This window comes from Dethiosulfatibacter aminovorans DSM 17477 (assembly GCF_900142005.1).
GTDB classification, from domain to species: Bacteria; Bacillota; Clostridia; order Tissierellales; family Dethiosulfatibacteraceae; genus Dethiosulfatibacter; species Dethiosulfatibacter aminovorans.
On the sequence record NZ_FQZL01000017.1, the window covers coordinates 1 to 57,671 of the forward strand.

Annotated in this window: 47 protein-coding genes and 1 pseudogene (1 of these 48 running past the window's edge); 34 read left to right on the forward strand and 14 right to left on the reverse strand. The window is 38.8% G+C overall.

Translation table 11 applies throughout. The features are described from left to right. The 18 genes and pseudogenes from BUB05_RS11320 to BUB05_RS11400 form a co-directional block, all read left to right on the forward strand. The coding region (locus BUB05_RS11320) for a nucleotide sugar dehydrogenase (protein WP_073049730.1) at nucleotides 1-1,112 on the forward strand (1,112 nt) is incomplete at its 5' end. 104 nt (nucleotides 1,113-1,216) lie between these two features. Next, complete coding sequence (locus tag BUB05_RS11325; RefSeq protein ID WP_073049731.1) at nucleotides 1,217-1,864, forward strand: hypothetical protein; 648 nt, start codon at nucleotides 1,217-1,219, stop codon at nucleotides 1,862-1,864. Nucleotides 1,865-1,919: 55 nt separating this feature from the next. Next, nucleotides 1,920-2,138 carry a hypothetical protein gene (locus BUB05_RS11330; protein WP_073049732.1) on the forward strand — a complete coding sequence of 73 codons (219 nt, stop codon included), beginning with the start codon at nucleotides 1,920-1,922 and terminating at the stop codon, nucleotides 2,136-2,138. A gap of 2 nt (nucleotides 2,139-2,140) precedes the next feature. Next, the gene (locus BUB05_RS11335; RefSeq protein WP_073049733.1) at nucleotides 2,141-2,548 is read left to right on the forward strand and encodes a protein-export chaperone SecB; all 408 of its coding nucleotides are present in this window, start codon (nucleotides 2,141-2,143) and stop codon (nucleotides 2,546-2,548) included. 107 nt (nucleotides 2,549-2,655) lie between these two features. Further along, on the forward strand, nucleotides 2,656-3,969 hold the full coding sequence (locus tag BUB05_RS11340) for an AlbA family DNA-binding domain-containing protein (RefSeq protein WP_245819870.1): 1,314 nt from the start codon (nucleotides 2,656-2,658) through the stop codon (nucleotides 3,967-3,969). Nucleotides 3,970-4,353: 384 nt separating this feature from the next. After that, nucleotides 4,354-4,527, forward strand: a complete 174-nt coding sequence (locus BUB05_RS18690) for a hypothetical protein (protein WP_175548556.1) — start codon at nucleotides 4,354-4,356, stop codon at nucleotides 4,525-4,527. Nucleotides 4,528-4,541: 14 nt separating this feature from the next. After that, nucleotides 4,542-5,108 carry a hypothetical protein gene (locus BUB05_RS11345; protein WP_073049735.1) on the forward strand — a complete coding sequence of 189 codons (567 nt, stop codon included), beginning with the start codon at nucleotides 4,542-4,544 and terminating at the stop codon, nucleotides 5,106-5,108. 608 nt (nucleotides 5,109-5,716) lie between these two features. After that, nucleotides 5,717-8,950, forward strand: coding sequence for a dynamin family protein (locus BUB05_RS11350; RefSeq protein ID WP_073049736.1), 3,234 nt, complete (start codon nucleotides 5,717-5,719; stop codon nucleotides 8,948-8,950). Further along, complete coding sequence (locus BUB05_RS11355) at nucleotides 8,868-10,772, forward strand: dynamin family protein (RefSeq protein WP_094762877.1); 1,905 nt, start codon at nucleotides 8,868-8,870, stop codon at nucleotides 10,770-10,772. Before BUB05_RS11350 ends, BUB05_RS11355 begins: the two co-directional genes overlap by 83 nt. Next, nucleotides 10,773-12,083: a site-specific integrase gene (locus BUB05_RS11360; protein WP_094762878.1), complete on the forward strand. Its 1,311-nt coding sequence runs from the start codon at nucleotides 10,773-10,775 to the stop codon at nucleotides 12,081-12,083. Next, complete coding sequence (locus BUB05_RS11365; protein WP_073049738.1) at nucleotides 12,080-13,057, forward strand: tyrosine-type recombinase/integrase; 978 nt, start codon at nucleotides 12,080-12,082, stop codon at nucleotides 13,055-13,057. Before BUB05_RS11360 ends, BUB05_RS11365 begins: the two co-directional genes overlap by 4 nt. Next, nucleotides 13,047-14,069 (forward strand): tyrosine-type recombinase/integrase, encoded by a 1,023-nt coding sequence (locus BUB05_RS11370; protein WP_073049739.1) that lies wholly within the window; start codon nucleotides 13,047-13,049, stop codon nucleotides 14,067-14,069. Before BUB05_RS11365 ends, BUB05_RS11370 begins: the two co-directional genes overlap by 11 nt. 58 nt (nucleotides 14,070-14,127) lie before the next feature. Continuing rightward, nucleotides 14,128-14,343: pseudogene (locus BUB05_RS11375) on the forward strand (tyrosine-type recombinase/integrase); the annotation flags it as partial. A gap of 290 nt (nucleotides 14,344-14,633) precedes the next feature. After that, on the forward strand, nucleotides 14,634-14,810 hold the full coding sequence (locus BUB05_RS18930; RefSeq protein ID WP_425430044.1) for a hypothetical protein: 177 nt from the start codon (nucleotides 14,634-14,636) through the stop codon (nucleotides 14,808-14,810). 103 nt (nucleotides 14,811-14,913) lie between these two features. Then, a complete protein-coding gene (locus BUB05_RS11385) occupies nucleotides 14,914-15,510 on the forward strand; it encodes a type IV toxin-antitoxin system AbiEi family antitoxin domain-containing protein (RefSeq protein WP_073049741.1) in 597 nt (198 codons plus the stop codon). A gap of 113 nt (nucleotides 15,511-15,623) precedes the next feature. Then, entirely contained in the window at nucleotides 15,624-16,406 is a 783-nt protein-coding gene (locus tag BUB05_RS11390; protein ID WP_094762881.1) for a nucleotidyl transferase AbiEii/AbiGii toxin family protein, read from the forward strand. 163 nt (nucleotides 16,407-16,569) lie between these two features. Further along, nucleotides 16,570-16,785 carry a hypothetical protein gene (locus BUB05_RS11395; RefSeq protein ID WP_073049742.1) on the forward strand — a complete coding sequence of 72 codons (216 nt, stop codon included), beginning with the start codon at nucleotides 16,570-16,572 and terminating at the stop codon, nucleotides 16,783-16,785. A gap of 392 nt (nucleotides 16,786-17,177) precedes the next feature. Continuing rightward, a complete protein-coding gene (locus BUB05_RS11400; protein ID WP_073049743.1) occupies nucleotides 17,178-18,158 on the forward strand; it encodes a helix-turn-helix domain-containing protein in 981 nt (326 codons plus the stop codon). 185 nt (nucleotides 18,159-18,343) lie between these two features. On the opposite strand, the gene BUB05_RS11405 is transcribed toward BUB05_RS11400, so the two are convergent. Continuing rightward, entirely contained in the window at nucleotides 18,344-19,378 is a 1,035-nt protein-coding gene (locus BUB05_RS11405; RefSeq protein ID WP_073049744.1) for an acyltransferase, read from the reverse strand. A gap of 281 nt (nucleotides 19,379-19,659) precedes the next feature. Here BUB05_RS11405 and BUB05_RS11410 point away from each other — a divergent pair, with 281 nt between their 5' ends. The 3 genes from BUB05_RS11410 to BUB05_RS11420 all read left to right on the forward strand — a co-directional run bounded on the left by BUB05_RS11410 (nucleotide 19,660) and on the right by BUB05_RS11420 (nucleotide 24,036). After that, nucleotides 19,660-20,919, forward strand: coding sequence for an O-antigen ligase family protein (locus BUB05_RS11410; RefSeq protein WP_073049745.1), 1,260 nt, complete (start codon nucleotides 19,660-19,662; stop codon nucleotides 20,917-20,919). 44 nt (nucleotides 20,920-20,963) lie between these two features. Then, on the forward strand, nucleotides 20,964-22,511 hold the full coding sequence (gene murJ / locus BUB05_RS11415) for a murein biosynthesis integral membrane protein MurJ (RefSeq protein ID WP_073049746.1): 1,548 nt from the start codon (nucleotides 20,964-20,966) through the stop codon (nucleotides 22,509-22,511). 133 nt (nucleotides 22,512-22,644) lie between these two features. Continuing rightward, nucleotides 22,645-24,036 carry an ATP-binding protein gene (locus BUB05_RS11420; RefSeq protein ID WP_073049747.1) on the forward strand — a complete coding sequence of 464 codons (1,392 nt, stop codon included), beginning with the start codon at nucleotides 22,645-22,647 and terminating at the stop codon, nucleotides 24,034-24,036. Nucleotides 24,037-24,071: 35 nt separating this feature from the next. Here BUB05_RS11420 and BUB05_RS11425 read toward each other — a convergent pair whose 3' ends face one another. From BUB05_RS11425 to BUB05_RS11460, 8 genes are all read right to left on the reverse strand, one after another. Next, complete coding sequence (locus BUB05_RS11425; RefSeq protein ID WP_073049748.1) at nucleotides 24,072-25,415, reverse strand: glucose-6-phosphate isomerase; 1,344 nt, start codon at nucleotides 25,413-25,415, stop codon at nucleotides 24,072-24,074. 151 nt (nucleotides 25,416-25,566) lie between these two features. Beyond that, a complete protein-coding gene (locus BUB05_RS11430; RefSeq protein WP_073049749.1) occupies nucleotides 25,567-28,140 on the reverse strand; it encodes a leucine-rich repeat protein in 2,574 nt (857 codons plus the stop codon). Nucleotides 28,141-28,425: 285 nt separating this feature from the next. After that, a complete protein-coding gene (locus tag BUB05_RS11435) occupies nucleotides 28,426-29,790 on the reverse strand; it encodes an alanine/glycine:cation symporter family protein (protein WP_073049750.1) in 1,365 nt (454 codons plus the stop codon). A gap of 275 nt (nucleotides 29,791-30,065) precedes the next feature. Then, on the reverse strand, nucleotides 30,066-31,424 hold the full coding sequence (locus BUB05_RS11440) for a sigma-54-dependent transcriptional regulator (protein WP_073049751.1): 1,359 nt from the start codon (nucleotides 31,422-31,424) through the stop codon (nucleotides 30,066-30,068). Between the two features lie 10 nt (nucleotides 31,425-31,434). Beyond that, entirely contained in the window at nucleotides 31,435-33,450 is a 2,016-nt protein-coding gene (locus BUB05_RS11445; protein ID WP_073049752.1) for a transporter substrate-binding domain-containing protein, read from the reverse strand. Nucleotides 33,451-33,557: 107 nt separating this feature from the next. Continuing rightward, nucleotides 33,558-34,160 (reverse strand): class I SAM-dependent methyltransferase, encoded by a 603-nt coding sequence (locus BUB05_RS11450; protein WP_175548557.1) that lies wholly within the window; start codon nucleotides 34,158-34,160, stop codon nucleotides 33,558-33,560. 2 nt (nucleotides 34,161-34,162) lie between these two features. Beyond that, on the reverse strand, nucleotides 34,163-35,104 hold the full coding sequence (locus BUB05_RS11455) for a 4Fe-4S binding protein (protein ID WP_073049754.1): 942 nt from the start codon (nucleotides 35,102-35,104) through the stop codon (nucleotides 34,163-34,165). 10 nt (nucleotides 35,105-35,114) lie between these two features. After that, nucleotides 35,115-36,431, reverse strand: a complete 1,317-nt coding sequence (locus BUB05_RS11460; RefSeq protein WP_073049755.1) for a YjiH family protein — start codon at nucleotides 36,429-36,431, stop codon at nucleotides 35,115-35,117. Between the two features lie 114 nt (nucleotides 36,432-36,545). Between BUB05_RS11460 and BUB05_RS11465 the strand changes: the two genes are divergently transcribed. After that, a complete protein-coding gene (locus BUB05_RS11465; protein ID WP_073049756.1) occupies nucleotides 36,546-39,473 on the forward strand; it encodes a tetratricopeptide repeat protein in 2,928 nt (975 codons plus the stop codon). Between the two features lie 20 nt (nucleotides 39,474-39,493). Here BUB05_RS11465 and BUB05_RS11470 read toward each other — a convergent pair whose 3' ends face one another. Then, complete coding sequence (locus BUB05_RS11470; RefSeq protein ID WP_073049757.1) at nucleotides 39,494-40,879, reverse strand: MATE family efflux transporter; 1,386 nt, start codon at nucleotides 40,877-40,879, stop codon at nucleotides 39,494-39,496. Between the two features lie 332 nt (nucleotides 40,880-41,211). Between BUB05_RS11470 and BUB05_RS11475 the strand changes: the two genes are divergently transcribed. Next, the gene (locus tag BUB05_RS11475) at nucleotides 41,212-41,649 is read left to right on the forward strand and encodes a MarR family winged helix-turn-helix transcriptional regulator (RefSeq protein WP_073049758.1); all 438 of its coding nucleotides are present in this window, start codon (nucleotides 41,212-41,214) and stop codon (nucleotides 41,647-41,649) included. 93 nt (nucleotides 41,650-41,742) lie between these two features. Here BUB05_RS11475 and BUB05_RS11480 read toward each other — a convergent pair whose 3' ends face one another. From BUB05_RS11480 to BUB05_RS11490, 3 genes are all read right to left on the reverse strand, one after another. Continuing rightward, nucleotides 41,743-43,074, reverse strand: a complete 1,332-nt coding sequence (locus BUB05_RS11480; RefSeq protein ID WP_073049759.1) for an amidohydrolase — start codon at nucleotides 43,072-43,074, stop codon at nucleotides 41,743-41,745. A 78-nt stretch (nucleotides 43,075-43,152) separates the two neighbouring features. Then, on the reverse strand, nucleotides 43,153-43,605 hold the full coding sequence (locus BUB05_RS11485) for a hypothetical protein (protein ID WP_073049760.1): 453 nt from the start codon (nucleotides 43,603-43,605) through the stop codon (nucleotides 43,153-43,155). Nucleotides 43,606-43,607: 2 nt separating this feature from the next. Beyond that, nucleotides 43,608-44,435 (reverse strand): DUF3100 domain-containing protein, encoded by an 828-nt coding sequence (locus BUB05_RS11490; protein WP_094762889.1) that lies wholly within the window; start codon nucleotides 44,433-44,435, stop codon nucleotides 43,608-43,610. Between the two features lie 285 nt (nucleotides 44,436-44,720). Here BUB05_RS11490 and BUB05_RS11495 point away from each other — a divergent pair, with 285 nt between their 5' ends. Beyond that, nucleotides 44,721-45,629: a carbohydrate kinase family protein gene (locus BUB05_RS11495; RefSeq protein ID WP_073049761.1), complete on the forward strand. Its 909-nt coding sequence runs from the start codon at nucleotides 44,721-44,723 to the stop codon at nucleotides 45,627-45,629. Nucleotides 45,630-45,762: 133 nt separating this feature from the next. Further along, the gene (locus tag BUB05_RS11500; RefSeq protein WP_245819872.1) at nucleotides 45,763-46,725 is read left to right on the forward strand and encodes an alpha/beta fold hydrolase; all 963 of its coding nucleotides are present in this window, start codon (nucleotides 45,763-45,765) and stop codon (nucleotides 46,723-46,725) included. A gap of 32 nt (nucleotides 46,726-46,757) precedes the next feature. Here BUB05_RS11500 and BUB05_RS11505 read toward each other — a convergent pair whose 3' ends face one another. Next, nucleotides 46,758-47,672 carry an MBL fold metallo-hydrolase gene (locus BUB05_RS11505; RefSeq protein WP_342747103.1) on the reverse strand — a complete coding sequence of 305 codons (915 nt, stop codon included), beginning with the start codon at nucleotides 47,670-47,672 and terminating at the stop codon, nucleotides 46,758-46,760. Nucleotides 47,673-47,849: 177 nt separating this feature from the next. Between BUB05_RS11505 and BUB05_RS11510 the strand changes: the two genes are divergently transcribed. The 9 genes from BUB05_RS11510 to BUB05_RS11550 all read left to right on the forward strand — a co-directional run. Next, the gene (locus tag BUB05_RS11510; protein WP_073049789.1) at nucleotides 47,850-48,767 is read left to right on the forward strand and encodes a pseudouridine-5'-phosphate glycosidase; all 918 of its coding nucleotides are present in this window, start codon (nucleotides 47,850-47,852) and stop codon (nucleotides 48,765-48,767) included. Between the two features lie 131 nt (nucleotides 48,768-48,898). Next, the gene (locus tag BUB05_RS11515; RefSeq protein WP_073049763.1) at nucleotides 48,899-50,098 is read left to right on the forward strand and encodes a saccharopine dehydrogenase family protein; all 1,200 of its coding nucleotides are present in this window, start codon (nucleotides 48,899-48,901) and stop codon (nucleotides 50,096-50,098) included. An 11-nt stretch (nucleotides 50,099-50,109) separates the two neighbouring features. After that, the gene (gene nspC, locus BUB05_RS11520) at nucleotides 50,110-51,264 is read left to right on the forward strand and encodes a carboxynorspermidine decarboxylase (RefSeq protein WP_073049764.1); all 1,155 of its coding nucleotides are present in this window, start codon (nucleotides 50,110-50,112) and stop codon (nucleotides 51,262-51,264) included. A 148-nt stretch (nucleotides 51,265-51,412) separates the two neighbouring features. Further along, on the forward strand, nucleotides 51,413-53,020 hold the full coding sequence (locus BUB05_RS11525; RefSeq protein WP_073049765.1) for an ATP-binding protein: 1,608 nt from the start codon (nucleotides 51,413-51,415) through the stop codon (nucleotides 53,018-53,020). Further along, the gene (locus BUB05_RS11530; RefSeq protein WP_073049766.1) at nucleotides 53,013-53,684 is read left to right on the forward strand and encodes a response regulator; all 672 of its coding nucleotides are present in this window, start codon (nucleotides 53,013-53,015) and stop codon (nucleotides 53,682-53,684) included. The genes BUB05_RS11525 and BUB05_RS11530 overlap by 8 nt, the downstream gene beginning before the upstream one ends. 193 nt (nucleotides 53,685-53,877) lie before the next feature. After that, a complete protein-coding gene (locus BUB05_RS11535; protein ID WP_073049767.1) occupies nucleotides 53,878-55,191 on the forward strand; it encodes a 2-hydroxycarboxylate transporter family protein in 1,314 nt (437 codons plus the stop codon). A 175-nt stretch (nucleotides 55,192-55,366) separates the two neighbouring features. Then, nucleotides 55,367-56,728 carry an MATE family efflux transporter gene (locus tag BUB05_RS11540; protein WP_073049768.1) on the forward strand — a complete coding sequence of 454 codons (1,362 nt, stop codon included), beginning with the start codon at nucleotides 55,367-55,369 and terminating at the stop codon, nucleotides 56,726-56,728. A gap of 9 nt (nucleotides 56,729-56,737) precedes the next feature. Next, a complete protein-coding gene (locus BUB05_RS11545) occupies nucleotides 56,738-57,307 on the forward strand; it encodes a TetR/AcrR family transcriptional regulator (RefSeq protein WP_073049769.1) in 570 nt (189 codons plus the stop codon). 113 nt (nucleotides 57,308-57,420) lie between these two features. After that, nucleotides 57,421-57,671, forward strand: the beginning of a protein-coding gene (locus BUB05_RS11550; RefSeq protein ID WP_073049770.1) for a DUF4301 family protein. It continues 1,126 nt past the right edge of the window; only the first 251 of its 1,377 coding nucleotides appear in the window; the start codon lies at nucleotides 57,421-57,423; the stop codon falls past the right edge of the window.

Consider the following 57,671-nt stretch of genomic DNA (forward strand, 5'->3'; position numbering starts at 1 on the left):
TGGCACAGAACAATGAAGTAATAGCATGTGATATTATCCAGGAAAAGGTGGATATGATCAATAACAGGAAGTCACCTATTATTGACAAGGAGATTGAAGAGTATCTGTCAAAGGGTGAACTTAACCTAAAGGCGACTACTGACAACTATATTGCCTACAAGGATGCCGATTATGTTGTTATCTCTACACCGACAAACTATGATCCAGACAGGAACTATTTCAATACAAGGACAGTAGAGGCTGTAATAGCAAATGTATTGTCTATTAATCCTGATGCAGTAATGGTTATCAAGTCTACCGTCCCTGTAGGTTATACTGAAAAGGTCAAGGAAATGTTTGAAACTGACAATATAATATTCTCTCCTGAATTCCTGAGAGAAGGAAAGGCGCTTTATGACAATCTTCATCCTTCTAGGATAGTTGTTGGGGAGGATTCTGAGAGAGGCAGGGTCTTTGCAAACCTATTGGCGGAAGGTGCAATCAGGAAGGATGTTCCTGTACTTCATACAGGTTCAACGGAAGCTGAGGCAATCAAGCTTTTTGCCAATACCTATCTTGCCATGAGGGTTTCATATTTCAATGAACTTGATTCCTATGGAGAGGTAAGGGGTCTTGATACCAAGCAGATCATTGAAGGTGTCGGACTTGATCCAAGGATAGGAAGCCATTACAACAATCCATCCTTCGGTTATGGAGGATATTGCCTGCCTAAGGATACAAAGCAGCTTCTTGCAAACTATGCAGATGTACCACAGAATATAATGTCTGCAATAGTAGATGCCAACAGGACAAGGAAGGACCATATAGCCGATATGATCATCAAGAGGGATCCTGAGGTAGTGGGTATATACAGACTTACAATGAAGACGGATTCTGACAACTTCAGACAGTCTGCCATCCAGGGTGTAATGAAGAGGATCAAGGCCAAGGGTATAGAGGTTGTGGTATATGAGCCTGCCCTTAAGGAAGATGATTTTTTCAAATCCAGGGTCATCAGGGACTTTGATGAGTTTAAGGGGGTTTGTGATGTGATTGTTGCTAATAGGATTGATGATGAGTTGGTTGATGTGGAGGAGAAGGTTTATAGTAGGGATTTGTTTAGTAGGGATTGAATTTCACAAAATAAGTTTTAACCTTATTGGTTATGTGCTAAAATGTATTGTACCCTGTAAGTATTTATTTGAAAATATAGCTATAAAGTAGGCGAAGTAATTAAATGATAGGAAAACAAATATTATATCACGGTTCGGAAGCAAACCGTGCAAATAGCATTTTTGAAAATCAAAAATTCAATACGTCTAAAGATGACAGACATTGGTTGGGAGACGGTGTTTACTTTTATATAGATAAGGTTTTGGCTTATAGGTGGATATGGAACATGTATGAAAAAAGGCATGGAGAAATCATATCTAATAATAAATTATTTGGTAAATATGGTATTCTAAATGCTGAAGTGACTTTTCTGGAAGATAGGGTATATAATTTAAAAGAGATAGAATTTCAGAATGATTTTAGCAGGATAAAACATATAGTTATGAAAAAAGCAGCTGAAGGTAGTAAGTTGTCAAAAAATGATTTTGTTGATGGTACAGTTCTAAATTTAATGTTTAATGAATTTGGCTATGATAAAAACTATGACATTGTAATTGCACTATTTTCAAATAATAAAAAAAATTTATCTGATTTGAGATTTAAAAGTAGAATTTGGTATGGAACGGAAGAACAGGTATGTGTGAAGAATGAAAAATGCATTCTTTCGATAAATATTAACCAACCAGAAGATTTTGAAAAAGTCTATGAATTAATGAAAAAGACATATAAAACAAAGTATAACTCGAAACGGAAAAATATATATAAACAGTAAACATATTGACATCAGTAATATATACAAATATAATTAAAGAGCTAGGAGTGATATTATGAACTCAAAAAAATATGAAGAAATAAAAGAATTACTAGATAGTTTATCTGAAGAAGAATTCTATGCTATGGTAATGAAAGCTAATGAGAATCTGAATTTAGATGAGGCTTGTACGTTTGAATCTGCTAGTGAGTATTCAGCAAAAAGCAATTTGAACTACGAGTTTGATTTCTCAATCGAATTGTCTGAGTCAAATGATATAAGTAAGGCGGCTTAAATATGAATAAATTTACAAGTGCGTTAAGATTTCATAATTATGTTGTGAACTCTGTGAATTTTGAGCATAACTTGGATTTTGATAGTGAAACGGTAAGCATTGATTTTAAGATAAACAGAAAAATAAAGTTTACTTCTGCGAGTGAAATGCAAGTTACATTAGAACTAGATGTGTTTCCTGATTACAAAGAGAAGAATTATCCATTTAACTTAAAAACAACATTTACAGGATATTTTGAAGTGGATTTAGATGATGCAGATATGGACGCAAAGAAATATGCAGAGACCAATGCAGTTGCAATATTATTCCCGTACGTAAGGGCTCTTGTATCCACCTTTACAGCAAATTCTAATGTTCAACCTTTGATATTGCCGCCAATTAATGTTGTAAAAATGATGGAAAACGAATAAAATAAAAATAATCCACTGGTTTTTAACCGGTGGTTTTTTAGATGGAATGATTGGTACCGGGAACATAACTATAAGATGATCTGATCCTGCAAGGAGAAGGTTATAAAATTGAGTTTAAGGAAAAAGCGGATAAATCTTTTGTTGAGGAAATTGTAGCTTTCTTAAATGCTTCTGGCGGCAAATTGTTGCTGGGTGTATCTGACGATGGTTCAATCAAAGGAACAGACACTTCAAATGTAGCCAAGTCGAGAATTCAGACAAGTATTAAGCAGATTAAACCAGCCGTTAATGTCGAAATTAAAGTTGTAGATAATGTTATCGTTATTGATGTCAAAGAGGGAAGAGATAAGCCATATGCATGCTCGAAAGGATTTTTCTTAAGAATGGGAGCCAATTCACAAAAACTCGAACGTGATGATATTATTGATTTTTTCCAAAGTGAAGGGAAAATACGGTTTGATGAGCTTCTTAGGGGCAATATTGATTTTGATAGTGTTTTTGACGCTGAGGCATACACGAAATTTCTGAATATTGCAGGAATTTCGAATGTCATAGATAAGGAAAATGTATTGGTTAATCTGGATTGTGGAATAGTAGACCAAAGATTTATTGCAAATAACGCCGGATTACTGTTTTTTTCTAAGAATCCAATGGATTATATTAAACATGCATATGTTGTTGGAGCCTTATATAAAGGTGTTGATAAGATTACGGTACTAGACAGGAAAGAGATGAAGGGAAACATCATCGATGTAATCGAGGAGAGCATACTGTTTCTTAGGAAACATTTGAATTTAAGATATGAAATTACGGATACTAGAAGAAAAGAGATATTGGATGTACCGGAAATTGCATTGCGTGAAGCCGTCATTAATGCTGTGTGTCATAGGGATTATTTTGAAAAAGGTGCACAGGTAATGATAGAAATCTTTGATGACCGTGTGGTTATTACTAATCCTGGAGGATTGCCAAAAGGTTTGAATAAGAGTAACTTTGGAAAGATAAGTATTGCCAGGAATCCAGTAATAGCATCTTTACTTCAAAGAAGTGAATACATTGAAAAAATGGGCACCGGTATTGCAAGGATGAAAAATGCCATGGTTGAAGCGAAATTACCGGAACCTGAATTTACTACTGATGGATTTTTCATAGTGTCGTTTGTTCGGGAATCATTTTTTAATAATGTCGGAGAAACTGTCGGAGAAACTGTCGGAGAAAAGTTTGTTATAAATCAATTACAGAAATCTATTTTGGAACAGATTAAAAATAATCCAAAGGTGACAGCTGAGAAAATAGCTGGAATAATTGGTGTATCAAGCCGTACTGTTGAAAGAAATATTAAGCTGCTTAAGGATAATGAATACATAGTACGAGTTGGAGCTGACAAAGGTGGTTATTGGGAAATCATAGATAATAGATAAATAGGCTGAATAGGCTGGGTGGATGAACTCGGTTCGGGAGTGAGGAACATCGAGTAAGATTGGTACCGGTATAAGATTGGTACCGGTATATCGGTGCCTGTCGTATAACATTATAACTTATCGATAAACTAGAAAAGTGCTGTAATTTCAATAAGTTTAAGGCTTGGGATTTGTTTCTGAATATCGTTGTACGACAATAATATTGCACATCGGATAAAATAAATTCTTCTTGAAGTTTCTCCTATGTGATGATAGAATGGCTTTACTAGCTAGAGATTGAGAGATTGCTTAACTGGTCAATCGAGTCAGAGTATGTTATAATATATTAAGAATTAAGAATAAAAGAATGGGTAAACAAATGATAATAACAAAGGAGGGATTAGAATGGCTACATCATCTTTTAATAAGGATTTTACATTGAATACCAAGAAGGCTGTGGAGTCATTCGAGAGAATTATGTCCACTCCTAAAAAAAGTATAAAAATAGATAGAAGCTTGGTATCACCTGAAAAAGAGAGGCGAGGTGAGCAGAAATTAGAACAAATGTTATCTCGCTAAAAAGACTAATAGAAATGAGTGATGAGGAGAAAGCTCAAGAACTTATTTCTATTTTTGTTTGTGAAAAAGATTTAGATATTGAAAGCTTCCTAAAGAATAGGGCAATTCAATTTGAAAAGTTAGGTAAGAGTAGGACATTTTTTATTTATGATGAGGATAAGGACGAGTTTGAGATTCTCGCCTATTTCACTCTTGCTATACAGGTATTGAAAATTCCAGAAGGTATGCTTTCTGGGAACAAAATTAAAAAGTTGGATGGATTGAGTGCAAATATGAGAGGAAATCGCATCACAGAGTTCCCGTCCATACTAATCGGGCAACTTGGGAAAAATGAAATGTATCCAGGAACTATTTCAGGATCAGAAGTGTTGGAGTATTGTCTGGCTAAAATACTTGAAGGGCAGGTTAGGTTAGGTGGAAGAATAATAATGTTGGAGTGTAAAGACACTCCTTACTTGGTTACCCTGTATGAAAAGTTCGGATTCAATGTTCTGGAGAAAGACTATGAAGAAGGTGAACTTCTGCAAATGATTAAGGTTCTCGAAGAAGATGAAATTATTGAATCTAAAGAAGAATTCTAGGTCTTGCTCATCGACAATATCCTGGAGCAAGCAAAACTGCTCTCTTGAATTGTCATTAAGGAAGGCTACCATACAAGCTACCCTAACGTGCAAGAAACCATGCAAGCTGATGAGGAAACAAAATACTATTCTGGGACGTAAAGTCCCTTTTCTTTCATGTTAAAAATGAATATAAATTTTACATTCAAAAATTAATTTCAATTCCTTGTTGAAAACCGAACAAATGTTTGGTATACTGAATTTATACTAACGATTGGTACCGGGAACACAACTATAAGAAAATAGGAGCCGTCTACTGGCCGCTGATGGTGGCCATCTATCTTGGATGGAGTTTCCTGATAATGGACTGGCACATAACCTGGATCGTATGGCCTATAGCAGGTGTATCCTTTGCAGCGGTCATGGGCTTGGCGGGATTGTTTGCCGTAGGCAAGAAATAGTAAATTTAAATTTTGTATTGTTGAAGTGTGAATAGATATCTGCTATACTAATGATTGGGTGGATATTGGGTAAGTGATTATATTAAGATGTCTGCTGAAGGCATCTTTTTTTGTTAGTTATGCAATAAAAACTTGTTGTAATTTCAAATTTTATTTTTGGAGGGGCATATGGTTATAGATGAAGTAGAATACTTTAGTTCGGGATATGAAGATATATCATCGGAAAGAGTTGTGGAAAGCATTCCGGAACTAAAGGAAAAATATAGAGAATTATCATGTTATTGCAAAGCGCATGATTTAAATGGTATTCATGATAAGTTGCAATCCAAATTACAAGACTTGAGTGAGCCATTATATATAATGATAGTTGGTATCGGAAACCATGGAAAATCGACTTTGATCAATGCATTGGTTAATAAAAAGGTTGCTGAGGTTGCCATACGACCTAAAACCTGGAAAATAGATATTTACCAATCAACTGATGAAGAAGAGTATGCTGAGTTGACTTGGATTAAAGATGATGAAATCAAGGTGGAGAAGACAACGATTGAGAAAGCAACTGAAATCAGCCAGGAGCTTGAAAAAGTTCAAAAGACTCATTCAAAACTAATAGAGGAGTGGCGAAGCGACCTTAGGCAGGTTAAATGGTTTATAAATTCCAGTTGGCCTGGAGAGAACAGTGTTCTAATTGATACACCGGGATTCAATCAGTTGAGAGCAGATACTTCGATAAAGCTTTCAACCTTGTATAATGCAAAAGGTATACAAGTTGAAAGAGAAGATGGGTTTTCATACTATTACTATAGAGCGGACGTGGTTTTATGGTGTATACGTGCGGGTAAATTACAGGATCGTGAGACTTTGGAAAAGCTTGAAGAGGTATACAGCCAAAACAAACTGATTATTGGTATTATTACGGCAATTGATTTGATTCCCGAGGATAGAAGGGAAGATATAAAGAAAGAAGCTCAAAAGCTTTACGGCAAGTACATGTGTAATTTTGTACTGAGTGCGGCAGGTTCAAAAGATGCCATTTTAAAAGAAAGTACCATCAAAGATATTAAAGATGTTGTTGAAAGAGTAACTGTTGGGAATGAAGATTCAGTTAAGATTAAAGATGCAACACAGTTTTATCATCAACAATTAAATAGTTTTAAGATGAATTTGAGTAATATTGCAGATGTGTATGTCAAAAACACTCTTAAATATTATGATGTTCTCAATTATGTTAAGGACAAACCTCAAGAATTTCTTGAATCAGCACAGAGTAAATTGAGAGTAGCATTAAAAACGGAATATTCCAATTTAACCTGTTCTTTTGATGCTGTATGGGAAAGTTCGGAAGGTGATCCAGAACGTTTTTCAAATAGAATACAAAGTAGTATTAAAAACAGCAGAATCCAACAAAAAATAAAGGCATATTTAGAGACATTTGATTCTGAAAATAAAGCTCTGACTCAGTATGTACGGAAAAACACAAATTGGACAATTCTTAAATTATCCTCGAAAAACAGCAAGGAAATGAATTTGGTCGATTCTACTATTGATTTTAATGAACAGGAATTAGATATTGGAGAATTTAGCATACAGATGAATGTTGATGATGACAGGAAAACTGCTGTTCTCGTGTCAGGATTGGCAGGTGCTTTTTTATTGGGACCAATTGGTCTGGCTCTTGGAGGACTCGGTTTTTTATATAGCGGTTATGCTAAAAAGAGAAAATGCATAAACAGTGCACAGGAGCATATTAGAAATTTCATTGACAATATTGATAACAAATTGAATGAATCATTGACTGGATACGACCAGAATGTGAGTAAGAATTTGAACAAATATTTAAGTAGCTCCTTCAAGGAATATAATGGAGGAACTCCATCCGAAGTTATTGAACGTGTTGAAAGTATAGAAATTGATTTCAATGCACTTAACCTTTATGCTAAAGAGAATCTAGAACACATTGTTCTTGGAATAGGCTATCCTTTAGAGGTAAATGGCTTTCATATAGGAAAAACCAAATATATTCGTCAGCTTATGCATCTACCGGAGATGAAGAAAATTAAAGATAGAAAGAAAAGGTTTATTGATACGTTGATTAAGGAATTGATTAACAATACAAAAGGCATATATTTAGAATATTCTAGAAAAGCTGAGAAAACCAGTTTTTCTTTGAATCAATCTTTGTATGAACAACTTGGTATAGTTAAATATCATGAAATGAATATAGGAGACTACCCGATAATCAGAAATAACGATTTGAATAGATTCAATGATATTTTTAAGGATGAGTATTTTAAGACTGGATATGAAGAGGCTTGCTTGGAATTAAAGAGTTTTTTTGATTTGAATTTTGGTGAAATTGAAAAGAAATGGAATCAAAGAGTGAAGAAAGCAATTAATAAGGAAATTGATGATAGATTATCATTCATAAGTTACGAGTATTCTGTGTGGCAAAAGAAAGCTAGGATTATTGTTGATAATTATGAAGTTGAAAATTATAAATTGCTGGAATTCAGTGAATTCTTAAGGAGTTTAGGCATAAAAGAACTCGTTGATTTTAGATTGAATAGATTACCTGAAGAGAATGTTAAAAAACATACTTATAATTGGAAATGGGCAGATGGTAATGATTGCAGTGAGTATATTAATCTTCAGTATAGGAAGATATCAAGTCAATTAAAATTAAAACTAAATGATACACAGTTTTCAACAGAGTGGGATAATAGAACTAAAAAGCACTACACTATGGATTTAGTAAGAGTTTTAATAGAAACAAAAAGAGAAATGGATATTAAGGACGCTAAAAAGCTTTTCAAGATTCATTCTTGGAATACGGTGAGTGAACTAATTGAGAAAAAGAAATCAGGAAATGAAAGTTCTTCATATTATGTTTTAGGAACTACTTTCAGAGACCATTTTGATATTGGAGACTATTTGAATTCTTTATTTCCTGAAAATATTGAATTACAAGATAGAATGGATAGAAGTATTTTAGATTTGCCGTTAATAAATTACGAAAAGAAACTGGATATGACAGATGAAGTATTCAGTGAGATAATCGATGGAATAGACCTGAAAGGATATATATATTCTTTGAAATCATATGATTTTAATAAGACAATAGATTATATTGCTCTATTTACCTCAATTGGGGGTGTCTTGGCAATTGTTTTGTCCATTATTGCAAGTTTTATGGATGGTCAAAATACTGATTATATAAGCTTAGTTGATCTTTTTAAGGGAATAAATGGTTTACCCATATTTGTAATATTAATAGTTTTAGGGTTAAGTGGCTACTTATACAGGATAATAGATAAAAGAAATGTTTTTAAGAACTGGTTTGAAAAAATCGATAATGCCATATCAAGATATCTTAATGAACTGGAGGAGAATACAAATGACTGATTCAATATCAAAAGCTTATAATTATCTTCAAAACTTCAAGGTGGCAGAAAAGCCAATAATTGATGACAGTGACCTTATGCCATTGGAAAGTCTCATTCAGGAAAAGAATTATTATTCACCATCTATACCGAGGATACTTTTCGTAGGTGAATTTAAAGCAGGGAAATCAACTTTACTTAACGCCTTGTTTGGCGGAGACTATGCTGCAACAGATGTACTGGAAATGACATCCTGGGTTGCCCGATATTGGCCCTCTGATAAGAAATTTTGTAAAATTGTATTTAGTAACGGCAGTGAAGAATATGTCAATCCCATAGAATTCAAAGACAAGTGCCAAAGCAGGGACTATACAGTTGAAGAACTACAAAATATTTCCAGAGTAGACATCGGCATTAATAATCCAAATATCAACTATAGTGTGATTGATTCCCCGGGATTCGGCAGTACTACGGTTGAAAATGAAAAAAGGGTGATTGATGCGATTTCAGAGGCGGATTTCATTTTTTGGGTATTATCATGTGAAGTTATTGGCGGAATGAGAGAAGCGGCAATTATCAATAGTATCAAGGAAAAGGAAACCCCTATGATATGCATTGTAACAAAATGTGATCTGATAGATGATGAAGATGAATTGCAGGAAGTAATTGAATATGTCAACGAAACATACGAGATAGATAGGGATTCCATCTTTCCGCTATCGGCAAACAACTACATCAATGATCAAAACGAATACGAAACTCAAAGATTCAAAAATCTTACTCAATTTATTGACAGAAGGATTACAGTAAACAAAGAAGACATTAGGCGGAAAGCCCAGGAAAGTCATCTGGAAAGAATTGCCGATCATTGTAGAGATTTATTGGAATCAATAGAGACGGAAGTTGACAAAGCTATTGAAGCGAGAGAACGCTATAAATCATTGTTGACAACAGTACGAATGACAGTGGCCAGTAAAATGGAATCGGATATTGTCAAATATGTAAGTTGTAATCTGTTTAACCCTTATAGAAAGAGTATCATAGAGAAAATGGATGGCATAAAAGGTAAGTTAACTTCAGAAAAAATAAATGAAGCGCTTGAAAACGCTCTACCGGCTGATTATATGGATGAATTCTGGGAGAATACACTTGACTATACGTTACTTAGAATTAAGGAATTGTGGAGCGAGGGGATTGAAGAGAACATTGAAGAGATACAGAAAATAAATAATATCGTTTTGTCAACCAAGTTTACGGTTGCTTTCAGCGATGATATTGACCAGTTTAAAACGACAACAAACGTTCTGGCTGATGAGGCTTTCAGGACATCTATTACAGCTTCTATTGGAATAGCAGGAGTTGCAACTGCATATGCCGCTTTGCTGGGACCAGCGGCAGCAACAATTACCATAGGAGCAGCAGCGTCAGGTATTGGAATTCCTATCGCCTTAATGGGTGCAGGTGTTTCTGCAGCAGTGTATTTTGTGAAATCAAAAGGAGGAGCTTCAAATAGTGCAAAAGGTGAAAAAATCTTGGATATAACCATTGAGCAGTTTATCGATGGCATAATAAGAACGGAGTTTATGACCAAAGTAAAAGAGTTCAATCTTCAAACAGAAAACAACTTAATAAGTAACTTTGAAAAGCAAGTTTGCTCAAGACTGCCGGAATCTGATCTAGACAAGATCTCTAATGAGATAAAGAATTTAAAATCAGAACTGGAAAATATACATTATTTGGTTCCAACTAATGGAATCAGTCAAGAGTGCCCTTTTTGTGGAAAAAAAGTAACTGGAAATACACCGTATTGCTTAAGTTGTGGTAATTACCTGAAGAGAGCATAAATGATTCAACTAACTATCATGTTGGCCCGGGTCAGTTCGGTGAATAGGGGAGTGGAACGATGTGGTTTTAATAACAACCATAACAACCGGTGCCTGTCGTATGAGGTTATCTATCGAGAGTTAGAGAGACAGAAATATGCAGCAGGTACCATAAAGATTTATAGGATGATTTACAACGGTTTAGTCAAGTATATGTCTAGCCAAGAGATTACAACTTTTGATGAAAAAGTATGCCTTGACTATTTGTACTTTAGAACCGGTTGCATCAAGGACGGTATATATGGAAAGGGAAATCAAAAAGTCAATCAGGTCCTCAAACCGCTAGAAGTTTTGATGCACTATATTGACACCGGAAATGTTGAATACCGAATACGACCAAGGTTAGCCCCATATTGTTGTCCAAAACAGTTTATCGAAGAGTTTAACCAATTGCAAAATGAATTCGAAGAAAGGCATTATGCATCTGCAACAATAAAGTGCAACATACAAAAAATCAAAAAGTTTTTAGTATTCTTGGACAGCGAAGGTATAAATTCATCAGAAGAGATTGATGCTTCAATAATAACTAAGTTTCTGAAAAAATATGAAGGAAACAAACCGAAATACGTCTCGACAATCATCTGTGTTCTTAGAAATTATTTTACTTTTTTGTATGTCCAAGGTTATACATCTAAGAATAAAAGCGTAGTACTTCCTAAGATTCGTATCATGAGAAATGCATTTATTCCATATACGTGGAAACAAGAGGATGTCAGAAAGCTACTTTCTGTCATTGATAGAGGGGATGCGAAAGGAAAAAGAGATTATGCTATCCTGCTGTTAGTTGTAAGGCTTGGCTTGAGAGTAAGTGATATTCGAAACATGCGGCTTGCAAACATTTATTGGAAAAGAAAGCTTATCATACTGGACCAGACAAAAACTAAAAATAGAATCGAATTGCCTTTACTTGATGATATTGGATGGGCAATTATTGACTATTTGCAAAATGGAAGACCCAAGACGACATGTGACCGTATTTTTGTACGCCATCGAGCACCTTATGAAGCAGTAGGTGAAAATGAAAGTTTTTATCGTGAGCTTCATAGATATATGGTTGCAGGAAACATAGAAATGCCCTTGGATTCTCATTGTGGACTTCATTCGTTGCGTAGTACTTTGGCAAGGAACATGCTAGAAGCCGAAACGCCACTACCAATTATTTCCGAAACACTCGGCCATAAATGTATTCATACAACAAGCATTTATCTCAAAATAGATTTGGAAGGTCTCCGCAAGTGCGCTCTTGATCCCGAGGAGGTATTTCAGTCATGAAAAAGACGTATGAATGGAAAAGTGATCTTTCCGAACTAATCCAGTCATATATAGCTGAAAAACAGATGTGTGGATTTAAATTCATTGCACAAGAAAGAGAACTCAAACATTTTGATGAGTATTATTTTCAGATGGGATACAACGGAATAAGACTGACAAAACCAATGGTCAATAATTACATTTATGATTCTGTATTTGATAGAAAGTCCACTTATTATGCAAAAGAACGAGTGCTTCACTGTTTCGGTGAGTTCTTATGCTCACATGGCTATAAATCCTATATTGTACCAATTAAATCCAGAAGTCTAAAAAGAACAACACATACACCCTACATATTTTCTAAAGAAGAGTTGAAACGTTTTTTTGTTGCAATTGACACCTATCCCTATACCTCATTTACTAATAGAAATCGAATCGACCCAGTGCTCTTTCGGTTATTGTATGGATCGGGCTTAAGAATCTCCGAGGCATTGAATATACAATGTCGGGATGTAGATTTTGCAAGTGGGACGCTAACAATTCGGCACGCAAAGAATAACAAAAATCGGCTTGTGCCAGTTAGCAAGAGCTTAAACGACCGGTTTAATGCTCTTTACCAAGATGTTCATAAATTCAGTGATGGTAATACATACTTTTTCATTAGTCCGCAAGGTGGGAGATTGGATATAAGCACTGCTTATTGCAGGTTTCGGGACTATCTTGTAAAGGCAGGCATTTCGCATACTGACAGTGGTCCTCGAATGCATGATCTTCGACATACATATGCCGTTCATTGTTTTAAACGCTGGGTTTTATCTGGGCAAGAACTTACCAATATTTTACCTTATCTGGCTGCATACATGGGACATTCGGATTTTAGAGCAACACAATACTATCTTCGCTTAACTGCTGACTTGTATCCGGATATATTAGCCAAAACAGAATTAGCATTTGCTTACATTATTCCTGAAGGGGGTGATGTAGATGAAAGCTAATGATTTTTCAAGATATCTGACACGGTTTTTCTCTACTTATTTGCCTGCACAGAAAAATTTCAGTGCCAATACGATTAGTTCCTATAAAGATTCTTTCAAAATTTTTCTAACATACTGCGAGGAAGAAAAAGGGATCAAACCTGAAAAGATCTCAGTAAAAATATTGGATAAGGAACTCATTGAAGGTTTTCTTGAGTGGTTGGAGCTAAAACGACATAATTCAGCATCCACAAGGAATCAGCGATTGGCTTCTTTACATTCTTTTTTCCGATTCATACAGAAGGACAACCTTGAGAATCTTTCTGAAATTCATAGAATATTGGCAATTCCATATAAAAAAACAACTGGGAAACTCATACATTACTTGACTGGTGATGAAATGAAAATCCTATTGGAACAACCGGACTTATATACCAGGGCAGGTAGAAGAGACCTTGTATTGTTGGTAGTATTATACGATACTGCCGCCAGGGTGCAGGAACTCATAGATTTAAGAAGAAAAAACGTAAGGTTAGCATCTCCTTCTGTGATAACGCTCCATGGTAAAGGTGATAAAGTTCGACAAGTACCTATAATGAAAAAGTCGCAAAAGTTAATTTCAGATTACTTGAAAGAGTCTTATAGGAATGCTGGAATTGATGAAGGTGAGATGCCACTTTTTTATAATCAACAATATACCAAATTATCAAGATGGGGTGTATCATATATCATTAAGAAGTATTCTATCAAAGCTTCAAAGGATGTAGAATTTAATGTTGATTTTCCAATAACTCCTCATGTATTTAGGCATAGTAAAGCGATGCATTTGTTGCAAGCAAATGTAAACTTGATATATATACGAGATTTATTAGGTCATGTGGATATAGCTACAACAGAAATATATGCAAGAGCAGACATTGAAATGAAAAGAAAAGCACTCGAAGCAGCATATGTTGACCTTCATACAGAAGAAATGCCTAATTGGAATAAAGATCAAGATTTGATGGAATGGTTGAAGAGCCTATGTGATTAATATATTATGGTGAGTGAATTGGAGCATAGCGCTTATTTTATGTAGGTTTCAACCATTAACTCACCATAATAGACATACTGCGGCAACTTTAATGTATCAATATGGAAATGTTGATATCAGAGCTTTACAGGAGATGCTTGGGCATGAGAGCATATCCACGACACAGATATATACACATGTTAATAGTGAAAGATTAAGGCAGGCTGTTTACAAGAATCCTTTGAGCGAATTCGATAATAAGGTCAAGGAAGAGCGTATGGATTACATAGCTTGAAGAGTTAACAATACGGTGCTTGTGAAAGCTCCGAAAAACGATATGCATCAACTAAATATTCATAGCCATTAATAATTATGAAACCCTGATTTGCACAGATCGGTACCGGGAACATGAGTAAGAAGGAAATTATTGATTTCATCATGATCCAGAAAGCACGGATAGAAAGAGAAAGGAATTGAAAATATGAAGAGAATTGGTTATACTGAATTTGTGGATTTGAAGAAGAAGCAACTGTTAGGAAATTCCGAATAGTTCAAACTGAAGGTTCGCGCCAGGTAAATAGAGAAGTGAAACATTACAATTTACAAGTCATTATTTCTGTTGGATTTCTAATATCTGCAATGGTCGGTCTTGACATGAGAAGTACAATGGAAATGGATACAACCATTAAGGGTGTTTCTGTTAGTAGAGAAACTATTGAAGAAACAATCGGTGCCTGTCGTATGAGGTTAATTGCCGAGTAGTTCACAAACATCTGAATGTTATTTTGAATTTTGTATGAATTGATGATATAATTACACTAAAAGGTACGCGTTAAAAACTCAAAGCGGACTTAGAGGTGTAAATATGATTGATATAAATAGAATTATTGATGAATTTAATAAGCATGGAGGTGTATTGAAAACATCAGAATTGAATGCTATTGGTCTTAATAGTAGACAAATTAAGAAATTGCTTAATAATAACAAAATATCTAAAATAAAACAGGGATATTATGAACGTACTGGAACAATTACTCCGGAAGAAGTAATTATCTCAAGACTGTTTCCAAATGCTGTCATATTTCTGGAAAGTGCACTTCATTTCTATGAGTACACAGACCGTATACCTTTGGCTTGGCAAATTGCGGTTGATAGGGATAGTAATAAAAGTAAATATAATATAGATTATCCGTTTGTTGAACCATTTTTTCAGGAGCTTAGGTTTTTAAGTATTGGAGTAAACACAATTGAAATTGATAATATAAGCGTTAAGATATTCAACAGGGATCGAACGATATGTGATTTGATGAGATACGAACACAAAATTGAGAAGGAAGTTTTTTCAAATGCAGTTATGCGTTACATCAAAGATCCGAAAAAAAATATCAGGCAGCTTTTTGAGTATGCAAAAATATTTAATATAACTAAAAAAGTACAGATACATATAGGGAAGTGGTTATAATAGTTAAATCAGCGGCATCATTATTAGCAAAATTGAAGAATAAGTCAAAAAAAGACAAGATTCCTTTTCAACAATTGCTGAATTAATTTTGTCAAGAAGAATTCATTAGGAGAATGTCACAGAGTGCTTTTTCAGATAAGTTGATTCTCAAAGGAGGATATTTGTTGTATTCCATTAGTGGATTTACAACAAGACCAACTGTTGATGCTGATTATTTATTAAAGAATCACTCAAATGAAGAAACGGCAATAGAGGAAATGGTTAGAGTTATACTTGAAGAAAAGTCAGTTAATGAAGTTGTCACAATTGAAATTAGAAATATTGAAAAGATTAGTGAATTTAAAGAATATCATGGAATGCGAGTTAACTTAGTTGGAATGATAGGAAAAACACGTACTCCTTTTAGCATAGATATTGGTATTGGCGATGTTATTATACCTTCAGCGGTTGAAAGAACACTTCCTGTATTGCTGGAGGATTTTAATCATCCAACAATAATGACATATTCCCTAGAGTCAACTGTATCTGAGAAGTTTGACGCTATTATAAATTTAATGGAAGCAACGGGTAGAATGAAAGATTTTTATGATATTTATTATCTTGCCAATTCCTTTGAATTTGAAGGTGCTAAACTTCAATATGCCGTTAAAGCTACTTTGTCTACAAGAGAAACTTCATATAAAAAAGACTCTGTAACTGTAATTAAAAGGTTAATCGAAGATACGGCTATCAATAATCGATGGAAGAATTTTTGTAAAAAGATTTTGAAATATGAATTGGATTTTGAGAGAGTTGTTGATTTACTGGTAGAATTCATAGACCCGCCGTTTCAGGCACTAATAGAGGGTGAGGAGTTTTCAAGTATTTGGAATCCTGTTGAAAAACAGTATCAGTAGTCTCATGAAATGATGAAGGCTTGGAACACACCTGAGATGGTCATGTCAAGGGCCTTGAAAATGGCAGAGGAATAGATCGGTACCGGGAACATGAGTATGAGATATTTAATGAGACTTAAGTACAAAACCGAGTAATATAGTGATTAAGAAGGAGAAGCGGAAAATGGATGAATACTCAAGGATACTGATTGAGGAATATTGTAGGAAGAATAATTCAAAGAAAAGTCACCAGCTGTGGGAATTACTAGAATTATCGTATAGCATGGATATTGAACCTGGTGAAGAGGATGCAATCTTCTTGGAAAAAATGATTCATAATGAGAAAAATCCAGAATTGAAAGAAGCCCTACGGGATTTGGATGAATTCCTATTTGGATAATTTATCCAAATCCGATTGAGTGTCAAAATTCTGGAAGTTAAGGGACAAATTAGTTAGTAGATTTGATGGAACATTTCAAACTAATGGAGCGAAAAAGGAATTGGATCCATTTGTTGGTTTTAACTATTGCATAATAGGGATTGGTGCCTGTCGTATGAGGTTATGAGCTATTGGGATGACAGCGAAATGTTGTGATTTCAATAGTTTAATGGTTTGTGATTAAAATTGAACGAGAATCCGCCGCAAATTTAAATTTTCATTTGAGCGTTGTTTTATTTTACCTTGCAACTACCGGTTGACAAGTTTAAAAGGCCAATTGATTGTGCGCAACTGCCAGTATTGATATAATTAAACCATACAGATGGTAGATTGTTTGAAAAGGATGATGGATTATGAAACTGGCAGATAAGATTATCAGATTAAGAAAACAGTTCGGATGGTCCCAGGAAGATCTTGCAGAGAAGCTGTCCGTATCGAGACAGTCTGTTTCCAAGTGGGAAAGTGCATCAAGCATTCCTGACCTGAACAAGATCATCAGATTATCGGAGATTTTCAGCGTGCCCACTGATTACCTCCTTAAGGATGAAGTGGAACTGCCTTCCGGCATTGTGGAAGACAGGGATGTGCAGGTTCCAAAGGTTAATTTGAATGAAGCCAGGGCATACCTGGCTGCCAAGGAAAAGATTGCAGGCATAATTGCTGCGGCTGCACTGATATTGATATACTCAGTATTGCCCCTCTTCCTCCTGTTGGCTTATTCCGAAACGGATGGTGCACTCATTTCGTCGGATATGGCTGCAGGTGTCGGACTGGTGACCTTGTTCCTCATGGTGATCATCGGTGTCATGGCGGCTATTTCAACATTGAAATACAAGAGGAATTTTGAGAAGATTGAGGAAAGTGAATTTGAACTCGACTATGGGGTGGAAAGCATTTTGGACGAACAGGCTGAAGACTACAGACATGTATTTGTCTTCAGACTGGCGGTGAGTGTGGGAATGTTCATATTTGCCGTATTGCCCCTGATAGTAAGCAGTTTTTTGACCGACCTGGAATGGATATTGATCTTGATGCTTTGCCTGATGATAGCCATAGCGGGTGCAGGAGTATATATCCTGGTTCCGTCCGCTTCCAAGCACGGAGCTTACAACAGGCTCCTGGCAAGAGGTGATTACGCACCTTCGAGAAGGGCCGAGACCAAGCTGGCCGAGAAAATAGGAGCCATCTACTGGCCGCTCATGGTAGCCATCTATCTTGGATGGAGTTTCCTGACCATGGACTGGCACATAACCTGGATCGTATGGCCTATAGCAGGTGTATCCTTTGCAGCGATCATGGGCTTGGCGGGATTGTTTGCCGGAGGCAAGAAATAGAAAAGAATAATATCAAAATTAAATATGTTTTTAAAAGAACGGTTGGGAAAACTAGCAAATCAGAGATTTCAAAACTATGTCCGGATATTAGTGTTACAACTATTGAACGTACTTTGGCTAATTTATATAGATGTCTGCAAAGGCGATTTGCGGCGATAAAAAAGGGATGTTGAGTCCCTTTTATCTTATATGTTCTTACGTCTAAAAAGGTCACTTGTATGATATTTACTGATCCTGGCTTTCGCAAAAGTGTATGCAACCGAAGACAGTGTACTGACAGGTATTACGATTGCTGTGTATAACACGAGTCTCAAAGTCAGTGATGATATGCTTGTTTTGTCCGCAAACCATATAGCCGCTATCAGTACCAGTGGGTGCATCAAATAAATATAGAACGAGCTTTTGCTCAGATTCCTGACTGTATCATACTTGTCGGAAACTTTTCCCACAAGGTAGATTCCCACGATGTACAGAAAGAATATTGAAAATACCGAATATACAAACCATAAATTTATTGTGGCCGGATTGGATGTATAATAGAAATATGTGTACATGGCTGCAGTAGCGGTATAACCTGCAGTTGAAATGAGTGCAGTACTTCTTTTGCCCATGATCCTCATGGACTTGTCGTGGTTTTTTGTAAGATATATGCCTAAGACAAAGAAAAACATGTATTTTAAGAATATCCTGTCGCTGTATAAGAAATCAAGCTCCGAAGCCAGAATGAAATTAACGGCGCCAACAACTGCAAGAATCAATTCATGGTTGAACTTTTCAAACATGTAGTTGAATATGGGAGACAAAAAATACAGCTGAGTCAATATGACTATGAAATACAAATGGTAGCACATGGTGCCCAGAAAAAGGCTCTTTATAAAAAAGGACAGGCTTATTCCATAATATCCCTGGTATATGAATACCATATAATATGCAAGATTCCAGAATAAATAAGGGATCAATATTCTGGGAAGCCTTTTCCCTAGAAATTCACCATATTCGAATTTCCTGTTCCTGTAGGAATAAAAGCTGGTGACACCGCTAAGGAACAAAAAAGCCGGAGTGGTGTATTTTATGCTCCTATTCAACAGTGTCACTATTTTAAGATGGATGCTTCCAGGCAGGTAGCCCACCACCCCTATTGCTGAAATATGAACCAGGATTACCGAATAACATGCAATAATCCTGATATAATCGAGTTCCCTCAATCTGTTTTTTGACATTGACTTCTCCTGGTATCAAGTACCTTTTTTGAATTTATACTGTATATTAACAGAATATAATGTCCATTACAAGCAAAACATTGGTGACGGAAACATGGGTATGAAAAGGGACAAAGAGTCCCTTTTATCAAAAGGTAAAAATGAATAAATATTAAGCATATGGCGATGATATAAATGTCAATATGAATTGTGCTTATGCTTTAAAATGCGCGTGCTTTGCAATATAATATAAGTATATAGACTGAGAAATATAATATCATCAATTATCAGGAGGATATATTGTGAAAGATATTGTAGAGACACAAGAAAAAAACAAAATAGTGATATTCTTAATTTGTATTATATCAATATTTCTCAATCACCAGAAACCAATTTCGGGGATTAATATATCAATTTCAGATATTGCATTAGTACTTCTTTTCTATATTTATTTAATTAATAATGAGTTGTTCATACCGAAAAAAGTTTTACTATTTTTCGTGTTCTTATCTATAACAAATTTATGCACGTCAGTTTTTATTTCTCCTAATAAATTCAATTATGGTCTTAATATCAATTCAATTCTCAATGACTATATTAAAATGGTTGCTTCATTTTTATATTTTTTATTTGGTTATAACCTGGTCAAGAACAGAATGACTATGTCGGCATACAAGTGGTATTCCATAATGTCTATTTTCATGGGTGGTTTAGGTATAGTACTTGTATTGCTGGACATAAATGTTTTCAGGAGCATTCTATTTTATGAAGGGTCACGTTATGTTGGATTGATGAATGATCCAAACTATTTTTCATTAATTCAATGCAGTGTTTTAGTTTACGTAATAAATAATGAACAATTAAGCAAGATGATTAAGGCACTAATTTGTGCATCATTATTTCTATCAATAGCACTATCAGGTTCGAAAACCGGCATGATAATATGTATATTATATTTATTTGTTTCATATATGCGAATGCTAATTAAAAATAAGTCATATAAACATATAAGCTATAATTTATTATTTTTGATATTTATATTTATTTCAGGCTCTCTTTTACTAAGTGCAATGCAAGTATTAATGGACCAGCTGGTTAGCATAAACCCGGTGATTGGAAGAATCAGATTGCTGTTTACTGATTTCAATGCAGCCATATCAGCAAATGGGTCTATTAGGCTTAAGGTATGGACAGATGCTATTGAAATCATTAAACAGTCGCCTTTGCTGGGAGTGGGTACTGGTTCATATTTGCCTGCCAGAATATCATATGGTAGTGGAAGTCTTGCCCATAATACATTCTTACAAATCATAGCTGAATGGGGTGTTCCATTTGCAATGCTGTTGTTCCTGAATATGATAAATGTCTTTTCCAAGACCAGGAAATTTTGTGGCAGCAGGGACATGATAATAATGAGAGACATGCTGATTGTTTTTCTACTTGGCTCACTCTCTTTATCTCTTAATAATGCTAGAATGCTATGGATGTTTTTCGGGGTACTATATAGCGTTAGTTTGTGCGAGAATCACGAGGAGGATTATAGAAACGAAGCAGGATTTTAGCAATGGATAACCGTATCAAATAATGCTTAAGAGGCAGGTTGATAATGAATAGAATTGCAATATATCTAATGTTGATAACAATATTGTCTAAAGTGACAGGTTTTGCCAGAGATATAGTGGTTTCATATTTTTATGGTGTATCGAGTATAACAGATGCTTACTTAATTTCGCTCACTATTCCCGACACAATCTTTGCTTTTATCGGTACGGGAATTGCGACTAGTTTTATTCCCATATACAATAGTCTGATAGAAGAGAAAGATGGCATAGCTGCAAATAGGTTTACCAGTAATGTAATAAACTTGATCTTAATAATAAGCACAGTGATCACCATAACCGTTTTAGTTTTCACAGTTCCGGCAATTCAGCTGTTTGCATCAGGTTTTAAAGGGGAAACGTTGAAGTTAACTGCTCAATTTGTAAGGTTCAGTATATTTACAGTGTATTTCTCAGGTTTGATTTATGTGTTTACCGCATTTTTGCAGTTGAAAAACAATTATTTGGGTCCGGCACTTAGAATTATTCCATACAATGTTTTAATAATTATATCTATAATATTAAGTAGTAAAACTGATACTATTGTTTTGGCCATTGGCAATATCTTTGCATTTGCAGTTCAATTCATATTTTTGCTGAAATTAGTATCGAAAGAAAGGTACAGGCATGGATTTACTATAGATTTAAATGATACATATTTAAGGGAAATGTTGGTTTTATCTATTCCGGTGATATTGGGAGTATCGATAAATCAATTAAACATATTGGTTGATAAAAATATTGCATCTCGAATTATGGTTGGGGGAATATCTGCACTTTCTTATTCCAGCAGGCTTAATCTCTTTATCCAGGGAATCTTTGTTGTACCGATAACGACTGTAATGTATCCTATGATTTCAAGGATGGTTGTGGCTAAGGACGAAGAACGATTAAAAAAAACAATATATTCTTCAATAAACAGCGTTAATTTATTGTTGGTCCCCGCTACATTTGGAGCTGTATTATTTTCAAAACAGATTGTGGCATTATTGTTTGGAAGAGGCGCATTTGATAGTAATGCAATTGTTATAACTGCCAGTGCTCTGGCATTTTACTCTTTAGGGATGGTGGCTGTAGGAATCAGAGATGTATTGTCCAAGTCTTTTTATGCTATGAAAGACACAAAAACACCAGTGATCAATACCACTATAGGAGTGTCTCTCAACATAATTCTTAATATATTATTATCAAGGTATTTAGGTATAGGAGGACTTGCATTGGCAACAAGCATATCCGCGTTTTTTACAATGGGATTAATGTTTATGAGTCTTAATAAAAAGCTGAGAGTGCTTGGCCTAAAGAAAATGACAATTGAATTAATGAAAATACTCCTGGCTTCATCAGCCATGGGTGTTGTTTCAAAGTTATTCTTCTATAATTTTATGAGCAATGAATTTAATCAAAGTCTGTCACTTGTCTTTTCCATAGTGATCGGTGCGATTACTTACTTCATATTAGTCTATCTTATGAAAGTAGAAGAGGTTAGAAGTATGGTTGCTGCTATTGGAAAAAGGTTCAACATAGCTGATATGATCATCAAGAGGGTTCAGAAGTAGTATAACAGTTAGTTGTTTTATATGCACAAAATACGATTTTGCACCAACAACCATTAATGTTTTTAATTATTATATTTTAAAATATAATATTATAGAGTATAATAAGCATATAAACCATTGAAGAAGGTGCGATATGAATCAAAGATTTATAGACAGGGTTGATGAACTGGACTTCTTAAAAAGCGAATATGAAAATGATGGTTCTTCTTTTGTAGTTATATATGGGAGAAGGAGAATAGGAAAGACATCATTGATCAGGGAGTTTCTGAGTAATAGGAAAGGGTTGTATTTCCTTGCTACTGAGGAAGGAGAAAGACAAAATATTGATGCTTTCAAATCCATGGTTGCAGAGTATACCGGCAACAGGTTTCTAATGAGAGGCAGTGATTTTTCTTGGGAGGATGTATTTCTGGCATTCAGAGACTACAAGAGGGATGAGAGGAAGATTCTGGTTATTGATGAGTTTCAGTATTTGGGCAAGTCCAATAAGTCATTTCCTTCGGTATTTCAAAAAATATGGGATATTCATTTGGCAGATGAAAACATTATGGTTATCCTGTGTGGGTCTCTAATAAATATGATGGAAAGTCAGGTTTTATCATATTCATCACCCTTGTATGGAAGAAGAACGGGTCAGATCAAGCTTAAGCAGATTTCATTCAAGGATTATGGAGGCTTTTTTCAGAAACGGTCAAGAAAAGAACTAATAGAGTTATATTCCGTAACAGGCGGTGTTCCTAAATATATTGAGCTTCTGAGGAATGAAGAGACGGTTGAGGCTGCGATAGAGAACAAGATACTAAAAAAATTGAGCTTTCTATATGAGGAACCTTATTTTTTGCTGGAGAAAGAGGTCAGGGATATAGGAACGTATTTTTCAATTATCAGGACTATCGCTTCCGGTAACCACAAGCTTGGAAAAATTGCTTCCGCCATGGGAACGAATCAAACCAGTATAACCAGATATCTGAAGGTGCTTATGGATCTTGACTTGATTGCAAGAATTGTACCTGTGACGGAAGTGAATCCGGATAAAAGTAAAAGTGGCTTGTATTTCTTGTGCGATAATTTTATAGAGTTCTGGTTCAAATTTATTTATCCATATAGAAGCCAGATTGAAATGGGAGATTTTGACTATGTGACCGAAAGGATTCGTGAAGGCTTTGTTCAGAATCATGTATCATACGTTTATGAGGATGTTTGCAGACAATCCTTATGGGAACTCAGTAGGGAAAACAGACTACCCTTCAAGATTATCAGAAACGGCAAGTGGTGGAATCGAACTGAGGAAATAGATATTGTTGCATTAAACGACCAAACTTGTGACTTGATGGCGGGAGAATGTAAATTTACAAACAATAAAGTTGATGTGGATGTTTTTTATAGACTCGTAGATAAGACTGGTATGATAGATTGGAAAAGGGAAGGTAGAAAAGTATGGTATGTAGTATTTTCCATTTCAGGATTTACAGACAGGTTACTGGAACTGGCTGAGGAAAGGGAGGATTTGATGCTTTTGAATTGAACTACCTCCTAGGAGGCGGAGGTAGTTCAAAGCTGCTATTTCTCCAGTTTTTCAAGCAGTTCTTTTCTAAGATCTTCAAATCCCGGCTTGCCAAGAAGGGCAAACATGTTCTTCTTGTATGCTTCAACTCCCGGTTGATTAAATGGATTGACGCCTAGAAGGTATCCGCTGATTCCGCATGCTTTTTCAAAGAAGTAGATCAACTTCCCAAAATTGAATGCATCGAGAGCCTCCATTGTAAGAACAAGGTTGGGGGTACCTCCGTCAACATGAGCCAGCAATGTACCTTGGAATGCTTTTTCATTTACGAAATTAAAACCTTTACCGGCAAGGTAATTCAATCCGTCAAGATTCACTTCAGCTTCTTCGATGATCACGTCGGCTTCAGGATTCTTGACCATGATTACTGTTTCAAAGATGTTGCGGCGTCCTTCCTGAATATACTGTCCCATGGAGTGAAGGTCTGTCGAGTTGTGGACAGCTGCCGGGAAAATTCCTTTGTTGTCTTTTCCTTCCGACTCGCCGTAAAGTTGTTTCCACCATTCTGCAACAAAAAACATTTGAGGTTCGTAGTCTACAAGAATCTCCGTTGTTTTTCCCTTGTTGTAAAGGGCATTACGAACAGCGGCATATTGATAACAAATGTTTTCGTTGATGTCGTCATTGGCATATTCAAGGCGTCCTGCTTCTGCACCGGCCATCAATTGGTCGATGTCAATTCCTGCAGCCGCAATGGGAAGCAATCCGACAGGCGTCAATACTGAAAAACGTCCGCCTACATTGTCAGGAATAATAAAAGTTTCATAGCCTTCCGAATCAGAGAGTTCGCGAAGCGCTCCTCTCGCCTTGTCTGTCGTAGCAAAAATTCTTGACTTTGCTTCTTCCTTGCCATATTTCTCTTCCACCAGTTTTTTAAGCACCCTGAAGGTGATTCCGGGTTCGGTTGTTGTACCTGACTTAGAAATGACATTCAGGCATATATCTTTTCCTTCAAGGAATTTCACCAATTGGCTTAAGTAAGTTCCGCTGATCGTATGACCTGCGAACAATACCTGGGGCCCTTTTCTTTCTTCCGGAGATTGCATATTGAAAAACGGACTTGTCAGTGCTTCAATAGCAGCTTTCGCACCGAGGTAAGAACCGCCAATTCCGATGATAACCAACACGTCTGCTTTTTCCTGAATTGATTTCGCTGCAGCTTTTATGCGTGCAAACTCTTCTTTATCATATGTTTGAGGCAAATCCATCCAACCGAGAAAATCATTTCCCAGGCCAGATTCTTCATGAAGCATTTCATGGGCCACCTTAACCATATTCTCTAAACCTTTTAATTCATGATTGTGAATGCCACTATTGGAATAATCAAATGTCAAATTCATATAATCCCCCTTAGAATTGTTTAGTGCAATATTTTTATAAGTATATTATAACATTCAGGGAATAATGAAACAAGAATATGGTTTTAGGCATTGTACTCACTCCTATACGGTCATCCCATAATTTGAATTGCTTACGGGTTGTCTTGGAATTCTACTTTGAATAAAATATCCGGATTGCAACAGTTGCCGCTTCTGCCCGGTTCAGTGTGTTGTCGCCTTTGAACTCGCCGTCGGTGTAACCGGTCAATATGCCCAAACTGTATGCCTTCAGGACATAATCCTTGTAATAGCTGGGAATGGTATCAAAGTCCTTGATTATATATTTGTAGTATTCTTCGTTTTCAACTTGCATCGTTCCTTGGGGGTCTATCGCCCTTACCGCTATTTTGGCCATCTCGTTTCTTGTTATGCCCAGGTCGAGAATAGACTCTGGAAACTCGTTGGAATCCAGAAGGTTCAGCTCTTGGCTTTTTGCCATTCTCACATAGTTCATGGACCAGTGCTCGCCGGTGGCGTTTTCAAGGCTATAGCCCATGCCTCCGACAATGAGCTTGATAAACTCTCCGCGTTTCATTGTTAGAGAAGGTCCGAAACTGCCGTCGGGATAACCGCTGATACCTCCGAGTGTTATGAGCTCGGAGACGGATTCATAGAACCAGTCCGTAGGCGTCATGTCGTAAAATTCCGATTTCTCTTTGGCAGGCACCATGGCGTCCCCTATAGGCTCGAAGATATATCCTTTGGCACTGGCAAGGGCTTCTGCTTTCGAACCTGTATTCCCGTAGATTGTGAGGTTTGCTGCAGCCGTTCGGTTGTTTAAAAAGACATCTTGGTCAAGGGTCAAAACGCTTCCGGGAATTCTTGCGCTTGTCAGGGGACTGTAACCGAAGGCACCTTTTCCAATGCTTGTAACGCTGTTGGGAATTGTTATGTCGGTCAATTCGTTTGAGTAAAATGCATACTCGGCAATATTTTCGACACTGCTGCCTAGGGTCAGGCTGACAAGGCGGTTGTAGTAGAAGGCGTGGTGTTCAATTGTAGTGACTCCGTTTCCTATGGCAGCATTGGCAAGAACCACATTTCCGGAAAATGCGTAGGCCCTTATGATTTCAACGCTGTCGGGTATTACGACTCCGGTTATGTGTTTCTGGTAAAATGCATATTCTCCTATGCTTGTGACAGTCTTGCCTCCTATGGATGAAGGTATGGTGACGGAAACCTGTTCCTGACCGGTATATTCGGTGATTTCAATTCCCTGTCCATCGCCTGCAGCTTCGTAGTTATAGTTTTGTTCAATTGTTTCATCAGGTATGATTGGTTCAACAGGTTCAATAGGTTCAACAGGTTCGATCGGCACATCGGGTTCAATAGGTAAAGTAGGATCAACCGGCTCGACTGGTTCGACTGGTTCAATCGGTTCAAGGGGATCGACTGTTTCGCTGATTGGAACAAAAGCATAACCCTTGTTTATAGCCAGCGTCTCGGCGGAGGAGCCGGATTCTCCGTATATTGTCAGTCCTTCAGGATTGCCGTCGAATGCAGTGTCAAATATTGAGAATGTACTTGTATGAAAGGTCACTGAAGTCAGACTGTTGTCCTTGAATGCTGAACCGCCTATGCTGGTTACGCTGTCAGGGATTGAAACTTCAGTCAACATATTGTTCTTGAAGGAATGCTCTCCGATGTCGGTGACACCGTCTTCGATTGTCAGGCTGGTAAGTTTGTTGGACTGGAATGCAAAGCTTCCTATCGTGTCGACATTGCCGGGGATTGTTAGGCTTTCCAGCTCATTGTTTGAAAATGCACCGTAGCCTATGGTTTTGACACTACTGCCCAGTGACAGGCTGCTGATACTGTTGCCGTTGTATGCATATTTGCCTATGCTTGTTATATTGTCGGGTATGGCAACATCTGTAAGGCCGCCATACTCAAAGGTTCTCTCTCCGATGCTTGTTACGGGAAGAGTTGCTATTTTATCTGGAATTACAATGGATTCCGATGAACCGGAATAGTCTGTGATTTCGACAGACGTATCCTCTTCTATAAGCTGATATCCGCAGTAGTTGTACCCCTTATTGTTGGCATAGGTCTCTCCTGCTGATTCCTGGCCGAAGAAGGTCATGTTGTCGGGGTTGCCGTTAAAGGCATTAAGTGAAATTCCTCCAATATCTGCATGCCAAACTACTGATGTCAGTTTGTTGTTATAAAATGCATAGTCATTGATGGACAATATATTGGTGGGTATTGTGAAGTTGGTCAAGAGATTGTTTTCAAATACGCTGGTATTGATATAGGTGATATTGCTTGATATATATATGCCGGTCAACTTGTTGTCTTTGAATGCACCGCGGCCTAAAAAAGTCACGCTGTCCGGTATGGTGATACTCTCAAGTTCATTGTTTGAAAATGCAAAATTATATATTTTATTTATACCGTAGGGTATCACAACGCTTGTCAGATTTTCGTTAGAGAATGCATAATCATCAATGCGGGTGACCTTTTTATCCTTCTTGAATATCAGGCCCGTGCTGATTTTGCTGGGTATTACGATATCGCCTCCCGACCCTGTGTAGCCGGTTATTTCTATTTCCGTATCGTCGTTGAACAATTCGTATTCAAAATCACCGTAGCTATCGGCCTCAGCTTCATTCATTGGAATAGCCGCTAAAATTATGAGAATTATTACAACTGTCAGCAAAATTCTTTTCATTTTACTTGTTTCCATTTGTTTTCCCTCCTCTCAATTCAATTATACTACTTTATGAAATCAAAATAAAACCTTTGAATGAAACCGCCCAGCATCCATTTTCTTAATATATGTGTCAAGCCAGCAGAGTGAAAGCAAATATGATAATTCTTGAACGGATCATCATTATACAATAACATACACAAATCAATACAATATTTTCAACAAATAATCAAACCCGCCAGATTTTAACTTCTATGAAGTCTAAAGTCTTGGCGGGTTTGATTTTACTGTATGTTTTTTGCAGTGTTGTTTCCGGAATCTTTACATGACGTCCTTCTTGTCAATAGTATTTGTGAAGAAGTCTTCTTTCTCCTTAACGACCATTTTGCTAAGGAATATGAGACCTATCAGGTTTGGTATTGCCATAAGTCCATTGGCGGTGTCTGCCAGTGCCCAAACAAACTCCAGACCTCCGACTGAACCGATTACTATGAATACAATCCAGAGCACTCTGATTGGAATGATACTCTTTGTTCCGAACAGGTATTCGCCGGCTCTTTCACAGTAGTAGTTTGCTGAAATGAGACAGCTGTATCCGAAGAGCATTGCTGAAATGACAACTATGTATCCTCCGAAGTCTCCTGGCAGTGCAGTTGCAAAAGCCCTCATTGTCAAAGCTGCACCAGATACTCCTGTTGTCCATTCGCCTGAAACTATTATTGCAAGACCTGTAATTGTACAGATGAGCATGGTGTCTACAAATACCTCTGCAACACCCCAGAGTCCCTGTCTTGAAGGATGATCTGTAATAGCACTACTGTGTATTATTGGGGAACTACCCATTCCTGCTTCATTTGAGAACATTCCTCTTGCTGTTCCTATTGTCATCATCCTTGCAACAGTTGCACCTGCAAATCCTCCTGTAGCTGCGGCAGGCTTGAATGCATATGTGAAGATTGTTGCGAATGCAGAAGGTATCTCAGAGATGTTTATTACGATTATTGCAAGACCTGCAACAAGGTAGATTCCACCCATGAACGGTGTAAGAAATTCACATACCTCTCCGATTCTCTTTATACCGCCGAGTACAACAATTCCTGTAATAACAGCCAGGAATATACCTGTATAGAGAGGATTTATCCCCCATTGCTCTTGTACTGACAATGCAATAGTATTGGTATCGACTATGGCTCCGATGATGAAATAGGTTGCTATTACCATTAAGCTGAAGAAGATTCCCATCCATTTCTGTTTCAATCCATTTGTCAGGTAATACATTGCTCCACCTGCGAAGCTGCCGTCTTTTCTCTTTTCGCGATACTTTATACCCAGAGTTATTTCCGAGAATTTTGTAGCCATGCCGAAAAATGCCGACACCCACATCCAGAAGATTGCTCCTGGTCCTCCAATGGCTATTGCAGTTGCAACTCCGGCTATATTTCCCGTACCGACAACTGCTGCAATTGCAGTAAGACCTGCCTGGCCCGGACTGATTTCACCCTCTCCTTCGACTTTCTTGTGAAACATCTTTCCTAGAGTTTCCTTCATTATTGCCTTGAAATATCTTACCTGCAAGAATTTCAGTCTGATTGAAAGATATATACCGGTTCCTATCAAAAGAAGTATCATGTATGGTCCCCATACGAGACCATTAATCGTATCATTAATGTTATTTATTAGATCCATAAACTACCTCCGATTTTGATTTGTATGATTCCTGAATTTCTCTATTTCTTCAATCTTTAGATTTTTAGCCTGCATACACCATTTTGACCAGCTCCTTTCATTTTCTTTATAGTAAGTGCAATAATGATACCAATATTGCATTTTATGCTGAATTTCATGAAAGGCTGTTTTTGCAATTGCTGCACAAATAAAAAAACTTCTGCAGATTATTAAAATCTGAGAAGTTTTTTTCACATGTGCAATTTATTTCACAGTCATGTGGGTAATAAATTGCACTACTTCAAGCTGTATTCGCTTATTTTATTGAATAGCTGCCTCCTGCTGATGCCCAGTTGTCTTGCACTTTCGGATACATTGTATTCGCAGATTTCCAGCACCTTTTTGATATAATTGGATTCGGCTTCCTTCCTGATTTCCCTTAGGGGGACAATTTCTTTGTCCAGCTTGCTGACATCTTTGTTGTTGTCGCTTGATGTCTCCAAAAGGTCTGAAAGTCTCAGGATTCCATCTTCAGTCAGGACGACCAGCCTTTCCGTCATGTTTTTGAGTTCCCTGATATTTCCCGGGAAATCATATTGATTTAAATGATTGATAATTGCTTCATCGATATCGATTATATCCTTATCAAGTTCCAGACTGTATTTCCTGACAAAATAGTAGAACAGGCTTTGGATGTCCTCTCTTCTTTTTCTCAAGGGAGGAACATTTATCGTTATTGTGCTTAATCTGTAGTAAAGGTCGTCCCGGAAAGTCCCGTTTTCTATTTCTTCCGTCAGGTTTTTGTTGGTCGCGGTAATCAATCTGAAATCTATATCGATGACCTTGTTGCTGCCTATGCGTTCGATTTTCTTGCTCTCAATTGCCTTCAGGAGCTTTGACTGTGCACTGAATGAAATGTTGCCGATTTCATCTAGAAACAGAACTCCCTTGTCGGCCAGTTCAAACCTTCCTATTCTTCTGTCAACGGCACCAGTGAAAGCCCCTTTTTCATGGCCGAAGAACTCGGATTCGAACAGGGTGTCTGAAAAGCCGTGGCAGTTTACATCGACAAATGTCAAATCCTTTCTGTCGCTGTTCTTGTGGATGTATTTTGCTATGACTTCCTTGCCGACACCTGATTCACCAAGAATCAGAATGTTGGAATTGCTCTGTGCAGCCTTCTTTGCGATTTGAAGGGTTTTTCTATACGTCCTGCTTTTCGTTTCGAGATAGAAATCTGAAATGATGCCAAGATTTTTTGTTGTTTTGCTTTCCTTTTCAAGGTCCTTTAGTTGTATTACCTTTCTGACTTCGCTCAACAGTTCGTCAGGATTGTGGGACTTGATGAAATATGAGAAGGCTCCTTCCTTCATTGCATGGACAGCGTTCTCGATAGATCCGTATCCGGTAATGATTATTACTTCAATCTTGTTGTTTAGATATTTTATTCTGCGCAGCAGTTCGATGCCATCCATGCCGTCCATTATCAAGTCGGTCAGCACAAGGTCATATTCGGTATTTTGTATCTTCTCCAGGGCGTTTTCTCCCGAATCTGCCGTGTCAACGGCAAAGCCGCTTTCTTCAAGTATCAATTTCAGAACATCTCTGTATTCCATCTGGTCGTCTACAACCAGAATGCTAAATTCTTTAATCATAGGCCCTCCCTCAAACCGCAGATAATGCCGGAAGCTCCAGTGTAAATGTAGTTCCAACATTGACTTCGCTTTCAACTTTTATATTGCCGCCGTTTTTTTCTATTTCATTATATACTATATACAAGCCCAAGCCTGTTCCTTTGCCTTTAAGTTTTTTTGTATAGAAAGGGTTGAATATGGAATTGATGGATTCCTTGTCTATTCCAATTCCTGTATCTATGCATTTGAATACTAATCCGTCGTCGCATTTTTCGGCACTTAAAGTCAATGTTCCTCCCTCAGGCATTGCATCGCTGGCATTGCCGATAAGGTTGATGATTATGTGCTTGAAGGATTCTCTGTTGATCACAATGTTCAAATCATCGCTGCATATGACTTTGCAGTCGATATTGTTCTTTTCGAAAAAGCTTCTTTCCAGGTTTACAATATCTTCAATGAACTCCTGTATGTTCGTATCTTCGTTCTTGTCTCCGAAGATTCTTGAAAAGTTCAACAGGTTGTCTATTATGCTGCTGGTTCTTTCTACGGAATCTTCAATTACATCAAGGGCTTTTCTGGTCACTTCATCATTCTTGCTGACCTTTTTTTCGATGAGGTAGGCATAGTTTCTTATTAGTCCAAGGGGATTTCTTATTTCATGAGCAACACCGGATGCAAGCTGACCTATGGCAGCCATTTTTGAAGAATGGAGCATCTGGTTTTCCATTATCCGTTCTTTTGTGATGTCCTCGACCATCATAATAACCCTGTTCAGTTCAAGGCTGTTCTTCTTGAATGGGAAAGTCTTCACATTGTAAATACGCCCTTTTATATTGGCTTCCTTGATGAGGCCTTCCTTTCTTATCAGAGTTTCTTTGATAATGCTTTTAATTTTGTCGGATATTTCAGTATCAAAGAATTCATAAAGCTTTCTGCCTGATATTGTATCATTGTCCAGATTTATATAATCCATAAAGGCTGCATTTACATCCATTATCTCTCCGTCATTGTCCAATACGAAAATATATTCGGTAATGCTGTCGAAGGTGATTCGGAGCTTTTCCCTGCTGACTGTCAGTTCTTCCGTTCTCAAGTCAACCTGGTACTTGAGGGATCGGTTCCATCTATATGATATGTACATGGTAATGAAGATTATTACGAAAAAAATCATAGTCAGGAGTATTATGATTTCACTTATGCTTTCTTTCTTTAAGTCGCCTGATAGGCCAAACCATTTTTGCTGTATCAGCGGTATGGTCTGCTTGTTTTCAAGCCTTCGTATACCTTTATTGAGAATGCTAAGAAGAATGCTGTTTCCTTTTTTGACTGCAAGAACAACTTCTGATTCATATACTGCATTGTCAAGGGTCTTGATGTTATTGTACAGATTGTGCTTCTTGATGTAGTAGGATATATTCGGTTCATCCCCGAGGACGGCATCGGCATTTCCCTTTAGTATTTCTTTTATGGCTTCTTCGATGTTGTCCGTATATATGAAGTTGATGTCCTGAACTCTTTCCTTCAGAAATTCAACACCGTAATCGGATCGGGGTATGGCCACAGTCCTGCCTCTAAGATCCTGTATCGTTTTTATTTCTTCATTGTCACTATTTACGATCAATATGCTTTTGAGTGTATATATGGGTTCTGAGAAATCGAATATTTTTCCTCTTTCCTTTGAAGGGAACATGTCGCAGAAATCCGTTTCGCCTGCAGCCAGCTTGTTTAAAGCTTCTTCCCATACATATGACTTGGTTTTTATTTCATTTCCTATTTCCAGGGACATGGCATTTACGTAGTCTATGGTGAATCCTGTGTATTGTGATGTTTCCTCATCGACAAACATCAAAGGTGGGGAATTTTCATCTGCACCGTATATCAGCTCTCCCTTGTTTTCAAGCCAGATCTGTTCCTCCGTACTGAGGTCGTCGTTCTTCAACAGATCGGAAGTTATGAACTGTCCGAGCCTTGTCTGAAAAAGGACATTCAAAGATATGAAGAGAATAAAGACGCCGATGGCAATTAGAATTGCTTTCTTGTTATTCATATGGGCTCCTGAGATAAACGTTATCCCTACAATAATAACATATATTTTGGGGAAATGAAATCAAATGAAGCCTTTCTGTAGACTTAACAGAAAGGCTTCATTCAATTTTATGTCTTATTTAATTGTTTCGAACCTATCAATATCATATACAGCTCGTCGTTTTCAAATCTTTCCAACACATTAATGTTGGAATTTTTGAATATTGCAGACAGGCTATCTACAGACATCAGTTTGTGGTTTTCAACTTCCGTACCTGCCCGTTTGTGGATCTTGTTGATTCGCTCCCTGCCAAGGGAGTGGAAGATAACAAGCTTTCCGCCATTTTTGAGATTATTTGGTGACAGTTTTTTAACAGTACCCAGTCCGTCTTTTAAGTGTGGAAACATATTGAACAATATGATTGAATCATATTTGGATGAAGAATCTGCAGTTTCAACATCTTCATTCAGATAGGTGATATTTTCACTGCAATATTTAGACTTGGCTATTTTCAACATGTTTTTTGATGAATCAACGGCTGTTATTTGACCTGTAGATCCAATTCTTTCCTGCAGATATGGAATCAGTATGCCTGTTCCAGTTCCGACATCCAATATGTTGGAGCCTTTGTTCACAGCTGCCTTATCAAGAGCCAGGGATATCTTCTTCTTGTCAATTATATTTCTTGAATCCCAGTTGCCAGCAATTCTGTCAAAAAATGCTGCGCTCATGTTTAGGACTTCCCTAGCGGCATCAAAGACAGGGCTTCCTTGGGACATGCATTGACACAAACACCGCATCCGACACAGGAATCGTAATTCATATTGACTTTCCGATTTTCCAATGAAAACACATTTCGTTGACATTTATTGGAGCAAAGTCCGCACCCTACACATTTATCCTCATCGATGCTTACTACATATTTGACCTTAGGCCACACTGTTTCAAGACCCAGTTCTTTTGAGGCCCGCATTGGATAACAGCAGCAGGTACAACAATTGCAAATTGCATGGGATTCAATAGTATGAATAAGACCTTCTTTGTCAGCGTCATTGAGTATGACGATAGCTTCTTCCTTAGAGATTTTTCTGCCATAACCTCTTTCTATTGAAGGTGCTTTGCTTTTGCCAAGAGTAATGCAGGTATTTTTGCTGTGATTACAGTTCTCGGATGTTGATTTGCAGTCACAGGGAATTATATATATATCTTCATCTGATGACATAAGGTAGTCTATAGCTTCATTTAACGGAACTATTGAGTTTTGGTTCTTGCTTATATCGGATAGATCCAGCTTCTTCTTCCTGTCTAAAAATTCTCCAAAGTGCCATTCTGAAATTTTTTTCCTGATTTCGTCAGGAATATTCTCCCAGACTTCTCTTTGAAAAGTTGCCATTAAATTGACCCGTGTAAACAACGTACTCAACTCATATTTTACAGCATTGTCTTCAGATGTTTTGTTGATGATTGCATCCTTATACAATTTGTCTATTTTATCGAAAGCTTCATATCCCAGTTTCTTGCTTATTTCTTCAGCTGATAGCCTGTTGTTGACCAGTATATACATGACATCAAGAACATCCGGATTATAGAATGTATCGAAATATGGCGCCAGTAATGAAGGGATATTTAACGAATTCATCAATTCGACTTTTTTATTTTCTTCAATATACAACATGGTTCAGCTCCTATAGAAACAATTTTCCAACAATGGACGCCAGCACTATTGTAGCAATAACCCTCTCTATCCAAACTATTACAAGATCCTTTATTTTCACGGGTATTTCTGTTCCAAGTATGCATGGAACAGTAGCTGCAAAGAATACTATGGCAGAGACGCATATTACTCCTACGACATATTTGGTGAGCAGTGGTGAGGCTGTCACGACAAGTGATGGAATAAAGCACTCGGCTATTGACAGGGCGGCTGCCTTGCTTGCAAGTAGCGCATCTGGGATATTTAACAATTTGAAAAACGGCAGATAAATATATCCAAGAAAATCAAAGAAGTTAGTGTATTTGCTCAAGATTAATCCAACTAAGGCTAAAGACATGCCTGTAGGCAAAATATTGGCTGCCATTAACAATCCGTCTTTGAAATTTTCATAAATGCTTTTAAGCAGAGGTTCTGTATTATTTGCTGCGCTGATGCCTTCATTGACGGCATTTTTTAAGAGATTGCCTTCAAAAACTTTTTCAGGATAACCATTTCCCTTGTAATATGTTTCCGGTATGCTGCTGATAGGATAAATCCTGACTGTGATTGCAGTAACTATAAAAGTGATTATGAGAGTAGACCAAAAGTATAGATTCCATATATCCATGAGTCCTAAGGTTTTAGCAATCACTATCATGAATGTTGCGGATACTGTTGAAAATCCGGTCGCGATTATGGTCGCTTCCTTAATTGAATATTTTCCTTCCTTGAAAACCCTGTTCGTAATCAATAGACCGACAGAGTAGCTGCCTACAAATGATGCTACCGCATCCAAGGATGACTTTCCGGGGGTTTTGAATATGGGTCTCATTACCGGCTTCATGAGAACGCCAAAGAATTCCAGGAAACCATAGCCTATCAGGAAAGTAAGGAAAATTGCACCTACAGGGACTATAACTCCCACTGATACCAGCAGTACATTATAGAGGAAGGGCCCCATATCATTGGCAAAAAGCCATTCAGGACCAATCTTAAAGTAGACCATGTATGTTAAAACTGCTCCTGCAATTTTAGCAAAAGAAAAGAATATCTGAGTTTTGCTTGTGTTCCATGTTTTCTTGACAAAAGGTCTAATTGCACCATAGGTGGTAACACCAAGTATGTAAACAGGTATTGCAGGTGACAGGTAAGTCTTGATGAAGGTCACTAAATGATCAAGCGGGATGGTCTTTTTTCCGTTGATTGAAACCGAAACGAAGAACATGAAGATACCCAAGAAACTAAAAAATAAGAATTTTGCCAAACCCTTTCTTTGGTTGCTGGTTTGACGAGATAGATTTTTTTCCATAATAAATCCTCCTGTTTATATATTACTAAATGTTGTAAAATTAGTAAATCTATTGTTATAATAGGATAGCGGTGTCCCTGAAAATGTCCTTTTACGCATTTATGAGGTTAAATTATGAAAATTTCTATATTCTTAAATCAAATTCCCAGAACTCTCATTGAAAACAATGAGATATTTTTTGACAACAAAAAATCAGAGGTTATTTTTTATTATATGGTTCTGAGAGGAAAGGTTTCGCGTACTGGACTGGCTTACCAGATTTGGCCTGACAGCAATGAAAGTGCGGCAAGGAAGAATTTGAGAAATCATCTGTACTACATCAGGAAAACAATAGGAAGGAATATTTTCAATACAAGCAAGGATATATTGTCTGTTGATAATGATGTTGAAGTTGAAGTTATCGTTGATTCAGCTGGAAATAGGATTATGGAAGGTATATGTCTGCCGGAATCTGATGAAATACAGAGTTTTTTTATGGATTTATACGATAAGCATTCAGAATTGTACATGGTTGGAAACAGGAAGCAGCTTGATGATGGAGTAAATGAAAAAAATGAATCCAAAGTGCGTAAAGCTTATGAAAATATCACTAAGATTGACCCATACGATGAGGAAAGCTGCAGGAAGATGATGTTGTTTTACTTGAATTTCAATTCGTATAACAAGGGAATTGAAATCTATTTAAGAATGCGAGAGTTATTGAAGGCGGACTTAAATGAAATGCCTGAAAAGGAAACGTCGGAAATATACGGAAAGCTTGTTTCGTTGAAAAAGGATTCTCAGGGTAAAGCAAAGAGGAATTTTTTTGGCAGAAGCGATGAGATTATAAAGATAAATGAACAGTACAGCAATTTTATAAATGGGTTGGATTACTCCAATATCATTATATATGGTGGTGTCGGTACCGGTAAGACGTTTCTGATGAATAACATCATCAGGGACATGAATGATGACGATAATGTTATTAGAATAAATCTGTCATGTTTTGAAATTGAAAATGATTTTAGCTTCAAGGCTATATATAAATTCACGAAGCAAGTACTGGACTTGATGAATAGAAAGGTTACAAGTATTAAAAAGGATGATATAGACCTTATAAATAAGTTCCTGCCTTTTCTGTCCTATGAAAATATTGGCTCTGATCATATTGACGATGATGTTGAACGAATGACGAAAGTGTCATATATACAATTTGAAGAAGCCTTCATGAGTATTTGCCTTGAATTGACACGCAGTAATAAACTTCTTATTACTATTGACGATATCCATAATATGGATTTTTTGAGTCTGAGACTACTATCCAATCTATTCATGGGCAGATTTAAAGATAAAATATTACTATTGTCAACTTGCAGGAGAAATCAAATCCATAGAATAGTAGATCTGACTGATATTATGATCAACAAGAATGATTTGATGATGGTGGAATTGGATAATTTTTCCTTCGCAGACGTTGAGAAAATAATTGGAAAAAGAATTGAGCATGATACGGATCCTGACCTGGTAAACAAACTTTACAGAGAAACAAAGGGTAATCCGTTGTTTCTGTTTGAGTACATCGAATCAATGGAAAACGGCAATAAAACAATTAATGAATTCAAGTTTATTTCAATATTTAAGAACAAATATGAAATGTTGAGTGACTTGCACAAGAGGATATTGTCTGTATCTTCGACTTTTTTTGACGTAATCGATTACAGAATAGTATCTGATGTGTTGAAACTCGATGAATTGAAAATATTGGAGTCTCTTGACGAACTGGTCAGAATGGGTTGCCTGATAGAGGAATATGACAATGATGATATAAGTATTGCTTTTTTTCATGATAAATTTCGGGAGTATATTTATGACTCGTTGTCAGGACTTATTCTCAGGAGATATCATTCCGATATTGCAGAAAATATTGAGAAAAGACTGACAGGCACTGCCAGGGATTATCTGGAGTATAATCGGCTGGTATATCATTATAGAATTATCGGGAACAGAAACAAGTATTTAAAATACGTTGTAAAGAAATACGAGTTTTTACTCAATCCTAATATAGAATATCCGGAATATATATCCAGTATAAACAATGAAGACTTGGTAAATCTGAATAAGGAAATTAATAAACTGGACAGGGATAATGATATTTGGATTGATTTTCAGATTTTAAAGGGTGCATATGAGATAAAGAATTGCATGTACGAAGATGGGAAAAACAGTGTTCTGGCGGCAATTGATAACGCCAAGGCATATAATGCCTTGTATAAGGCCTACAATCAGATGATTTACTACAGCATTCAGATCAGAGACTTGGATCAGATGCATGATTATCTCTGTAAACTGAAGGCATTGACGGATAAAGACGGCTCAAGGTTTGAAATAGGCAAGTTGAAAAGGCTGTGGGGTCTTTATCGAATAATGAATGGTGGGTATGATAAGGCTGAAAGTGAATTGAAGGATAGTATAGAGATATTTGGCAGCAGCAGTGACATGGAACTATCGCCACTGAATCTCGCTTCTTCTTACAATTATCTGGGCTATATATATAAGTATAAAGGTGACTATATTAAAGCTACAGAATATTATAAGAAGGCTGTGGAGATATGCCTGGATTCAAATATCCTAAGCGGACAAACCGTTTACTATACCAATCTTGGCCAATCATTGTATGAATTGGGGAGGTTTTCGGAAGCAAAAGAGTATCTGTTGAAATCGGAAACGCTTCATAAAAAGGTATTTACCATCTGGAGCAAACCACTGACAGAATGTTATTTGTCGTTGATTCATTTCAATGAAGGGGATTACAAGCTGTCGCATAAATATTTGGAATCATCCATTTTGCATGCAAAAAAATTGAAGAATCCGTATGAATCAAGCTTTGTCCTAAAGGCTATGGTTTTGATCAAAGTAGAATGTTTGAAGAATAGCGAACTGAACAGTATATTCTCTGACATCCTGGATAAAGATGTTCGATACTATGTACAGGAGGCAATTGATAGCTTTAAAGTGCTCAAAATGACCGGAGAAATTGATTTTTTAGAAGAGTTGTTGTGTTGAGATGCAGAAATTTCAATGGATTATAGGAATGAGTTCATTGTGTATAAGCCGTCTTTCTCCTGCAAGTTATTCATATATATCTTAAGTTGACGTTTGGTTTCAAAATGAGCTATTGTTCCTGAAATGAGATAGGACAATGATAGCGCACCAAAAATTCCGGTTAATCCGAAAAGCTTTGACCCGAGTGTGGCCAAAGGAACATAGAGGATAAAAATTTGGATTACAATTAGTGTTGAAGAATGAAAAGGTTTATTGAGTACATTTAAGACTGTTGAACCGATCCTTAGAATTCCTTGGAAAGCATAAGCTATGGGAACGATTCTGATATAAAGAGTAATGGTGTTTATGACATTTGAGTCATCGTTGAAGATTGCGGCAATGGGCTTCGAGAAAATACCTAATACCAGAGCCAGTACGATTCCGATAATAATTGAAAACATTTCTACCGTTTTATAGCTTTTAGCTGCACGGTTGAATTTTTTCGCCCCTAAATTCTGGCCAATGAATGGCCCTATTGCTATGGCCAAGGCTCCTGTAAAGGATAATGCAAAAGATTCAATTTTAGTAGCCACCCCAAAACTAGCGACCGCTTCAGTCCCGTAAGTAGACAACAACCTGGTGATAATTCCTGCCCCGATCGGTAAAGACATTTGAACAAGAGCGTTGGGGACACCGATATACAAAATTTTCTTCCATGACTCAATTAGCTTGCTGAAAGAAATCTTATCGAAAGTAATAAGTTGTTCTCGATATTTTAGAACGTATAGGGCTACTATAAAAGTTAATGTTCTAGAAATAACTGTAGCGATGGCGGCTCCTTGAATCCCTAAATCAGGGAATGGCCCGATTCCGAAGATCAGCAGGGGATCTAAGATTGCATTGGTAATAGCAGCAACTGCCATAATTAAGCTTGGTACTTTGGTGTCTCCCAAAGCGCGGATGATATTATTGCCTATTTGGGGGATAACGAGCATAATCATTCCCAAGTACCAAATGGTCATATATTCTTTGATATAAACCAGGGTGATGCCTTTGGCACCCATCAGTGAGAAAAGAGGCTTTATAGTAATTAGACCAATTGCTGCAAGTAGAATATTAACGATAAAACCAAGAATCAGGCTGGCTGTGCTTAATCTTGATATTTGACAATGGTCCTCTTCGCCTACTAGCTTGGAGATTATTGCTGAACTTCCCAAAGCGACTCCTGCAGCTATACTATGGATTACTAATACCACCGGGAAGGTGAAGGACATTGCGGCCAGTTGTTCGGATCCTAACTGTCCAATAAAGAAAGTATCAATTAAATTAAAAGTAATCATCCCCAACATACCTGCAATCATTGGTATATATAGATTTAGTAACTGTTTGGACACATTTCCGCTTGTCAGCCTTGCTTTTTTCTGCATTCGATTAACTCCTCTAAAAAATATAGTTGCTACTGTTATAATATCAGTATACCATAAAAGTTGCAAAAAGAAACTAAAAATATTCAATTGTCTTTTGGATACCCTCTATCTTTAGAAGTTGGAAAAGTTTTGTCGCCTTGTTAATGGGTTGAGGAATAGGGCTTGTATTTGTCTATAAATCGGCTGGTGAAAAAATAAAATCACGACCAATTGATGCGTGACTTAAGATAGTTTAAAAATGCAATCAAAATAAGTTCCTGATTTCAATCACTTTACAATGCTTTCCTCGGGGGATATAATGAAATAGAAACTAAGACAAGGGGATGACATATATGAATCACGATTTTCCAGGCAAGCATATTACAATTATTTCTAAAAATGTAAATTATTATTTCAATAAGAAATTGGAAAAATACAATATTAAGAGAAATCAGCTTCAGATCCTGCATTACCTGAATAAAAATAAAGGCGTTAGCCAAGATGAACTGGGCAAGGACTTGATGATGGATAAAATTTCTGTTACTAAGATATTGAAGGGACTGGTTAGTGAGCAATATGTGGAAAAGAGGGAAGGAGAGAAAGATAAGAGAAGAAAGGAATTATACATAACTGAGAAAGGTTATGAATTACACGATGAGGTATATGACATAACGCAAGAAGTAACTGAAATACTGTTTCGAGGTTTTTCATATGGAGAGGAACAAATCGCTAGAGAATTGTTGATTCGTATGTCAAAAAACATTTATGAAGCTGTTCAGGACTCAAAGTGAATGATAAATCCGAATGCGCTATTATATCTCAACATTCCCCCATATCAAAAAATATGGGGGAATACTCTATGCATATTTTACTGGACAATGCCATCATCCGATTTCTGATTTTTCAATGATCCTTGAATTCTCTTCAAGATAGGCGAGATACTCTTCCTTGGTCATGGCCGGCTTGAAATTCTCCTTGATGGATTTCGCAACGCTTGCGCCGTCGAATAAAAGATCTATGACAGTCATTGCCATGGCTTTTGCCGGCAGTATGTAGGCAGTATCCTTGTCCACTATCTTGAAATCTCTTGTATGAAGATTTCCTTCTACTCCTCCAATAAATGGATGGAGTGCGGGTATGAGGTGGGACACGTCTCCGAAGTCGAATGAGCCGGTGAAATCAGCACCTTCTATGATTTGGCTTTCATCAACGAATTCTTTCGCATTGTTCCTGAACAGCTCATCCAGTTCAGCCGTTCTCAGTAAAGGAAGATATCCGGGAGTTTCCGATATTTTCACTCCTGCGCCTACGGCATATCCGCCTGCAATTATTGCCCTGTTGACTTTCTCGTTGGAAGTTCTTATCCCTTCAATGGTTCTCGCTCTCACGTATGTCTCCATTCTGACATCGGCAGGCACTACGTTTACTATGTCTCCTCCCTTGGTTATGATGGGATGGACCCTGACCCTTTCCTGATCCGGAAATGTTTCCCTCTGGGCATGTATATTTCCTATGGCTATCATGGCGGCATTCAATGCGTTTACCCCCATCTCAGGTGCGCTTCCGGCATGTGATTCCTTTCCTATAAACTGCACGTTTTTTCCTATGAATCCGTTGCCGGTGCCTCCTACTATTACCTTCTTGTCGCCTTGCAGATTCAAGGAGTGAATCATCATTGCAACATCGACATCGTCGAAGTATCCTCTCTTGATGAGCTCTTGCTTTCCACCGTAGTATTCTATTTCGCCCTTTTCTTTCAGCGTGCCTCTGTATTCCAGCTCGACGTATTCTTCCGCCGGTACCGCCATGAATTCAACGCTGCCGTCAAGTTCATCCAAAACCTTGGATACCGTCAATCCAATGGCCGCGCCCATCATTGCAGCTATCTGTACATTGTGTCCGCAGGCATGGACAGCGCCCGTCTCCTTGTCCGCAGCCTCGTGTTCCCTGCAGATTATGGCATCAAGCTCTCCGAGGACGGCTATGACGGGGCCAGGCCTTTCTCCAGGGAGGCTGGCTTTGACTCCCGTAACAGCTATATTCTCTTCTACTTCCAGTCCTATTTTTTTCATTTCGCGGGAAACAAGTCCGGCGGTCTTGATTTCCTTGTATCCCAGTTCAGGATTGGAAAAAATTTCTTCACCTATGCTTATGATCTTTTCTCTGTTGTAATCAATGGCATCACATACGCGCTGCTTCAATTGTGATTTATTCATCGTCCTTCTCCTTCATTAGATTTCCTGTAATCCAAATGATGGGCAATTCAAATGCTGAATTGCCCATCGATTAGCTAGCTATATGATTCCTTGAATTTTAAGTACTATTTGAGAGATAATCGCCGATCCGAAAAACGTACCGATAAAAACACAGATCGCAACAATTACAATCTTCCAGCTCATCTTTTTCAGTACATCCAGCTTGTTGCCTACGGAAAGGCCTGCAAAGGCGAGGATGGGAGTTGTTGTGCCCAGAAAATTTACATTGTTTGTAATTCCCAAAAACCACTGGGCCGTCGGCATAAAGGGCATACTCAGAAGCAATGAAATCAAGGTCGCCCATGCAAATGCAGGGAACTTGACCTTTGGCAGAAGTTTCTTGATTATCAAGGCAAGCTGGGCAATGACAATTACTATCAGCATGCCCGGAATGGCTGATACGATATCAATTCCATATCCAATGCGCTGCCCTATCAGTATGATGATACCTACAATTATCAATAGTTTTAATTGTTGCAGTATCTCAGTCATGATCAACTCTCCTCCTTTTTCTTTCCTATTCGGGGTTCAAGAACGTCGTATAGTTTGTTTATTAACGGAAGTGAGATGAATATGACGACATACAAGCCTGTGACGCCTGTAAGCATGTTGCTGGTTGCGGCATATGCGAGAATTGTGTCCGACATTTCAGCAGGAGCTGCAGCGGCAAGAGAAGATGATGCTGCCGTCATCATGCTTGCACTGCCCATTCCCGAAGCCATGGCAAGGGCATAGGGGTGAAGGCCGGTGCCAACGGACAGGGATCCCAGAAGTCCGAAGAAGATTGTTCCGAAAACCGTACCCATCATATACGTACCGAGTACACCTGTACCTTCCGGTGAGTTGATTCCGTACTTTTCACTTACAACACCCAGGGTGGGTTCCCGGCAAATGCTGACTGCAGCTCCGACGGCTTCTCTTTTCATGCCAAGAAGCAGAGCTATCGGCAATCCTATGAAGATTGTTCCTATGTTGCCAAGTTCCTGGAGCAGTAGGGCGGGTCCGGCCTGAATTATTTTCACGATATTCGGACCAACCAGCGTACCGTATTTGACCCCTAGCGGAAGGAGTGCAATAACGACTACAGAACCGGAAAACTCGATAACATCCTCGTTTACAATTTTCTTCATGGGTTTGATGATTTTACCTAGCAGGCTTGGAGCACAAAGAATACCAAGGATTACTGCAAACAGCATGGGCAACAGGGTAACTGTACCAGGTCCGACTGCGAATTTGATGATACCAATCAATTCTGAAATGATGACAATGATAAGCACAACCAGACACGCCTCAAGCAAGGTTTTTACTTTTGTCTTTTCCATCGACATAATTATTCCTCCTATAATAATATTTATATACATTTTGCCTTGGCAAAACAATATATCCAAATAATACACAATCAGGAGAAGTTTCACTCAGTTGGTTTGGTAAATTAAGCATGAATACAGCATTAACGAATATTGAATCTCTATACACATTATCTCAAATTAAAAAATCAATGTCAACTCGCTATTGATGTTGGTTCACAAGAAGGACATCATTGTAGTTTTGCAGTTATTTAGATGTGTTATACTTAATATTGTACAAATAGTTGCGAGGAGGATTTCATGACCAATAAAGAGTATGTCGTGGTTATCGGTGGAGCCAATATGGATCTCTTGGGAACTCCTAAGGGAAGGTTGATAATGGAAGATTCCAATCCTGGAGTAATAACAACATCGGCAGGGGGAGTAGGACGAAACATTGCAGAGAATCTTGCCCTTCTTAAGGTTGAGACAAAATTGCTAACTGCTGTCGGAAAGGACATATATGGGGACCGGATTATGAAAGATACGTTGGAATCCGGTGTAGACACACGTTATGTGAGATGTTTGCCGAAGAAATCAACATCTGTATATATGTCCATATTGGATGAAAACAACAATATGAAGTTGGCTCTGTCGCATATGGATATCACGGAAGAAATCGATATTCAGTATATAAAGGAAAACAGCGGTCTCATAAGACATGCGGATATTGTTTTGATTGATACCAATCTGTCAAGTGAGACAATTGATTATCTCTTCAGTCATTTTTCGGACAGCCGGTTTGTCATGGATTCAGTCAGTGCAGTAAAATCTGTCAAGGTCAAGAAATATTTGGACAGGATCTACTCTCTTAAGGCAAACAGGGTAGAAGCAGGATGCATACTCGGTATCGAACTGCCTGATGATGACAGTATCAGGAAAGCAGTAAAGGAACTGCTTCGAAGAGGGGTAAGGTATCCTATAATATCAGACGGCAAGAAGGGTGTCTTCTACGGGAGCGGAGAAAGAGTAGCATACAGACCTGCAATTCCTGTTGAAGTGGTTAATGTGAATGGAGCAGGGGATGCATTTACAGCGGGCATAGTTTACGGATTCCATCACAGAAAGTCCATTGAGGAGACTGTGGCTTGTGGACAAAAGGTTGCGGCCCGAGCATTACAATCTATGGACACCGTAAACAGGAATTTGTCCCTTGATGATTTGGAGTGATTGTCTGAAAGTTTTCCGATTCTATAAAATGTTACAATTTAATAACATTTCTGTGTCAGGTTTGTCACTATTCATGAAAATGAATTTTTTCATGATATAATTTCAAAAAAATAAGGAGGGTTTATTTGTGAAAATGAAATTATGGCGTACATGTATTTTTTTAATTATTACGATGCTGGTTTTGGGAGGTTGCAGTGAGAAAAAGGTGCAAGACAAAGAAGGAAGTGCTTCATCTGAAAATGCTGGTATGACTTCTGAAGATGTTGAACAAGAGGAATTGCCGCTTCAAATTTCTCAAGAAAATTGGGTGTCTATGAAACAAGATGTTGAATTGCAAACTGGAATTATTATGAAATACGTGGAAATGGGTCAAGAGGATGGAGATATAATAATCTTCTTGCATGGAATGACAGACAATAGTCGTAGCTGGTCGTTAATAGCTCCTTATTTTACTGATAAATACCATATTTATATGCTTGATCAACGTGGTCATGGAGATACTGATAAACCTGAAATTGGCATGTATCCATTATCAAGTTATGGAGACGATTGCATAGCATTTATGGACGAGATGGGCATTGAAAAGGCACATATAGTTGGACATTCACTAGGGAGTATGATTGCTCAAGGAATAGCAATCAATTACCCTGAACGTATTAATAAAGTTGTATTAGAATCCAGTATGCCTGCAATATCAAGTATTATTCCCGGTTTGTATGAAACAATTATGGAATTTGGTGAAGAAGGACCAGATCAAGAATTTATTGAAGGTTGGTATTGGAACCCAAATCCAGTGAATGAGGATTTTATTGCAATGGAAAAAGCTGAATCTGCTGCATTGCCAGCATATGCCTGGAAAGCAATTACGGCAGGAGAAGAAAGCAGTGATTTTAGTAATTTTATTAAGTATATAGAAGCACCAACTTTGATTCTATGGGGAGAAATTGACAGTTTTTTTGGTGAAGATTTCCAAAATGAGTTGAGAACCATGATTCCCGATTCTGAGTTCATTTCATATGAGAGTACAGGACATAATATTCAATGGGAGATACCTGAAAGGATGGCAATTGATATACTTGCTTTTTTAGAAAAATAAGAAATTAAGAGGGTGCAGGATTGCACCCTCTTTCATTGTTGATTTTTCTTTGTCGACTGTACATACTTGAGAAAGCCGTTTTCCACAATGAGGCTTACCGCTCCCGTTTCAAGGAGATATTCCAGATAGAACCTGAGCATTCTTTCAACAACCTTGTATTTGTAGGTGCTCTGGATATGGATGGACCATGCACATACGATGGTTCTCATAATGTCCTCCAGGGTCATTGGTCTTGCAATTACATTTAATACCTTTGTGGCTCTGCCTTTGTAAAACTCAATGTTTTCATTGACCAGGCCGTGGATGTCGTCGGTGATTCCCCTGTGGGCGATTATGTATTTTTTGCAACTGAGGTTCAGCAGACTTGTCTTGCTCTGAAGGTCCTGGGACAAGATATAGGCATAGGGCAATTTTGTACCGTTCATGACATCCCGTGTAATCAATGCATCGCCAAGGTAGGCGACGTTGTCGGGTGTTGTGATGCAGATGTGTCCGGGAGTGTGTCCTGGAGTTTGCATGATTCCGAACTTGATGCCGTTTATGTAGACGCTTTTTTGTTCGTCGCGGATAATGATATCGGTGTCAAACACCAGATTGCCGTAATGAGCCTTGACTCCTGAAAGGCTGTAGCCGCTGTAGTACTGCTTCAGATGTGTTATGGAACTGCAGATATGGGCCGCAAAGGAATCCATTGCTATGATGCAGTTGTATTTTTCCTTGAAATAGGCGTTGTTCCCGGCATGGTCCGTGTGGCTGTGGGAGTTGATTATGGCGCTGACATGGAAATTGTTGGCGTCCAGCAGTTCATCCAGGCTATCCCTTTCACCCTTTGCCCATCCGGAGTCCAAAAGGATTATGTCTGTTTCATTTATTTTATAGAACGGCAGGTATGTCATGCCTGTGTCGATACAATATGTATTTCCTTTTACATGAATGATATCCAGCATGTGTGTCCTCCTTTTCTCTAATGGTACAGATTTTATCACATATGAACAGCGTATGTAAATGTTCTTTTAAGAATAAGGATTGCTTGCCTTGCTGAAAATATGGCTTGTGGCCGTTTTATTATGTTATACTTAGGTTATGGTATATAATGAAACAAGGAGAATGATATGGACAGGGAAATATTTGAGAAATATGTGGATGTGCTGCCAGAAGTTGAGGAGGCCCTTGCTTCCGGAAAGGCCGTAGTGGCCCTTGAATCAACCATAATATCCCACGGTATGCCTTACCCCCGGAATGTTGAGACTGCCAAGAATGTCGAAGACATCATAAGGGAAGAAGGGGCCGTACCTGCCACCATAGGAATAATAGGGGGCAGGATCAAGATCGGACTCACTGGTGACGAGCTTGAATTCATGGGCAGGCAGGAAGACATACTGAAGGTTTCGAGAAGGGACCTGCCCGTTGTTGTATCAAAGAAGATGAACGGAGCCACGACTGTAGCCACTACCATGATATGCGCTGCCATGGGCGGCATCAAGGTTTTTGTAACAGGAGGAATAGGAGGGGTCCACAAGGGGGCCCAGGAAACCTTCGACATCTCAGCCGATCTGACGGAGCTTGCCAATACGGATGTGGCTGTGGTCTGCGCAGGCGTAAAATCCATACTGGACATAGGCCTGACCCTCGAATATCTTGAAACCCAGGGCGTGCCCGTTCTGGCATACAAGACGGGCGAATTCCCTGCATTCTACACTGCAAAAAGCGGCTTCATGGCCGACTACAGGATAGATTCCCCTGCCGACATGGCTGGAGTTATGAAGGCCAAATGGGACCTTGGGCTGAAAGGTGGCCTGGTCCTCGGAAATCCCGTACCGGAGGATCTCGGAATGGATGAGGCTGTCATCAACGAAGCCATCTCAAAGGCATTGAAGGAGGCCGAAGAGCTGGGAGTGAAGGGAAAGGAGACCACCCCTTTTCTTCTGTCGAGGATAAAGGACATCACTGGAGGCGACAGTCTGGACTCCAATATAGAGCTTGTATACAACAATGCAAGGGTAGGTGCGAGAATCGCTCTTGAGTTTGCGAAGCTGGGTTGAAAAAGATAAAATTATTAACGAAATATCATTAGGATTTTTCGATTAAATTTGGTATAATCAATCGTTGGCGGAATCATGTACAAATGTGATTTTGCCATGGTTTAAATTTTGTTAATTAGGAGGTAAAAGCAATGAGTAGAGTATTGATAATTGGAGCCGGTGGTGTATCAGGAGTTGTTGTTGCAAAGTGTTGTCAAAATCCTGAAGTTTTCGAGGAAATCTGTATAGCAAGCCGTACGAAATCCAAGTGTGATGATATGAAGGAGCGTTTCGGTGGAGGAAAGACCAAGATTACGACAGCCCAGCTGGATGCGGACAATGTAGAGGAGATTGTGGCGTTGATTAACGACTACAAGCCGGAAATGGTTATTAATGTGGCATTGCCTTATCAGGACCTGACAATCATGGATGCGTGTCTTGAGACTGGAGTTCATTATCTGGACACAGCCAATTATGAGCCGCCTGAAGTGCCTAAATTTGAGTACAAGTGGCAGTGGGCTTATCGTGAAAAGTTTGAAAAGGCAGGACTTACAGCCATCTTAGGTTGCGGATTCGACCCTGGAGTTACGGGAGTTTTCAGTGCCTATGCGTTGAAACACTATTTTGACGAGATCCATTACATAGATATTCTGGATGCCAACGGAGGAGATCACGGATACCCCTTCGCTACGAATTTCAATCCTGAAATAAATATCAGAGAGATTACAAGCAACGGCCGTTACTGGCAGGAAGGAGAATGGGTTGAAACTGAACCACTTGAAATCAAAAGGGTTTTTGATTTTGACCAGGTAGGAGAGAAGGATGCTTATCTTCTTTATCATGAGGAGCTTGAATCCCTGGCAATGAACATGCCCGGAATCAAGAGAATAAGATTCTTCATGACATTCTCCCAGAAATACATCACGCACCTGAACGTGCTTCAAAATGTGGGCATGACCAGCATTGAACCTATCGAGATTGAAGGCAAGATGATCCAGCCCATCCATTTCCTGAAGGCCGTTTTACCGGATCCTGCATCCCTGGGACCTCGTACTGTAGGTAAAACAAACATCGGGTGCATCTATCAGGGTGTAAAGGATGGAAAGCCTGTAAGCTACTACGTATATAATGTATGTGACCACCAGGCATGCTACAAGGAAGTCGGATCACAGGCAATTTCTTATACAACGGGCGTTCCGGCAATGATCGGTGCCAAGATGCTTATTGAAGGCAAATGGAAGAAGCCTGGCGTTTACAATGTCGAGGAGTTTGATCCGGATCCATTCATGGAAGAACTGAACAAGCAGGGTTTGCCTTGGCATGAGAATTTCAATCCGACACTTGTGGATTAGAAGGAACAACTATGGAGAAGGCAATAACTTCAAGAGATATTGAAATGTTAAAGGGGATAAAGACACCGGCTTACGTTGTGGACGAGCGTCTCCTGAAAAAGAATCTTGAGCTCCTGAAATCGGTCCAGGACCGCACAGGGGCAAAGATTCTGCTGGCCCTTAAGGGTTTCAGCATGTATCATGAATTCCCCTTGGTGGGAGAGTATCTGGCAGGAATCACTTCCAGTTCCCTCAACGAAGCCATGCTGGGAAGAAAGCACATGAACAAAGAAGTACATATATATGCACCGGCCTACCGTCCAGATGAAATAGACGAAATAGGCATAATCTGCGACCATATCGTGTTTAATTCTTCCCATCAGATCAAGATGTTCAAGGACAGGGTCAAGACTGCAAATCCTTCTATTGAAATCGGGTTGAGGGTGAATCCCGAATATTCCGAGGTGGCTACGGAGATATACAATCCATGTGCTTCCAATTCCAGATTGGGAGCCAAGCTCGACACCATTGAAGAGGAAGACTTTGAAGTCCTTGACGGCATTCATTTCCATACCATGTGCGAGCAAAACTCGGATACTCTGGAGAGGACACTGGTGGAAGTTGAAAAGCGTTTCGGCCACGTCATGCACAAGATGAAATGGATCAATTTTGGCGGGGGGCATCATGTCACCCGTGAAGACTATGACGTTGACCTGCTGATAGGTCTCATTGAACGCATCAGGGACACTTATGACGTCCAGGTGTATCTGGAGCCTGGCGAGGCTATTGCCCTTAATACGGGATATCTGGTGACAGAAGTACTGGATCTGGTGAAGAACAACATGGACCTATGCATTGTTGATACTTCGGCTGCCTGTCATATGCCCGATGTCATTGAAATGCCATACCGCCCCCATATTATAGGTTCGGGAAAGCCCGGTGAGTTTGAACACACCTACAGGCTGGGAGGACTCACCTGTCTTGCAGGAGACATCATAGGAGACTATTCCTTCAAGGAACCCTTAAAGGTTGGAGACAAGCTGATCTTTACGGACATGGCCCACTACACCATGGTGAAGAACAATACATTCAATGGCGTAAACCTGCCTTCCATTGCAGTGATGGATGACGAGGGGATAGAGGTCGTTAAAACCTTCGGATTCGAGGATTACGAATCCCGTTTATGATGAATAAAGAAAAGCAAAAGGTGCCTGATGGCACCTTTTTTTAGCTTAAGCTGCTTTCTTGCAGCTTAGGAAAATAAAATTTGCATAACCCCTTTCTTGTTTGCCAAAAAACCGGGTTTTTGATAGAATTAATGAAAATGGAGGTGCCATGAAAAAGAAAAAACCAATGAAGATAGAAACCAAAATAATGATACTTGTGGTCATACTCCTCGGTTTGTCCGTGATCATCAGTGCGGTGCTGGCCACGTCGTGGTTTGACCGCATCCTGGAGAAAAAGGTGGAGGACAATATCACGAATATTGCTTCCTTCATTGCAGTTGACGAGGACATCACCTATGCACTGTATGCTAAAGATCGGAATATGACTGTTCAAAATATCGTAAAGAAATATCTTGATTCAGTTGATGACATCACCTTTATAGTCGTGGCAGACATGGACAGTGTAAGGTATTCCCATCCTACGGAATCAATGATAGGAGAAAAATTTGTCGGCGGAGATGAAAAGAGGGTGGTGGAAAAGGGTGAATCCTATATTTCGGAGAGTACGGGTACCCTGGGAAGGTCTCTTAGGGCCTTTGAGCCCATATTCCACGAAGGGAACCAGGTGGGATTTGTTGCAGTGGGAACTCTTACTGAAAGCATTGACCTGGCCAGAGCTGAAACCTTCAGGACTATTTTTTTGTGGGTCCTCATATCCCTTGCAGTGGGAACACTGGGTTCTTTTCTCATTGGCAACAGCATAAAAAAGTCATTGCTTGGGCTTGAACCTGAACATATAGTGAAGCTGTTTACGGAACAGGCCAGCATGTTGGACGCCATTCACGAAGGGATAATTTCAATCGATGTCATGGGCAATATCACCCTTATCAATGAGTCGGCCATGAAGATCCTGGGTATAACTGAAATGGAAATATCTCATACAACAGGGAAATATATCAAGGATGTCTTTCCAACCAGCAGGCTGACCCATATCATCAAGACAAGAAAATCAGAATTCGACAAGGAACAGATAATAAACGGAAGGGTAATAGTCACCAACCGTGTCCCCATCGTCAATGAGGGGGAGGTCCTGGGAGCCATTGCCACCTTCAGGGACAAGACGGACGTAATGAACCTGGCGGAGGAGCTGACGGGCATAAACCAGATTGTAGATGCCTTGAGGGCCAATACACACGAATTTCTGAACAAGATACATGTTATTCTGGGCCTCGTTCAACTGGGAGAATATGTCGAAGTGGAAAAGTATCTGAAGAGTGTAATAAGCAGGCAGCAGAATATCATCACTAGCGTCGTAAAGAATATTAAGGATCCGAAAGTTGCCGGACTTATCTTTGGCAAGATAAGCAGGGCGTCGGAGCTTGGAATCACCATTGTCATAGATGACAGAACAAAAGTGGAAAAGAATCATGGAAGAATAGAGAGCACGGCTCTCATAAAGATAATCGGAAACTTATTGGAAAATGCGTTTTTTGCCCTGAAGGACAAGGAGGATGAAAAATCCGTCAGCCTGTTTATCTTTGAGGATGATGATGAAATCTTCATTGAAGTTGAGGACAGGGGCAAGGGGATAGAAAAAGATGATATAGGCAGGATATTCGACAAGGGATATTCTACAAAAGATGGAAGCAACGGAACTGGGCTGCATCTGGTTCAAAATACAGTCAATGATTATGACGGCAGTATTGAAGTGGATTCGGAAGCTGGCGAAGGTACGATTTTCAGAGTTACCTTGCTTAAGGAGGGTTTGAATGATTAAGGTGTTGATTGTCGAAGATGATCCAATGGTGGCATATTTGAATGAAAAATACATAAAGACTCTGCCGGAGTTTGAAATCATAGGCAAGGCGGCCAACGGAGAAGAAGCCCTTAAGGTCTTGAGGGACAAAAAATGCGACCTGGTCATACTTGATGTATACATGCCCAAGATGGACGGACTGGAAGTCATTGGAGAAATCAGAAAGGAGTTCATCGAGGTGGATGTCATATTCATCACTGCTGCCAGGGAGCATGAAGTCATAGACAAGGCCCTTAAGCTGGGCGCAATCGATTATCTAGTGAAGCCCTTTGAATTCGAAAGGCTGAAGGAATCCTTGAAGAAATATCTCGTGAGACATGAGATGATGAGAAACAAGGGGCAGATCGATCAAAAGGATATAGACCTGCTGACGAAGGTAGATTCAAAAATCAGGCACTCGCTGCCCAAGGGTCTTCAGGAAAGGACCTTGAAGAAGGTCATGGATGTATTGGAGAACAACAGGGACTCCTACCTATCTGCCGACGAGGTTGCGGAACTGGCAGGCATAAGCAGGGTGACCGTCAGGAGATACCTGGAATATCAGGAGTCCGTCGGGGTCCTCAAATGCGAAACAAAGTATGGAACCGTGGGAAGACCCAGTTACGTATATAAAATAATCCGATGACAACGTTTACAAAATGAACTAAAATATGGCTGAGAAGTACTGTTTTCAAGGGCAGTGCTTTTTTTTACTTTTTGTTAAATGATTATCATAAACTTTATGAACTAAAGGTTTTCAATAGTTGGATAAACTGTTTTTTTGAACTACAAGTGATAGAATGAACTTGGAAATAATAAAATAAACCAGGAGGAGAATTATGTCAGTTACACCCCAAATCAGTAACACGAATTTATTGGAAGAAGAAAAAGGTTACAAGATCATGGGCATGTCCTTACCCGTATTCGGACTTGCAACGGCAATTATATTAATAGCGGTTTATCTGGGCAAACTGCCCAAGGGACTTACAGGAGCAATACCGCTGATGATGGCAATGGGAGCTATCTTGAATGAAATAGGAAACAGGACACCCATAATCAAGGATTATTTCGGAGGCGGACCAATTGTAATTATTTTCGGCAGTGCTGCACTGTTCACTTATGGAATCATTCCCGAATATGCAAAAGAAATAGCAGTGACATTTACAAAAGCAGGCGGATTCCTCAACTTCTATATCGCAGCCCTGATTACAGGAAGCATTCTGGGCATGAACAGAAAACTGTTGATCAAAGCATCCATGAGATATCTGCCGGCCATCCTGGGTGGAGTAGTCGCTGCCCTGGGTCTTGTTGGAATCGTTGGAGCACTTATCGGATACGGATTCAAGGAAGCCGTACTATATATAGGAGTTCCGATCATGGGAGGCGGAATGGGAGCAGGAGCCGTTCCCCTGTCGGAGATGTTTGGAGAGTTCTTCAATGCTGATGTAGGCAAGATGCTTTCAGTAATGATACCGGCCCTTGCCATGGGAAATGCCCTTGCAATAGTCGCTGCCGGAGTACTTGACAAGATAGGAAAGAAAAATGCTTCACTGACAGGCAACGGAAAGCTTATGAGGATAAAAAGCGATGATTTCGTATCGGAAGAGGTGGAGCACAAGGTTTCATTTGAACTCATGGGAATGGGAATGCTTGTCGCAACAACCTTCTACATATTGGGAAGCATACTCAACAAGTTCATCCCCATACACTCATACGCACTCATGATAATATCAGTTGCCGTTGTCAAGGCAATGGGACTCATGCCGAGGAAATACGAAGTTGGAGCCTTCCAGTTCTTCAGGTTCATAATGATAACGCTTACACCGGCCCTTCTTGTGGGAATTGGAGTTGCCTATACTGACCTGGCGGCTGTAATTAGCGCATTTACGGTACAGTATGTGATTCTTGTGGCAGTCACAATAGCAGGAGCAATAATCGGATCCGGACTAGTAGGCCATTTCATGGGATTCTATCCGATAGAATCGGCGATAACAGCAGGCCTCTGCATGGCCAACATGGGCGGTACGGGAGATGTTGCAGTACTGTCGGCATCTCATAGAATGGAACTGATGCCTTTCGCTCAGATTTCATCCAGGCTTGGCGGAGCATTCATAATTATTCTGGCATCATCACTATTGAAAATTTTCATGTAATAATCAAGAGAACCTGACCATAATCAGGTTCTCTTTTCAATTTCACCGAACAACAATCAAAAACCGTATTGACAAAATGAACACTGTTCATATATAATATATGAACAGTGTTCATTTTGTTTTTTGATGTAATGGCACTGAAGCAGGAAATTTTATAATTAGGAAGTGGAAATGTATGAATGATAAAAGAATAGATATATTGAGAAACCATAAGATAAGTTCGGCTATCAATGCAATGGCGCTGCCGGCAATAGTGGGATTTTTGGTGATGGGTATATACAACTTCGTGGATACGGTGTTTGTTGCATGGCTGGGAACGGAAGCAACAAGCGCTACCCAGGTCATGATGCCCATAATGATGCTTGTTTCATCATTTGGACTGGCCTTCGGAATAGGCGGAGCCAGCTATATTTCAAGGCTGCTTGGAATGAACAACAGTAAAGAGGCCAATGTGGTAGCATCGGTGGCCTTGTACACCTCTGTTGCAGTCGGCATTTTGTTTGCAGTGACAGGCATAGGCTTCCTTGAACCTATCCTTGAATTCTTCGGTGCGGACGAGAGCATAATGGAGATGTCCATGGGGTATGGGCGCTTCATAATCATGGGCTCCATGTTCACCATGGGGAATATGGCCATGAACAATCTGCTGAGGGCGGAGGGAAGCGCCAAACTGTCCATGTTGGGGATGCTGGCAGGGTCGGTTTTGAACATTGTGCTGGACCCTCTTTTCATATTCACCTTTGACATGGGCATAGAGGGAGCGGCCATTGCCACAACGCTGTCCCAGGGGGTGAACTTCGCCATTCTCCTGGGCTGGTACATTTCAAAAAGGACCGTTATCCGAATAAGCTTGAAAAACTACAGGCCAAGCATGAGGATATGGGGAGAAATAAGCAAGGTGGGCATACCTACCTTTTTCAGGCAGATGCTTTTCAGTATTTCGCTGGGACTTCTGAACCAGGGTGCCATGGATTTTGGAGGTCCTGTGCTGCTGGCTGCAGTGGGCTTGATCTACAAGGTTGCACTGATACCTGTATACGTTGTATTTGGATTTGGGCAGGGTTTCCAGCCTGTTGTGGGATACAATTTCGGTGCTGGAAGCAAGACTCGTGTGCTTGAATCGATCAGCTATACCATAAGGGTTAGCCTAGGGGTGTCTGCGGTCAGCGCTGCATTGATTGTTTTTTTCGGAGAAAACATACTCATGATATTCAAGGCGGACAAGGATGTTTTGGAATATGCTCTTTTGGGTCTCAAGTACAATGCCTTGGCCATGGTTATGATGGCCGTGAGCAATACTATAAGCATTTTCTACCAGGCTCTCGGCAGGGGAAAAGAATCTCTTGTTCTGTCCATTGCACGCCAGGGAATATTCTTCATACCGTCGGTGGTTGTTCTTCCGAGAATTTTTGGTGAAACAGGCATCTTGTTGGCCCAGCTGTCTGCAGATACGCTGTCACTGGCCTTGTCCCTGGCGATGATTCTTTCCTACAACAGGAAGAAACTACTGGATTCGGACATATTAAAATGTGCATAGGAGGACGCCATGAGACATAAGATAGTTTCAAAGGATCAGATAATAGGACAGGCCTTGAAAATCATTGAGACGGAGGGACCAAAAAAGTGTTCCGTGAGGCGCCTTGCAAGGGAGCTGGATGTTGCCGTTGGAACAATATACAACTATTTCGATTCCCGTGAAGCATTCATTGTCGAGGCTTTCATGACCAGTTGGACGGATACCCTGGGGCGTTTGAACAGTATTGCAGCAAAAGACGGAAGCAGATATGAACTCATGACTGAAATATTTGAAGAGACTATGAAGGATGTAAGGAAGAGAAACGAGCTCGGCAAGGAAATATTGACGATTTACATGAGTCAGGACAACAAGTATTTTAAAATGGTAGCTGAACAGCTTAAGGAAATTGCAAAAAAAATTGTGCTCAAGGGATGCGATTCTGGATATAGTATGTCGGCTGAATATGAAAACTCCCGTGAGGAGTCCCTCGTAAACTTGATTTCCCTGCTCCTCCACGATGGATTGAGGACGAAGAAAAGTCTGACCTCCGGTGACAAGGCCTTGCTTAAGGAGCTGCTGTCTCCTGAGCGAATTTTGTAAAATCACTGTTAAAAACAATAAGTTTGTAGAGGAATTTCTGATTATATGCTATACTGTGTAGGTAAATATTGGGTAAAAGCATATAAATTATTTCAAATAAACGGGGTAATGAAATGGACAGATTTATTGACTTATTTAAAAAGGGAACGCCGCGTGTGGAAATAGTGTCTGCTGCAACTGAAAACGAATTGACGAGTGTTGACAGGGTGGCGGATAATTACATGAGCAAGAAATGCATCAAGTTTGTTCCGGCGAGCGGGGCTGCAACAAGGATGTTCAAGGATTTGTATGAGTATTGTGATCATAAGGTGGAGACTGATTCCGTATGCAGATTTTTCGATGATTTGGAGAATTTTGCATTCTA

Excerpts from the sequence above, each read along its gene's own strand:
- murJ (WP_073049746.1), top strand. The coding sequence starts at position 20,964 with ATGAATAGAATTGCAATATATCTAATGTTGATAACAATATTGTCTAAA.
- BUB05_RS11435 (WP_073049750.1), bottom strand. The coding sequence starts at position 29,790 with ATGGATCTAATAAATAACATTAATGATACGATTAATGGTCTCGTATGG.
- BUB05_RS11400 (WP_073049743.1), top strand. The coding sequence starts at position 17,178 with ATGAAACTGGCAGATAAGATTATCAGATTAAGAAAACAGTTCGGATGG.
- BUB05_RS11450 (WP_175548557.1), bottom strand. The coding sequence starts at position 34,160 with ATGAGCGCAGCATTTTTTGACAGAATTGCTGGCAACTGGGATTCAAGA.
- BUB05_RS11330 (WP_073049732.1), top strand. The coding sequence starts at position 1,920 with ATGAACTCAAAAAAATATGAAGAAATAAAAGAATTACTAGATAGTTTA.
- BUB05_RS11500 (WP_245819872.1), top strand. The coding sequence starts at position 45,763 with ATGAAATTATGGCGTACATGTATTTTTTTAATTATTACGATGCTGGTT.
- BUB05_RS11385 (WP_073049741.1), top strand. The coding sequence starts at position 14,914 with ATGATTGATATAAATAGAATTATTGATGAATTTAATAAGCATGGAGGT.
- BUB05_RS18690 (WP_175548556.1), top strand. The coding sequence starts at position 4,354 with ATGGCTACATCATCTTTTAATAAGGATTTTACATTGAATACCAAGAAG.
- BUB05_RS11465 (WP_073049756.1), top strand. The coding sequence starts at position 36,546 with ATGAAAATTTCTATATTCTTAAATCAAATTCCCAGAACTCTCATTGAA.
- BUB05_RS11475 (WP_073049758.1), top strand. The coding sequence starts at position 41,212 with ATGAATCACGATTTTCCAGGCAAGCATATTACAATTATTTCTAAAAAT.
- BUB05_RS11525 (WP_073049765.1), top strand. The coding sequence starts at position 51,413 with ATGAAAAAGAAAAAACCAATGAAGATAGAAACCAAAATAATGATACTT.
- BUB05_RS11460 (WP_073049755.1), bottom strand. The coding sequence starts at position 36,431 with ATGGAAAAAAATCTATCTCGTCAAACCAGCAACCAAAGAAAGGGTTTG.
- BUB05_RS11535 (WP_073049767.1), top strand. The coding sequence starts at position 53,878 with ATGTCAGTTACACCCCAAATCAGTAACACGAATTTATTGGAAGAAGAA.
- BUB05_RS11445 (WP_073049752.1), bottom strand. The coding sequence starts at position 33,450 with ATGAATAACAAGAAAGCAATTCTAATTGCCATCGGCGTCTTTATTCTC.
- BUB05_RS11335 (WP_073049733.1), top strand. The coding sequence starts at position 2,141 with ATGAATAAATTTACAAGTGCGTTAAGATTTCATAATTATGTTGTGAAC.
- BUB05_RS11420 (WP_073049747.1), top strand. The coding sequence starts at position 22,645 with ATGAATCAAAGATTTATAGACAGGGTTGATGAACTGGACTTCTTAAAA.
- BUB05_RS11470 (WP_073049757.1), bottom strand. The coding sequence starts at position 40,879 with ATGCAGAAAAAAGCAAGGCTGACAAGCGGAAATGTGTCCAAACAGTTA.
- BUB05_RS11350 (WP_073049736.1), top strand. The coding sequence starts at position 5,717 with ATGGTTATAGATGAAGTAGAATACTTTAGTTCGGGATATGAAGATATA.
- BUB05_RS11365 (WP_073049738.1), top strand. The coding sequence starts at position 12,080 with ATGAAAAAGACGTATGAATGGAAAAGTGATCTTTCCGAACTAATCCAG.
- BUB05_RS11390 (WP_094762881.1), top strand. The coding sequence starts at position 15,624 with ATGTCACAGAGTGCTTTTTCAGATAAGTTGATTCTCAAAGGAGGATAT.
- BUB05_RS11515 (WP_073049763.1), top strand. The coding sequence starts at position 48,899 with ATGAGTAGAGTATTGATAATTGGAGCCGGTGGTGTATCAGGAGTTGTT.
- BUB05_RS11405 (WP_073049744.1), bottom strand. The coding sequence starts at position 19,378 with ATGTCAAAAAACAGATTGAGGGAACTCGATTATATCAGGATTATTGCA.
- BUB05_RS11430 (WP_073049749.1), bottom strand. The coding sequence starts at position 28,140 with ATGGAAACAAGTAAAATGAAAAGAATTTTGCTGACAGTTGTAATAATT.
- BUB05_RS11395 (WP_073049742.1), top strand. The coding sequence starts at position 16,570 with ATGGATGAATACTCAAGGATACTGATTGAGGAATATTGTAGGAAGAAT.
- BUB05_RS11455 (WP_073049754.1), bottom strand. The coding sequence starts at position 35,104 with ATGTTGTATATTGAAGAAAATAAAAAAGTCGAATTGATGAATTCGTTA.
- BUB05_RS11485 (WP_073049760.1), bottom strand. The coding sequence starts at position 43,605 with ATGACTGAGATACTGCAACAATTAAAACTATTGATAATTGTAGGTATC.
- BUB05_RS11360 (WP_094762878.1), top strand. The coding sequence starts at position 10,773 with ATGATTCAACTAACTATCATGTTGGCCCGGGTCAGTTCGGTGAATAGG.
- nspC (WP_073049764.1), top strand. The coding sequence starts at position 50,110 with ATGGAGAAGGCAATAACTTCAAGAGATATTGAAATGTTAAAGGGGATA.
- BUB05_RS11325 (WP_073049731.1), top strand. The coding sequence starts at position 1,217 with ATGATAGGAAAACAAATATTATATCACGGTTCGGAAGCAAACCGTGCA.
- BUB05_RS11545 (WP_073049769.1), top strand. The coding sequence starts at position 56,738 with ATGAGACATAAGATAGTTTCAAAGGATCAGATAATAGGACAGGCCTTG.
- BUB05_RS11425 (WP_073049748.1), bottom strand. The coding sequence starts at position 25,415 with ATGAATTTGACATTTGATTATTCCAATAGTGGCATTCACAATCATGAA.
- BUB05_RS11490 (WP_094762889.1), bottom strand. The coding sequence starts at position 44,435 with ATGGAAAAGACAAAAGTAAAAACCTTGCTTGAGGCGTGTCTGGTTGTG.
- BUB05_RS11345 (WP_073049735.1), top strand. The coding sequence starts at position 4,542 with ATGAGTGATGAGGAGAAAGCTCAAGAACTTATTTCTATTTTTGTTTGT.
- BUB05_RS11495 (WP_073049761.1), top strand. The coding sequence starts at position 44,721 with ATGACCAATAAAGAGTATGTCGTGGTTATCGGTGGAGCCAATATGGAT.
- BUB05_RS11505 (WP_342747103.1), bottom strand. The coding sequence starts at position 47,672 with ATGCTGGATATCATTCATGTAAAAGGAAATACATATTGTATCGACACA.
- BUB05_RS11370 (WP_073049739.1), top strand. The coding sequence starts at position 13,047 with ATGAAAGCTAATGATTTTTCAAGATATCTGACACGGTTTTTCTCTACT.
- BUB05_RS11540 (WP_073049768.1), top strand. The coding sequence starts at position 55,367 with ATGAATGATAAAAGAATAGATATATTGAGAAACCATAAGATAAGTTCG.
- BUB05_RS11355 (WP_094762877.1), top strand. The coding sequence starts at position 8,868 with ATGTTTTTAAGAACTGGTTTGAAAAAATCGATAATGCCATATCAAGAT.
- BUB05_RS11440 (WP_073049751.1), bottom strand. The coding sequence starts at position 31,424 with ATGATTAAAGAATTTAGCATTCTGGTTGTAGACGACCAGATGGAATAC.
- BUB05_RS11480 (WP_073049759.1), bottom strand. The coding sequence starts at position 43,074 with ATGAATAAATCACAATTGAAGCAGCGCGTATGTGATGCCATTGATTAC.
- BUB05_RS11530 (WP_073049766.1), top strand. The coding sequence starts at position 53,013 with ATGATTAAGGTGTTGATTGTCGAAGATGATCCAATGGTGGCATATTTG.